A 57671-nucleotide genomic window follows, 5' to 3' on the forward strand; every position below is an offset into this window, starting at 1 on the left:
CAATGGAGTGGGCATGACCGAGTTCGTGAAGGCGATGGTAGGCTTCGACCACGCCACGCGTGATCCAGGTTCCTTCTTCGCGATCGCTGGCACAGCCTTCGATGACCTGACCAAAAGCGTAATTCATCGTGACACGATAGGGTGAGCGTTTATGAAATCGCTTCATACTACGGCTGATATGCAGTGATTCTGGCCATAACACCGCGCGGGGATCGGGCGACCACCAGAGGATGGGGTCGCCAGGAGAAAACCACGGGAAAATACCACGCTGATAAGCCATTAATAGGCGCGCAGGGCTAAGATCGCCCCCCAGTGCCAGCAGGCCGTTAGGCTCACGTAATGCGCCTTCCGGGGAAGGGAAGGCTATTGAATGGCGAGAAAGCTGAACCAGGCGCATGACCGCAAAACTCCACGCAAGTCGGATCGTTCAATAATAGCTTACAAACCCTGCTTAAACTGGTAATAACGCCCCTGTCTGGCAAGCAGTTCTGCGTGAGTACCTTGCTCAATAATTTGCCCGTTGTCCATCACTATTATTTGTTGGAAACGAGAGAGCCCGCGAAGTCGATGGGTGACCATTAACACCGTTTTCTCGCACATCATTTCTGCAAGCAATTCAAGGATCTGACTTTCGGTTGTGGCATCTAAGCCTTCTGTAGGTTCATCCAGCAATACCAGCGGCGCATCATGTAACAGCGCACGGGCGATAGCCAGACGGCGCAGTTCACCACCGGAGAGCTGGCGTCCGCCTTCACCTAACCAACTGTTGAGACCTGCATCCTCGAGCAGCTTCTCCAGACCAACGCGACGCAAGATCTCCGCCAGAGCCTCATCACTACTACCAGGCGAGGCGAGTAACAGATTATCACGCAGCGTGGCGCTAAACAGATGCACTCGCTGGGGAACAACGCTGATGGTCTGTCGTAGAGCCGCTTCATTCAGGCTGGCTATGGGACTATCGTTAAGCAAAATCTCGCCCTGTTGCGGGTCCCATGCGCGGGTCAGCAGTTGTAACAGTGTTGACTTGCCGCATCCGGTTCGCCCGAGAATCGCAATATGTTCCCCGGCGTTTACCTGAAGATAAATCCCTTTAAGTGCCTGTTGGGATTGCTCCGGATAAGTGAACTGAACATCCCGTAATGTCAGCGAAACGCGATCGGCAACACGAGTTTGGGTATCAGGGAAGGTGACTTTCGGTTTTTGATCCGTTAAATCAGTGATCCGTACGGCAGAGGCAATGACTTGCCCCAGATGCTGAAATGCACCCGTTACTGGTGCCAGCGCTTCAAACGCGGCTAACGCGCAGAAGACAAACAGGGCAATTAACGCGCCGGGTTGAGCATTGCCGCCAACGCCGCCAGACGCCATCCACAGCATCAGGATCACCGCTAACGCGCCAATGAGCAGCATTATCGCTTGCGACAATGCGGTTAGTTCAGATTGACGGCGTTGCGCTTCCAGCCATTGAATTTCTGTATTCTCTAATTGCGTGCGATAACGATCGCTGGCACCAAAAATGGTCAGCTCAGCTTGCCCTTGCAGCCAGGCCGTCAGTTGTTGGCGATACTGCCCGCGAAGATGAGTCAGATTTTGCCCGGTGCTTTTTCCCGCACGATAAAACAGTGGTGGCATCAGGAAAAGCGTCAGTAACATAATGCCGCCCAGCGTAAAGGCGAGGGTGAAATCAAGGAAACTTAACCCGATTGTCACCACCATAATCACCACAAAAGCGCCTACCAGCGGCGAGATAACGCGCAGGTAAAGATGATCGAGCGTATCAACATCCGCCACCACGCGGTTGAGTAATTCGCCCTGACGATAGCGCGCCAGTCCTGCAGGGGAGAGGGGCAGTAATTTGCTGAAGGTGTAAATGCGCAGATGCTGCAACACGCGGAAAGTCGCATCGTGACTTACCAGGCGTTCAAAATAGCGCCCGGCAGTACGGGTGATTGCTGCGCCACGCACGCCCGCAGCGGGTAGCATATAGTTGAAGCTGTACAGTCCGGCAACCCCCGCAACCGCTGAGGCGGAGAGGAACCAGCCCGAAAGTGTCAACAGACCGATACTGGCGAGCAGCGTGACAATTGCCAGCACGATACCAAGACTTAACATCCATTTATGACGTTTATACAGTGCCAGATAGGGTAGCAAAGCGCGCATTTAAATCTCCTCCTGACGATGGGCCAGTAATGTGGCGAATGGGCCACCAGCCACACTTAATTCCGCGTAACGTCCTTGCTCAATAATCTGACCATCCTGCATTACCCAAATGACATCCCAGTCAGCAAGATCTTCTAACTGGTGGGTGACCATTAACGTTGTCTGGCGCAGAGAGGCGGCATTCAGCGCCTCCATTACGCGCTGTTCACTGTGAGCATCAAGGCTGGCAGCGGGTTCATCCAACAGTAATAGCGAACAGGGATTTAGTAACGCACGGGCCACCGCCACGCGCTGCGCCTGCCCCACGGAAAGGCGGGCAGCCTGGTCGCCAACAGGCGTATCAACGCCTTGTGGCAGGAGCGGTAGAAACTCACTGACCCAGGCGTTATCCAGCGCTGTTTGTAACTCTTGTTCGCTGGCATCAGGTCGCGCCAGTAGTACGTTATCCCGTAATGTTGCTGCCGGTAATTGTGGGTTTTGCCCAACCCAGGAGAGATGTTTACGCCATGATTCCGGTGATAAATCGCGTAATTCTATCCCGTTGATTCGTAGCGATCCCTGATATGAGAGAAAACCAGAAAGCGCGTTCAACAGTGAACTTTTACCTGAACCGCTGCGACCAACCAACACTGCTCGTTGGCCTGCTGGCAAAGTAAAATTCAGCGGTCCGGCCAGCGTTTTACCTTCCGGCGACGTGATAAACAGATCCTCGGCTTCAATGGTCACCGGATCGGTCGATGCTAATTCCGCTTCACCGCGCTGCGGATGGGCTAGCGGGGTTTCCATAAACGTTTTCAAACTGTCAGCTGCACCAACAGCCTGGGCTTTAGCATGATAAAACGTACCGAGATCGCGTAATGGCTGGAAAAACTCTGGCGCAAGGATCAGGGCCAGAAAACCCGCAGCCAGCGTCACGCCAGTATCGTAGTGACCAAAATCCAGCTCGCCGAGGTAGGAAAAACCAAAGTAGACCGCCACCAGAGCAATCGACAGCGAGGTAAAAAATTCGAGAATGCCGGAGGATAAAAACGCCAGCCGTAGCACTTCCATTGTCCGTTGGCGGAAATCTTCCGAAGCAGAACGAATACTTTCAATTTCAGCTTCACCACGACCAAAAATACGCAATGTTTCCATGCCGCGCAGGCGATCGAGGAAATGCCCACTTAAGCGAGCAAGAGCGAGAAAGTTACGTCGGTTAGCATCGGCAGCCCCCATTCCAACCAGCGCCATAAATAACGGAATTAGCGGTGCAGTGCCCAGCAGAATGAGCGCCGCGGCCCAGTTAGAGGGGAAGATAGCCACCACAATCAGCAGCGGCACCGACACTGCCAGCGCCATTTGCGGCAGGTAGCGTGCATAGTAATCATGCATATCGTCAATTTGCTCGAGTACCAGCGTCGCCCAGCTCCCCGCAGGTTTACCCTGAATCCACGCTGGCCCTGCTTGTTGCAGACGGTCGAGAACCTGACGGCGGATGGCAAAGCGGATATGCTGCCCGGCGTGATAACCCACCCGTTCGCGTAACCAGACCACCCATGCGCGCAGTACAAAGGTCAGAAACAGTAACGTAAAGGGAAGCAGCAGGGCTTCACGGGGAATATTCTCCATAATCATATGTTGCAGAATTCGCGCCATGAACCAGGCCTGGGCAATGATCAATATGCCGCTCACAAAGCCCAGCAGACGAGAAATATTCAGCCAACGTTGGGAGATGACGCTTTGCTGTTTTAACCAGCGGGTTAATTCTTTTTGACGGGATTTATTCATTGCACGCTTAGCAGGTGAGTTATCAGAATTATTTGCAGAGCAATGTTACAACGGGGAAAAAATAAAGGCGACCCATAGTCGCATGGTGTCGCCTTCTTTACTTTTGTTACTGATTTGTAAAATTATTTTGCGTCAGCTAAACCGTCGAGGTAGCGTTCCGCATCAAGAGCTGCCATGCAGCCTGTACCAGCAGATGTAATGGCCTGGCGATAAATGTGATCCATCACGTCGCCTGCGGCAAAGACGCCAGGGATGCTGGTCTGGGTGGCATTACCATGAATACCCGACTGTACTTTGATGTAGCCGTTTTCCAGTTCCAGCTGCCCTTCGAAAATGGCAGTATTCGGGCTGTGACCGATAGCAACAAACAGACCGGCAACGTCGAGTGACTCGATATTATCGGTGTTTTGCGTATCGCGCAGACGAACGCCAGTGACGCCCATCTGATCGCCGGTCACTTCTTCCAGCGTACGGTTGGTGTGCAGAATAATGTTGCCGTTCTCCACTTTATCCATCAGACGCTTAATGAGGATTTTTTCCGCACGGAAACCATCACGGCGGTGAATCAGATGAACTTCCGAAGCGATGTTAGACAGATACAGCGCCTCTTCAACCGCGGTATTGCCGCCGCCGATGACCGCAACTTTCTGGTTGCGATAGAAGAAACCGTCGCAGGTTGCACAAGCAGAAACTCCACGGCCTTTAAAGGCTTCTTCAGAGGGCAGGCCGAGATAGCGTGCAGAAGCTCCGGTGGCAATAATCAGCGCGTCGCAAGTGTATTCGCCGCTATCGCCAGTCAGACGGAACGGACGATTCTGCAAATCAACTTTGTTGATGTGATCAAAGATGATTTCAGTTTCAAATTTGGTGGCATGTTCGTGCATGCGCTCCATTAATAACGGACCGGTCAGATCGTTTGGATCGCCAGGCCAGTTTTCCACTTCCGTGGTGGTGGTCAGTTGGCCGCCTTTTTCCATGCCGGTAATCAGCACAGGTTGCAGGTTGGCGCGCGCCGCGTAGACAGCAGCGGTGTATCCCGCCGGGCCTGAACCCAGGATAAGCAGTTTACTGTGTTTGGTCGTGCCCATGAGATCCCCATAGTTGTTGGCAGACAATGGCAGGATTGTAGGGAATTTACAGACGTAAAAAAAGAGTATGACGATTTTGTTAACAATTTGTGCAATCGGCAGCATCGATAAGCAGGTCAAATTCTCACGTCATTATCACCTCTGCTACTTAAATTTCCCGCTTTATAAGCCGATTAAATGATGAATAAACGCCCCTGTTAATGAATATCTGGCATGTTGTACTAAAAATCGATGTTTTGCTTTGACAATCCCCTGGTGTTTTGCGAAAACATTCGAGGAAGAAAAAAAACAGTATTCTTATATGCGCATAACCATGCATGTAAATACCATGTTTACCGTGCTAGTGAAATCTACGTATGGCGTGGACAGACGCCATTCGTGATGTCGATAGCTGCCACAAGGCAACGGTCTTCTCACCGTAGACCCAGGCATTGCGCGCCGTGAATCTTCATGATTTCGGTCTATCGTGACGGGTAGCGACTCTGAACAGTGATGTTTCAGGGTCAGACAGGAGTAGGGAAGGAATACAGAGAGACAATAATAATGGTAGATAGCAAGAAGCGCCCTGGCAAAGATCTCGACCGTATCGATCGTAACATTCTTAATGAGTTGCAAAAGGATGGGCGTATTTCTAACGTCGAGCTTTCTAAACGTGTGGGACTTTCCCCAACGCCGTGCCTTGAGCGTGTGCGTCGGCTGGAAAGACAAGGGTTTATTCAGGGCTATACGGCGCTGCTGAACCCCCATTATCTGGATGCATCACTTCTGGTATTCGTTGAGATTACTCTGAATCGTGGCGCACCGGATGTGTTTGAACAATTCAATACCGCTGTACAAAAACTTGAAGAAATTCAGGAGTGTCATTTAGTATCCGGTGATTTCGACTACCTGTTGAAAACACGCGTGCCGGATATGTCTGCTTACCGTAAGTTACTGGGGGAAACCCTGCTGCGTCTGCCTGGCGTCAATGACACACGGACATACGTTGTTATGGAAGAAGTCAAGCAGAGTAATCGTCTGGTTATTAAGACGCGCTAACACGGAACAGGTGCAAAATCGGCGTATTTTGATTACACTCCTGTTAATCCATACAGCAACAGTACTGGGGTAACCTGGTACTGTTGTCCGTTTTAGCATCGGGCAGGAAAAGCCTGTAACCTGGAGAGCCTTTCTTGAGCCAGGAATACACTGAAGACAAAGAAGTCACATTGACAAAGTTAAGTAGCGGCCGCCGCCTTCTGGAGGCGTTGCTGATCCTTATTGTCCTGTTTGCCGTCTGGTTGATGGCTGCCTTACTAAGCTTTAACCCTTCGGACCCCAGCTGGTCGCAAACGGCCTGGCATGAACCTATCCATAATTTAGGTGGGATGCCCGGTGCGTGGCTGGCAGATACGCTGTTCTTTATTTTTGGCGTGATGGCTTACACCATTCCCGTCATTATTGTCGGCGGTTGTTGGTTTGCCTGGCGTCATCAGTCCAGCGACGAATACATTGATTATTTTGCCGTTTCGCTACGCATCATTGGCGTTTTGGCGCTCATCCTTACCTCCTGTGGTCTGGCGGCAATCAACGCTGACGATATCTGGTATTTTGCCTCCGGTGGCGTCATTGGCAGCTTACTAAGCACTACGCTACAACCACTGCTACACAGTAGCGGGGGAACTATTGCGCTGCTCTGCGTTTGGGCAGCGGGCCTGACGCTGTTCACCGGTTGGTCATGGGTGACCATTGCTGAAAAACTCGGCGGCTGGATTTTAAATATTCTTACCTTCGCCAGTAATCGTACCCGTCGCGATGATACCTGGGTCGATGAAGATGAGTATGAAGACGACGAAGAGTATGAAGATGAAAATCACGGCAAACAGCATGAATCACGCCGTGCCCGTATTCTTCGCGGCGCGCTAGCGCGTCGTAAACGGTTGGCGGAAAAATTCATTAATCCGATGGGGCGGCAAACAGACGCTGCGTTGTTCTCCGGTAAGCGGATGGATGATGACGAAGAGATTACCTACACTGCACGCGGTGTGGCTGCCGACCCTGACGACGTCCTCTTTTCGGGCAATCGTGCAACGCAGCCAGAATATGACGAGTACGATCCATTATTAAACGGTGCGCCAATTACCGAACCTGTTGCTGTAGCAGCTGCTGCTACCACGGCGACACAAAGCTGGGCTGCACCGGTTGAACCTGTGACTCAGACGCCGCCAGTTGCCTCTGTTGATGTTCCACCTGCGCAATCTACAGTAGCCTGGCAGCCTGTACCGGGGCCGCAAACGGGAGAACCGGTTATTGCTCCTGCACCGGAAGGTTACCCACAGCAGCCACAATATGCGCAGCCTGCAGTGCAATATAATGAGCCGCTGCAACAACCAGTACAGCCACAGCAGCCGTATTATGCACCTGCAGCTGAACAACCTGCGCAACAACCTTACTACGCTCCTGCGGCGGAACAACCTGTTCAGCAACCGTATTACGCAACTGCGGCGGAACAGCCTGCGCAACAGCCGTATTACGCCCCTGCGCCAGAACAAGCGGTGGCAGGTAACGCCTGGCAAGCCGAAGAGCAGCAATCCACTTTTGCTCCACAGTCTACATACCAGACTGAGCAAACTTATCAGCAGCCAGCCGCTCAGGAACCGTTGTACCAACAGCCGCAACCTGTTGAACAGCAGCCTGTTGTGGAGCCTGAACCCGTTGTAGAAGAGACAAAACCCACGCGTCCGCCGCTTTACTACTTTGAAGAAGTGGAAGAGAAGCGAGCCCGTGAACGCGAACAACTTGCGGCCTGGTATCAACCGATTCCAGAACCTGTTAAAGAACCAGAACCGATCAAATCTTCGCTAAAAGCACCTTCTGTTGCAGCAGTACCTCCAGTGGAAGCCGCTGCCGCCGTTTCTCCGCTGGCATCTGGCGTGAAAAAAGCGACACTGGCGACGGGGGCTGCCGCAACCGTTGCCGCGCCAGTCTTCAGTCTGGCAAATAGCGGTGGACCGCGTCCGCAGGTCAAAGAGGGGATTGGCCCGCAGTTGCCACGACCGAAACGCATCCGCGTGCCAACTCGTCGTGAACTGGCGTCTTACGGTATTAAGCTGCCCTCACAGCGTGCGGCAGAAGAAAAAGCCCGTGAAGCCCAGCGTAATCAGTACGATTCTGGCGATCAGTACAACGATGATGAAATCGATGCGATGCAGCAGGATGAACTGGCACGTCAGTTCGCCCAGACGCAGCAGCAACGCTATGGCGAACAGTATCAACATGATGTGCCCGTGAACACAGAAGATGCAGATGCTGCGGCAGAGGCAGAACTGGCTCGTCAGTTTGCTCAAACTCAACAACAACGTTATTCCGGCGAACAACCGGCTGGGGCGAATCCGTTCTCGCTGGATGATTTTGAATTTTCGCCAATGAAAGCGTTGCTGGATGATGGTCCACACGAACCGCTGTTTACGCCAATTGTTGAACCTGTACAGCAGCCGCAACAACCGGTAGCACCGCAGCAGCAATATCAGCAGCCGCAACAACCGGTTGCACCGCAGCCGCAGTATCAGCAGCCGCAACAACCGGTTGCACCGCAGCAGCAATATCAGCAGCCACAACAACCGGTTGCACAGCAGCCGCAGTATCAGCAGCCACAACAGCCGGTTACACAGCAGCCGCAGTATCAGCAGCCGCAGCAGCCGGTTGTACCACAGCCGCAATATCAGCAGCCGCAACAGCCAGTTGCGCCACAGCCGCAGGATACCCTGCTTCATCCGCTGTTGATGCGTAATGGCGACAGCCGTCCGTTGCATAAACCGACGACGCCACTGCCTTCTCTGGATTTGCTGACACCGCCGCCGAGCGAAGTGGAGCCGGTAGATACCTTTGCGCTTGAACAAATGGCGCGCCTGGTAGAAGCGCGTCTGGCTGATTTCCGTATTAAAGCCGATGTTGTCAATTACTCTCCGGGGCCAGTTATCACTCGCTTTGAATTGAACCTGGCACCGGGCGTAAAAGCGGCGCGCATTTCTAACTTGTCACGTGACCTTGCCCGTTCACTTTCGACGGTGGCGGTGCGTGTCGTTGAAGTTATTCCTGGCAAACCCTATGTAGGTCTGGAGTTACCGAATAAAAAACGACAAACCGTTTATCTGCGCGAGGTTTTGGATAACGCCAAATTCCGCGATAATCCGTCGCCATTAACCGTGGTGCTGGGTAAAGATATCGCCGGTGAGCCGGTGGTTGCCGATCTGGCGAAAATGCCGCACTTGTTGGTTGCGGGGACTACCGGTTCCGGTAAGTCTGTCGGGGTGAACGCGATGATCCTGAGCATGCTTTATAAAGCACAGCCAGAAGATGTGCGTTTCATCATGATCGACCCGAAAATGCTGGAGCTTTCGGTTTATGAAGGCATTCCGCACCTGTTAACGGAAGTTGTTACTGATATGAAAGATGCCGCCAACGCGCTGCGCTGGTGTGTTAACGAGATGGAGCGTCGTTATAAACTGATGTCTGCGCTGGGTGTGCGTAATCTGGCGGGTTATAACGAAAAAATTGCTGAAGCCGATCGCATGATGCGTCCGATTCCAGACCCGTACTGGAAGCCGGGTGATAGTATGGATGCGCAGCATCCGGTGCTGAAAAAAGAACCGTACATAGTGGTGTTGGTGGACGAATTTGCCGACCTGATGATGACGGTAGGTAAAAAAGTGGAAGAGCTGATAGCACGTCTGGCGCAAAAAGCTCGTGCCGCGGGTATCCACCTCGTACTGGCAACGCAGCGTCCATCGGTTGATGTTATTACTGGTCTGATTAAAGCGAATATTCCGACCCGTATCGCCTTTACCGTATCCAGTAAGATTGACTCACGTACCATTCTTGATCAGGCTGGTGCGGAATCACTGCTGGGTATGGGGGATATGCTCTACTCTGGGCCGAACTCCACTTTGCCGGTACGTGTCCATGGTGCTTTTGTTCGCGATCAAGAAGTTCATGCCGTGGTGCAGGACTGGAAAGCGCGTGGTCGCCCACAGTATGTTGATGGCATCACCTCCGACAGCGAAAGCGAAGGTGGCGCGGGCGGTTTCGATGGCGCTGAAGAGCTGGATCCGTTGTTCGATCAGGCGGTGCAGTTTGTCACTGAAAAACGCAAAGCATCAATTTCTGGCGTACAGCGTCAGTTCCGCATTGGTTATAACCGTGCAGCGCGTATTATCGAACAGATGGAAGCGCAGGGGATTGTCAGCGAACAGGGGCACAACGGTAATCGTGAAGTGCTGGCCCCACCGCCGTTTGACTAATTAATGCATCGTAGGCCGGATAAGGCGCGGTAGCGTCGCATCCGGCAATCTGGTAACTGAAAATTCAGTATTTTCTTCTTTCCTCAAGCTGATTATTAGCCTGGAATAGAGAGTAGAGGGAGCTCCCGGTCGGGAGTGACGTAATTTGAGGAATAATGATGAAAAAAATTGCCATCACCTGTGCATTACTCTCAAGCTTAGTAGCAAGCAGCGTTTGGGCTGATGCCGCAAGCGATCTGAAAAGCCGCCTGGATAAAGTCAGCAGCTTCCACGCCAGCTTCACACAAAAAGTGACTGACGGTAGCGGCGCGGCGGTGCAGGAAGGTCAGGGCGATCTGTGGGTGAAACGTCCAAACTTATTCAACTGGCATATGACTCAACCTGATGAAAGCATTCTGGTTTCTGACGGTAAAACACTGTGGTTCTATAACCCGTTCGTTGAGCAAGCTACGGCAACCTGGCTGAAAGATGCCACCGGTAATACGCCGTTTATGCTGATTGCCCGCAACCAGTCCAGCGACTGGCAGCAGTACAATATCAAACAGAATGGCGATGACTTTGTTCTGACGCCGAAAGCCAGCAATGGCAATCTGAAGCAGTTCACCATTAACGTGGGACGTGATGGCACAATCCATCAGTTTAGCGCGGTGGAGCAGGACGATCAGCGCAGCAGTTATCAGCTGAAATCCCAGCAAAATGGGGCTGTGGATGCAGCGAAATTTACCTTCACCCCGCCGCAAGGCGTCACGGTAGATGATCAACGTAAGTAGAGGCACCTGAGTGAGCAATCTGTCGCTCGATTTTTCGGATAATACTTTTCAACCCCTGGCCGCGCGTATGCGGCCAGAAAATTTAGCACAGTATATCGGCCAGCAACATTTGCTGGCTGTGGGGAAGCCGTTGCCGCGCGCTATCGAAGCCGGGCATCTGCATTCTATGATCCTCTGGGGGCCGCCGGGTACCGGCAAAACAACCCTCGCTGAAGTGATTGCCCGCTATGCGAACGCTGATGTGGAACGTATTTCTGCCGTCACCTCTGGCGTGAAAGAGATTCGCGAGGCGATCGAACGCGCTCGGCAAAACCGCAATGCAGGTCGCCGCACTATTCTTTTTGTTGACGAAGTTCACCGTTTCAACAAAAGCCAGCAGGATGCATTTCTGCCACATATTGAAGACGGCACCATCACTTTTATTGGCGCAACCACTGAAAACCCGTCGTTTGAGCTTAATTCGGCACTGCTTTCCCGTGCCCGTGTCTATCTGTTGAAATCCCTGAGTACAGAGGATATTGAGCAAGTACTAACTCAGGCGATGGAAGACAAAACCCGTGGCTATGGTGGTCAGGATATTGTTCTGCCAGATGAAACACGACGCGCCATTGCTGAACTGGTGAATGGCGACGCGCGCCGGGCGTTAAATACGCTGGAAATGATGGCGGATATGGCCGAAGTCGATGATAGCGGTAAGCGGGTCCTGAAGCCTGAATTACTGACCGAAATCGCCGGTGAACGTAGCGCCCGCTTTGATAACAAAGGCGATCGCTTTTACGATCTGATTTCCGCATTGCATAAGTCGGTACGTGGTAGCGCACCCGATGCGGCGCTCTACTGGTATGCGCGAATTATTACCGCCGGTGGCGATCCGTTATATGTTGCGCGTCGTTGCCTGGCAATTGCTTCCGAAGATGTCGGCAATGCCGACCCACGGGCGATGCAGGTGGCAATTGCGGCCTGGGATTGCTTTACTCGCGTTGGCCCGGCGGAAGGTGAACGCGCCATTGCTCAGGCGATTGTTTACCTGGCCTGCGCGCCAAAAAGCAACGCTGTCTACACTGCGTTTAAAGCCGCGCTGGCCGATGCTCGCGAACGTCCGGATTATGACGTGCCGGTTCATTTGCGTAATGCGCCGACGAAATTAATGAAGGAAATGGGCTACGGGCAGGAATATCGTTACGCTCATGATGAAGCAAACGCTTATGCTGCCGGTGAGGTTTACTTCCCGCCGGAAATAGCACAAACACGCTATTATTTCCCGACAAACAGGGGCCTTGAAGGCAAGATTGGCGAAAAGCTCGCCTGGCTGGCTGAACAGGATCAAAATAGCCCCATAAAACGCTACCGTTAATGTTATCGTTGCGGTAATGTTGTTAATGTATCCCTGTGGTCGCAGGCTGTGGCCACATCTCCCATTTAATTCGATAAGCACAGGATAAGCATGCTCGATCCCAATCTGCTGCGTAATGAGCCAGACGCAGTCGCTGAAAAACTGGCACGCCGGGGCTTTAAGCTGGATGTAGATAAGCTGGGCGCTCTTGAGGAGCGTCGTAAAGTATTGCAGGTCAAAACGGAAAACCTGCAAGCGGAGCGTAACTCCCGATCGAAATCCATTGGCCAGGCGAAAGCGCGCGGGGAAGATATCGAGCCTTTACGTCTGGAAGTGAACAAACTGGGCGAAGAGCTGGATGCAGCAAAAGCCGAGCTGGATGCTTTACAGGCTGAAATTCGCGATATCGCGCTAACCATCCCTAACCTGCCTGCAGATGAAGTGCCGGTAGGTAAAGACGAAAATGACAACGTTGAAGTCAGTCGCTGGGGCACCCCGCGTGAGTTTGACTTTGAAGTTCGTGACCATGTGACGCTGGGTGAAATGCACTCTGGCCTCGACTTTGCAGCCGCAGTTAAGTTGACTGGTTCCCGCTTTGTGGTAATGAAAGGGCAGATTGCTCGCATGCACCGCGCACTGTCGCAGTTTATGCTGGATCTGCATACCGAACAGCATGGCTACAGTGAGAACTATGTTCCGTACCTGGTTAACCAGGACACGCTGTACGGTACGGGTCAGCTGCCGAAATTTGCTGGCGATCTGTTCCATACTCGTCCGCTGGAAGAAGAAGCAGACACCAGTAACTATGCGCTGATCCCAACGGCAGAAGTTCCGCTGACCAACCTGGTACGCGGTGAAATCATCGATGAAGATGATCTGCCAATTAAGATGACCGCCCACACCCCATGTTTCCGTTCTGAAGCTGGTTCATATGGTCGTGACACTCGTGGTCTGATCCGTATGCACCAGTTCGACAAAGTTGAAATGGTGCAGATCGTGCGCCCGGAAGACTCAATGGCGGCGCTGGAAGAGATGACCGGTCATGCGGAAAAAGTCCTGCAGCTGCTGGGCCTGCCGTACCGTAAAATCATCCTTTGTACCGGCGACATGGGCTTTGGCGCTTGCAAAACTTATGACCTGGAAGTATGGATCCCGGCACAGAACACCTACCGCGAGATCTCTTCCTGCTCCAACGTTTGGGATTTCCAGGCACGTCGTATGCAGGCACGTTGCCGCAGCAAGTCGGACAAGAAAACCCGTCTGGTTCATACCCTGAACGGTTCTGGTCTTGCTGTTGGTCGTACGCTTGTTGCAGTAATGGAAAACTATCAGCAGGCTGATGGTCGTATTGAAGTACCAGAAGTTCTGCGTCCGTATATGAATGGACTGGAATATATTGGCTAATACCCAATTTTTCTGAATCTAAAAAGCGCCTGCGGGCGCTTTTTTTGTCTCCCTTTGATACCGAACAATAATTACTCCTCACTTACAAGTAATACTACTTTCGAGTGAAAATCCACCTATCTCTTTGATTTTCAAATTATTCGATGTATACAAGCCTATATAGCGATCTGCTATAGAAATAATTACACAATACGGTTTGTTACTGGAATCAATCGTGAGCAAGCTTGAGTGAGCCATTATGAAAACGAAAATCCCTGATGCGGTATTGGCTGCTGAGGTGAGTCGCCGTGGTTTGGTAAAAACGACAGCGATCGGCGGCCTGGCAATGGCCAGCAGCGCATTAACATTACCTTTTAGTCGGATTGCGCACGCTGTCGATAGCGCCATTCCAACAAAATCAGACGAAAAGGTTATCTGGAGCGCCTGTACAGTTAACTGTGGTAGTCGCTGCCCGCTACGTATGCACGTCGTGGACGGTGAAATCAAATATGTTGAAACGGATAATACTGGCGATGACAACTATGACGGCCTGCACCAGGTGCGCGCCTGTCTGCGTGGTCGTTCCATGCGTCGCCGCGTTTACAATCCCGACCGCCTGAAATATCCGATGAAACGAGTCGGGGCGCGCGGTGAAGGCAAATTCGAGCGCATTAGCTGGGAAGAAGCCTACGACATCATCGCGACCAATATGCAGCGCCTGATCAAAGAGTACGGCAACGAATCCATCTATCTGAACTATGGCACCGGTACGCTGGGTGGCACCATGACCCGCTCCTGGCCGCCGGGAAATACCCTGGTCGCGCGCCTGATGAACTGCTGCGGCGGTTATCTGAACCATTACGGTGACTACTCTTCCGCGCAAATTGCGGAAGGTTTGAACTATACCTACGGCGGCTGGGCAGATGGTAACAGCCCGTCGGATATCGAAAACAGTAAACTGGTAGTGCTGTTTGGTAATAACCCTGGCGAAACGCGAATGAGTGGCGGTGGGGTGACTTACTATCTTGAACAGGCGCGCCAGAAATCTAATGCTCGCATGATCATCATCGATCCGCGCTATACCGACACCGGTGCCGGGCGCGAAGATGAGTGGATCCCTATTCGTCCGGGAACAGATGCCGCACTGGTTAACGGTCTGGCGTATGTCATGATCACCGAAAACCTGGTGGATCAGGCATTCCTCGATAAATATTGCGTTGGCTACGACGAGAAAACACTGCCAGCCAGTGCGCCGAAAAATGGTCACTATAAAGCTTATATTCTGGGTGAAGGGCCAGATGGCGTGGCTAAAACGCCGGAATGGGCCTCGCAAATCACTGGTGTTCCGGCAGACAAAATCATCAAATTGGCTCGTGAAATCGGTAGTACCAAACCGGCGTTTATCAGCCAGGGATGGGGCCCGCAGCGTCACGCTAACGGTGAAATCGCAACCCGTGCTATCTCGATGCTGGCGATTCTGACCGGTAACGTTGGTATTAACGGAGGCAACAGCGGCGCGCGTGAAGGTTCATACAGCTTACCGTTTGTCCGTATGCCGACCCTCGAAAACCCGATCCAGACCAGCATTTCGATGTTTATGTGGACCGATGCCATTGAACGTGGCCCGGAAATGACAGCGCTGCGTGATGGTGTGCGCGGGAAAGATAAGCTGGATGTGCCGATCAAAATGATCTGGAACTATGCCGGTAACTGCCTGATTAACCAGCATTCTGAAATCAACCGTACCCATGAAATCCTTCAGGATGATAAGAAGTGCGAGCTGATTGTGGTTATCGACTGCCACATGACCTCATCGGCGAAATATGCTGACATCCTGCTGCCTGACTGCACCGCTTCAGAACAGATGGACTTTGCACTGGATGCATCCTGCGGGAATATGTCTTACGTGATTTTCAACGATCAGGTGATTAAACCGCGCTTTGAATGTAAGACCATCTATGAAATGACCAGCGAACTGGCAAAACGTCTTGGCGTTGAGCAACAGTTTACTGAGGGCCGTACCCAGGAAGAGTGGATGCGGCATCTGTATGCCCAGTCGCGGGAAGCGATTCCTGAACTGCCAACGTTTGAAGAGTTCCGTAAGCAGGGGATTTTTAAAAAGCGCGACCCACAAGGGCATCACGTTGCTTATAAAGCTTTCCGTGAAGATCCGCAGGCAAATCCACTGACCACGCCATCGGGGAAAATTGAGATTTATTCGCAGGCGCTGGCTGACATTGCCGCTACCTGGGAATTGCCAGAAGGTGATGTGATCGATCCACTGCCGATCTATACGCCGGGTTTTGAAAGTTATCAGGATCCGCTGAACAAACAGTATCCGCTGCAGCTTACGGGTTTCCACTATAAATCTCGCGTTCACTCAACTTACGGCAACGTTGATGTGCTGAAAGCAGCTTGCCGTCAGGAAATGTGGATCAACCCGCTTGATGCGCAAAAACGCGGTATCAACAACGGCGATAAAGTCAGGATCTTTAACGATCGTGGTGAGGTTCATATTGAGGCGAAAGTGACGCCACGAATGATGCCGGGTGTGGTCGCACTGGGTGAAGGTGCCTGGTATGACCCGGATACAAAACGTGTCGATAAGGGCGGTTGTATTAACGTACTGACCACTCAACGTCCGTCTCCTCTCGCTAAGGGGAATCCGTCACATACAAACCTTGTTCAGGTTGAAAAGGTGTAAGGAGTAACCGATGACAACCCAGTATGGATTTTTTATTGATTCCAGCCGTTGCACCGGTTGCAAAACCTGCGAGCTGGCTTGTAAAGACTACAAAGATTTGACGCCAGAAGTCAGCTTCCGCCGCATTTATGAATATGCTGGTGGCGACTGGCAGGAAGATAACGGTGTCTGGCACCAGAACGTGTTTGCCTACTATCTGTCGATTTCATGTAACCACTGCGAAGATCCGGCTTGTACTAAAGTCTGCCCGAGCGGTGCGATGCATAAACGTGAAGATGGTTTTGTTGTGGTCGATGAAGATGTATGCATTGGCTGCCGTTACTGTCATATGGCTTGCCCGTATGGCGCACCGCAATATAACGAAACGAAAGGCCATATGACCAAATGCGATGGTTGTTATGACCGTGTTGCGGAGGGAAAAAAACCGATCTGCGTAGAGTCCTGCCCGCTACGGGCGCTGGATTTCGGCCCTATCGACGAGCTGCGTAAAAAACATGGCGATCTGGCGGCCGTTGCGCCGTTGCCGCGAGCTCACTTTACCAAACCGAATATTGTGATCAAACCCAATGCCAACAGCCGCCCAACCGGGGATACCACTGGCTATCTGGCAAACCCGAAGGAGGTGTGAGATGGGAAGTGGATGGCATGAATGGCCGCTGATGATCTTCACGGTCTTCGGGCAATGTGTCGCGGGTGGTTTTATCGTTCTGGCTTTGGCGCTGCTCAAAGGCGACCTGCGAGCAGAAGCCCAGCAGCGTGTTATCGCCTGCATGTTGGGTTTATGGGTGCTGATGGGCATTGGCTTTATCTCCTCTATGCTTCATCTTGGTTCACCGATGCGCGCTTTTAACTCGCTCAATCGGGTAGGGGCTTCAGCACTCAGTAACGAAATCGCCAGCGGTTCGATCTTTTTTGCTGTAGGCGGCATCGGCTGGTTGCTGGCAATGCTGAAAAAGCTTTCACCGGCATTGCGTACGCTTTGGCTGGTGGTGACGATGGTTCTTGGCGTAGTCTTTGTCTGGATGATGGTGCGTGTGTATAACAGCATCGATACAGTACCCACCTGGTACAGCATCTGGACACCGATGGGCTTCTTCCTGACGATGTTTATGGGCGGCCCGTTACTGGGTTACCTGTTGCTGAGTCTGGCTGGCGTCGATGGCTGGGCGATGCGTCTGCTGCCAGCCATTTCTGTTCTGGCACTGGTAGTGAGTGGCGTGATGTCAGTGATGCAGGGCGCAGAGCTGGCGACTATTCATAGCTCTGTGCAGCAGGCCGCAGCGCTGGTGCCGGACTATGGTGCGCTGATGTCCTGGCGGATCGTGCTTTTGGCCGTTGCCCTGTGCGTGTGGATTGCACCACAGCTAAAAGGTTATCAGCCTGCGGTTCCGCTACTTTCTGTATCATTCATTCTGCTTCTGGCAGGGGAATTAATCGGTCGTGGCGTATTCTATGGTTTGCATATGACCGTGGGGATGGCTGTCGCAAATTAATCAGTAACAACCGGGGTTTCGGCCCCGGTTCGCTTTTATTTCTGCTTCGTTAACGTGTCATAACTGGTCATCAAGTTACGATAATCAGGAATGTGGTTAGAGAACAACGTCGCCAGTCCTTCAATATCATTACGCCAGTCGCGATGCAGCTCGCACGCCACGCCGAACCATGTCATCAATTGCGCACCAGCTTGCGACATGCGATCCCATGCCGAATGCCGGGTAATTTCATTAAAGGTCCCTGACGCGTCAGTCACGACAAAGACGTCAAACCCTTCTTCAATGGCTGAAAGCGCCGGGAATGCCACGCAAACTTCGGTTACCACACCGGCAATAATTAACTGTTTTTTACCTGTCGCTTTGACAGCTTTTACAAAATCTTCGTTATCCCAGGCGTTAATATTTCCCGGGCGAGCAATGTAAGGTGCATCGGGGAATTGTGCTTTCAGTTCTTGAACTAATGGGCCGTTAGGACCGGTTTCAAAACTGGTGGTAAGAATAGTTGGTAAGTTGAAATACTTAGCCAGGTCACCCAGCGCCAGCACGTTATTTTTAAACTTATCGGGTTCGATATCCCGTACAAGGGAAAGTAAACCAGCCTGGTGATCAACAAGCAAAACGGCAGCATCATTTTTATCAAGACGAACATACGGTTTGGTCATCCTCTTCTCCTTTCGAGAGTCAGTGGTACGTCTAAATCGGTCAGACGCGATGCATTGCTCTGAAAGCATAGACGGGAAATATGAGTTTGCTGTGACCATGAAATTTTTCGACTGAACGAAGCGTATGAAATTTGTGTTAGATCAATAAAAACAATCAGATGAGATTAATCGTCTCTTCAGCATTAGCGTTATGAATGAGTAATATAAATCGATAATACCGCCGCTGCGATATGCGCGTATTTTCACCCATTGACAATGTTTTTGGCGGTGGCATGATGCGCATGAAATTTGAACTTCCTCACGGTTTTAATTCATGTCCACGTATACCCGGCCTGTCATGCTTTTGCTGTCTGGCCTGCTTTTGTTGACTCTGGCGATCGCGGTGTTAAATACACTCGTGCCGCTTTGGCTCGCCCAGGAACACATGTCTACATGGCAGGTAGGCGTTGTCAGCTCATCCTATTTTACCGGCAACCTTGTCGGTACATTGCTGACAGGGTATGTCATTAAACGCATTGGCTTTAACCGCAGCTATTATCTGGCCTCCTTCATTTTTGCCGCTGGCTGTGCCGGCCTTGGCCTGATGATTGGATTCTGGAGTTGGTTGGCGTGGCGTTTTGTCGCTGGCATCGGCTGTGCCATGATTTGGGTGGTTGTTGAGAGTGCGCTGATGTGCAGTGGGACGTCGCGTAACCGCGGGCGGTTGCTTGCTGCGTATATGATGGTTTATTACGTCGGAACGTTTTTAGGCCAGTTACTGGTCAGCAAAGTCTCAACCGAGTTGATGAGTGTATTGCCGTGGGTTACAGGTTTGACGTTGGCAGGAATCTTACCGCTGTTGTTTACGCGTGTCCTGAATCAGCAGACTGAAAACCATGATTCGACGTCAATTACGTCAATGCTAAAACTCCGTCAGGCGCGGCTTGGCGTGAATGGCTGCATTATCTCAGGAATCGTGCTGGGATCTCTATATGGCCTGATGCCGCTGTACCTCAATCACAAAGGGGTGAGCAATGCCAGCATTGGTTTCTGGATGGCGGTACTGGTCAGTGCGGGTATCCTCGGACAATGGCCGATTGGACGTCTGGCGGATAAGTTTGGTCGACTGCTGGTGTTGCGTGTTCAGGTCTTTGTCGTCATTCTCGGCAGTATTGCGATGCTTAGCCAGGCGGCGATGGCCCCAGCGTTATTCATCCTCGGTGCCGCTGGCTTTACGCTATATCCGGTGGCGATGGCCTGGGCTTGTGAGAAAGTTGAACATCATCAACTGGTGGCGATGAACCAGGCCTTACTGTTGAGCTATACCGTGGGAAGCCTGCTTGGCCCGTCATTTACCGCTATGCTAATGCAGAATTTCTCCGATAATTTATTGTTTATCATGATCGCCAGCGTATCGTTTATCTATTTGCTGATGCTGCTTCGCAACGCCGGCCATACGCCGAAACCCGTGGCTCACGTGTAAATGAATTCAAGCAGAGTGTGAACTTACTGTTTCACACTCTGCTTTTCTGTGCACAAAAAAGCGGCAACTCAATAAAGTTGCCGCTTTACGGGGAAATTAGAACATGACCTTATGACCGTACTGCTCAAGAATGCCTTTCACGCGTTCCATGGTCTCTTTCTTCGGTGGTTTAACACCATCGAGTTTGTATTCTTCACCCATTGCCACCCATTTGTGTTTGCCCAGTTCGTGGTAGGGGAGGAGCTCGATTTTCTCAACGTTGCCCATATCACGGGTAAATTCACCAAGGCGATGCGCTGAATCGTCATCGTCAGACCAGCCTGGGACAACAACATAGCGGATCCACACCTTCACATTTTTGTTCGCCAGATATTTAGCGAACTCCAGCGTGCGGTGGTTGGAAACTCCAACCAGATTTTGGTGGATCTCGTCGTTCATCTGTTTGAGATCGAGCATTACCAGGTCGGTTACCTCCAGCAGTTCATCAATCACCGGATCGTAACGACGAACAAAACCGTTGGTGTCCAGACAGGTATGAATGCCTTCTTTTTTGCAGGCGCGGAACCAGTCACGAACAAACTCAGCTTGTAGGATTGCCTCACCGCCGGATGCGGTAACGCCGCCGCCGGAAGCGTTCATAAAGTGGCGATAGGTCACCACTTCCTTCATCAAATCTTCAACGGTAACTTCTTTACCGCCATGCGTATCCCAGGTGTCGCGGTTATGACAATACAGGCAGCGCATCAGGCAGCCCTGGAAAAAGGTGATAAAGCGAATACCCGGGCCGTCTACGGTTCCACAGGATTCAAAGGAGTGAATGCGACCAATAACTGACTTGGCAGCCCCCGCCGTAGCGGTATTTTCTGTTGTATTACAATTAGTTAAATTACTCATATCGCTTCAATTGGCTCTAGTTAACTCTGGTTTATGGACGCATTATGGACATTCCTGACACCGGGTTAAGAGTCACAGCATCTTGTAAGAAATCCGGTGCAAAGTGTGCGTAGGTCATAGTTTGCTGAATATTAGAATGACCCAGGATGCGCTGCAATGTGATTATGTTACCTCCATTCATTATAAAATGTGTGGCAAATGTATGCCTCAAAACATGTACTGCTTGTCCGTCAGGTAAATCGGGTTTTACTTCCCTGAGAGCGTTACGCACTTTGTAGTAACTGGCATTAAAAAGCCTGCCTGAATTTTTGGTCTTGATCCGTTTAATCAGGTCCTGCGAAACGGGAATTGTCCTGCGTTTTCCGTTTTTAGTTTTCATAAACGTAACCATCTGGTTAATGATGTGTTCAGCTTTTAAATTAGACACTTCACTCCAGCGTCCACCAGTAGAAAGGCAGACCAGAGTTGCATTTAATTCATCACCATCAAGCATGGATAACAGCCGCGTAATCTCTTCACTGGACAAAAAAGCCATTTCCGTAACAGCTTCACGTAACCGTTTAATCTCACGGAACGGGTTGTGGGAGTGGTATTCACCGGCGTCAATTAACTTGGTGAACATCCCGCTCATTATTGCCAGATGTCGATTTACGCTGGCTGGTTTTAGACCATCGTTCATCATTACAACGCGATAATCAGTTATCGTTTTCTTTGTTAGCTGGTCAGCTCTGGACACTCCCATCTCTGCAAATTTGGCGATTATTGTCGTTAAACGCCCCCGTTCAATATCTCCACGCTCATGTGATTTTCCGTGATATATCCACCATCTACCTAACAACTCTGTAAGAGTTCGGCGGTCGGCTGGTTTCTCCAACCACTCTTTGTTGTGGTAGTTAACCAGTACATGACGTTCGAATGCCTGAGCTTCACCTTTAGTTTTAAATTTCCGCCTGATACGTTTTCCATCTGCACCCTGCGGTCTGACGTCCACTTCATAACGACCATCATCGAGCTTTTTAATAGACATAAAGCCCTCCGATGACGCTGTTTACTTCTACTACTTGAAAATTAATGCAATTTTCTTTCGTACATTTACTACACACATATGCTGAATAAATCGTCAGCCAGTCTTCTGGTCTGAGTGGTGCAAGGTTGTTGAGTCTTGCCCAATGTGTGCGAGAGCCGGGGCTATTTGTCCAGCTGCTGGATCTGTTTCATCAAACATGAACCAGTCACGATACTTGCGAAAGCGTGGATGCTTAAACAGCTTCATACCTGCTTCCATAGGCATTTTTGATTTTCCTGATTCATATCCATGATATGTGTAGTAATTAATTCCAATTAATTCAGCAAGTTCCTTAGTTTTAAGGCGTTCGGATTCACGGATGAGCTTTAGTTTCTCACTTTGTTCACTTGACATAATTTTGCTAATCTCCAATTATATTGCTACTTGGTAATTTGTGATTCACTCAAAAAGGCTCTAGATGGCTCCAGTTGGTGAATCGCAAATCTTATGGAGGATAGCAAAGTGACGACAAATGTAGAAATTTCTTGTCCAACTAGCGATGAGGCAAGTTTCGAAAATGAAGCCAAACGTAAAAGCATTCAGATTTCAGAGCGCCCATCTGATTTGCTGTCGAAAGAAGGTTTTGCTCTTTACATCGGTAAGACACCACGCGCGGTGGCTGAAATGGCTAAAGCAGGAAAGCTGCCAGCCTTCTACATGACAGACCCATTAAAACCAAGAGGGAAAGCTGAATTATGGATTAATCGCCGTGAGTGGGACAAGTACGCAGCCCAACTGGTTGATGAAGCTCCGACAGAATGGCATGACTGGAAAAATCGCATTAGTTACAGCAAATCAAGACATGGCCGTGCGGCTTAAGGTGGAAAGGATGAACGAGCCTCGTTGTATTGCTCAGTTATTGCGTAACGAAAGCCCCAGGGCGATTGACTTTACCATCACCCACGGGAAGGGACGCAAGGGAATCATTATCCGCACCAAAAAACAGAGTCCGTTAAAAAAGGCTCTGACCTTTCTGAAAAGCCGGAGGGTATGGAAATGACAGTGATGACGCTCAATCTCGTTGAAAAACAGCCAGCAACTATGCGCCGGATAATTGGTAAGCATCTGGCCGTCCCTCGCTGGCAGGAGACATGCGATTATTATAATCAGATGATGGAACGTGAACGGCTAACGGTTTGCTTCCATGCGCAGTTAAAACAGCGTCACGCAACGATGCGTTTTGAAGAAATGAACGACGTCGAACGTGAACGACTGGTTTGCGCAATTGATGAATTGCGTGGGGCATTCTCAAAACGCCGTCAGGTTGGCGCAAGTGAGTATGCATATATTAGTTTTTTAACAGTCAGTCAGCGTCGTACTTTATTTATGCATGCCGGATTGACTGAAAAAGAATTCAACCAGCCATACTGGCGAATTAATGAAGAGTCATGTTACTGGCGTGATGCTTTATTCCGTGCATTACGTGAATTATTCAGCCTGTTTGAGTATGCACCGACAATTCTGACGTCGGTAAAACCAGAGCAATATCTGCATTAAATAATTAACCAGAGTTTTTAACGCACTTAATCGTGCGGGGCTTCTTTTTGCCTGGAGAAAGTCATGCATACAGTTTCTGAAAATCAGTGCGGTAAATACGCATTACTGCTGCAACAGGCCAGAACCGAAGCACAGGCCGACGCTGCGACGCGCTTTTCTTCTCATCTTGACGCCATGATTCGCCATATCACAAAGGCGGAGTTATCCCGCGTGGAGATAGTCGAACTGCTCAGTCAGGAGTCGGAAAAATTTCACAATATCGGATTGTCTCGCGGGGAGGTGCTTTGATGTCCTGTTCTTATTCAGTTGTATTACTGAATAACGCCTTAAAAATCGCCGTTATGGAAAATGGCGATTTGTCTCTTATTCAACTTTGTCTTGATAAAGAAAAACGCGACATAACTGAATCTGTAATCGCGATTTATCAGAATGAATTAAACCTCCTGTCTGATGTGGTCAATTTACTTGTTAAACGCGCTGTATTCCACAAGCAAATTTCCTCCGTGGATGAACTGACAAAATTAACGACAGAACTTGCCAGCTATTGCGCTGATGTATCCAGGAAACTTAACGATAAAAGGAGCTGATAATGCCGGACAACGTGGATTTTATTCAGGAACAACAGGCTGAATTACTGGAGCGCCAGATTAACGCGGCAAGGGTAAAACATTGCGGTGCTTCTGCGCTGGTTTGCGAAGAGTGTGACGCACCAATACCTGCTGCCCGTCGTGCGGCTTATCCGTCAGCCACGCGTTGTGTTTCCTGTCAGTCAGTCTTTGAAGCAAAAAACAAACATTACCGGAGAATGGCATGAGTATTCGTATTGAAATTGGCGAACGTTATGTCGTTACCAGTGACAGCTTTCAGTTTATTCTCCACGAGAAAAAGAGAGCGGAAAGCGGTAAAAACGCCGGTCAGGAATGGCTGGCGGTGGTTGGTTATTACCCGAAATTAAGCCAGCTCGTTTCCGGCCTGATGCATCACGATATTCTGACCGGAAGCGCAAAATCTTTTGCTGATTTAAACGCGCAGGTTGAGCAACTCAGCAAGCGTTGTTCAGAGGCTTTTGGCTCATATGGCCGTTAAAGCCTCCGGGCGTTTTGTCCCTCCGTCAGCATTTGCCGCAGGCACCGGTAAGGCGTTTACCGGTGCTTATGCATGGAACGCGCCACGCGAGGCTGTCTGGCGCGAAAGACCTCTTACACGTGACGAGATGCGTCAGGTGCAAGGTGTTTTATCCACGATTAACCGCCTGCCTTACTTTTTGCGCTCGCTGTTTACTTCACGCTATGACTACATCCGGCGCAATAAAAGCCCGGTGCACGGGTTTTATTTTCTCACATCCACTTTTCAGCGTCGTTTATGGCCGCGCATTGAGCGTGTGAATCAGCGCCATGAAATGAACACCGAAGCGTCGATGCTGTTTCTGGCTGAGCGTGACCACTATGCGCGTCTGCCGGGGATGAATGACAAGGAGCTGAAAAAGTTTGCCGCCCGTATCTCATCGCAGCTTTTCATGATGTATGAGGAACTCTGCGATGCCTGGGTGGATGCGCATGGCGAAAAAGAATCGCTGTTTACGGATGAGGCGCAGGCGCATCTGTATGGTCATGTTGCTGGCGCTGCACGTGCTTTCAATATTTCCCCGCTTTACTGGAAAAAATACCGTAAAGGACAGATGACCACGAGGCAGGCATATTCTGCCATTGCCCGTCTGTTTAACGATGAGTGGTGGACTCATCAGCTTAAAGGCCAGCGTATGCGCTGGCATGAAGCGTTACTGATAGCTGTCGGGGAGGTCAATAAAGACCGTTCTCCTTATGCCAGTAAACACGCCATTCGTGATGTGCGTGCGCGCCGCCAGGCAAATCTGGAATTTCTTAAATCGTGTGACCTTGAAAACAGGGAAACCGGCGAGCGCATCGACCTTATCAGTAAGGTGATGGGCAGTATTTCTAATCCTGAAATTCGCCGGATGGAGCTGATGAACACCATTGCCGGTATTGAGCGTTACGCCGCAGCAGAGGGTGATGTGGGGATGTTTATCACGCTGACCGCGCCGTCAAAGTATCACCCGACACGTCAGGTCGGAAAAGGCGAAAGTAAAACCGTCCAGCTAAATCACGGCTGGAACGATGAGGCATTTAATCCAAAGGATGCGCAGCGTTATCTCTGCCATATCTGGAGCCTGATGCGCACGGCATTCAAGGATAATGATTTACAGGTCTACGGTTTGCGTGTCGTCGAGCCACACCACGACGGAACGCCGCACTGGCATATGATGCTTTTTTGTAATCCGCGCCAGCGTAACCAGATTATCGAAATCATGCGTCGCTATGCGCTCAAAGAGGATGGCGGCGAAAGAGGAGCCGCGCGAAACCGTTTTCAGGCAAAACACCTTAACCGGGGCGGTGCTGCGGGGTATATCGCGAAATACATTTCAAAAAACATCGACGGCTATGCACTGGATGGTCAGCTCGATAACGATACCGGCAGGCCGCTGAAAGACACAGCGGCGGCTGTTACCGCATGGGCGTCAACGTGGCGCATCCCGCAATTTAAAACGGTTGGCCTGCCGACAATGGGGGCTTACCGTGAACTACGTAAATTGCCTCGCGGCGTCAGCATTGCTGATGAGTTTGACGAGCGCGTCGAGGCTGCACGCGCCGCCGCAGACAGTGGCGATTTTGCGTTGTATATCAGTGCGCAGGGTGGGGCAAATGTTCCGCGCAATTGCCAGACTGTCAGAGTCGCCCGTAGCCCGTCGGATGAAGTTAACGAGTACGAGGAAGAAGTCGAGAGAGTGGTCGGCATTTACGCGCCGCATCTCGGCGCGCGTCATATTCATATCACCAGAACGACGGACTGGCGCATTGTTCCGAAAGTTCCGGTCGTGGAGCCTTTGACTTTAAAAAGCGGCATCGCCGCGCCTCGGAGTCCTGTCAATAACTGTGGAAAGGTCACCGGTGGTGATACTTCGTTACCGGCTCCCACACCCTCTGAGCACGCCGCAGCAGTGCTTAATCTGGTTGATGACGGTGTTATCGAATGGAATGAGCCGGAGGTCGTGAAGGCGCTCAGGGGCGCATTAAAACACGGGCTGAGAACGCCAAATCGTCAGCAAAGAAACGGAAGCCCGTTAAAACCGCATGAAATTGCACCATCGGCCAGACTGACCCGGTCTGAACGATTGCAAATCACCCGTATCCGCGTTGACCTTGCTCAGAACGGTATCAGGCCGCAGCGATGGGAGCTTGAGGCGCTGGCGTGTGGCGCGACCGTAAATTATGACGGGAAAAAATTCACGTATCCGGTCGCTGATGAGTGGCCGGGATTCTCCAACTTTATGGCGTTCAGTAGTGAACATTACTGAGAATCTTCGGTTTTTATTAGTTGTGAATAAGGGGAATAGCGTTCTGTACATATGGGGCTATGTAATAAATATAAACCGTCAGTTCATTCTGACGGTTTATATATTTTTATGCTTAGTATGATAGAAAATCATACAGGCACAATAATTTACGGTAATGAGTATCTATTTTGTGTGATATAGAGATAAGATATTTTCTGAGTTGTGCTAAGGAAATTGTGTCATTAAGTACACAATACATGATTGTATTGGCTACTTTATATTCTTTTGTTGTTTCTAATATCTCATCTATTGTTGTTGCATCACATTTGCACGCTTTAATTCTAGTGAGTTGATTTATTATCTTATCCAATTGTCTGTCTTTGTATAGCTGAACGTTTTCTAATTCAGGGCATACAGAACTAAATGCGTAAATTGGAAAGTGCTCATGATTTGTGATAGTTTGTTTATTCAAAAGTGCAATGAGTTGTGCGTTAGCTTCATCGACAATTTTAAAGTAATTTTGAATCATTTCAGATTTTGTCTGGTATTCGTAGGTAACAGTTCTTTCTGAGCCTACAGCGATTACCATTTCTTCATTCCGTAATTCATCGAGGTTTTCCGTGATTTTTACCTTGATTTCACCGCCACTTTTTATTGTATTCCAGACTTTTTGTACTTTTCTTATATCCATTGCGGAAACAGGGAGAATTAAATTAGATATGGCATCGTAAACGGCTTTGTAATTGTCTGTTTTGATTTTGTTAATTCTTATAATGGATAAACCTTCAATGTTAATATCATGTTCAGAAATAGTTGTAGACATGTTCCCCTCATCATATTCAACAAGGAGAAAGTTGTCTTTTATTTTTTTTGCTAGTTCAGTATTTAGATCTACATATGAAAATATTGTCTGCAGGAGGTATTTAATATTCTTGTCGCTGATGCTATATCCTAAAAAAATAATGGGGTTGTGAATGAATATAGATAATAGTTGAGCACGTATTAACTCATATTTGTCATTAAAGTTATTATAATCATCAGATGTTATGATTATGTTATTGGGGTCACTAACACAACCGTGTATTTTATATACCGAGCCATATGGATTGCTTAGCAATATATTGTTGCCAATAAGCGGAGAGAAATCGAATAAATTTTCGATAAGTTGATCGTAATTGGTAGTAATAATTGAGCCAATATTCTTTCTTGTTTTTATTAAGCTGTTAATTTCATCTCTTAAATCTTCTTTGAGAGGTGAGTCTTTTAATATTGATGTTAGGTATATTTTGAATCGGCTAAGTTTTTTTCCATGACTCATGTTCTCGTAGAAAATATCATTGATGCTTTCAAACTTTCCGTTTCTGTCTTCGGCGAGTTTCTTATTGAAGATATTCTCTAATTTTGTTGCAAGAATGTCGTATCTGTATTCGTCACCTTCAATACTTTCCGATTTAAGATCATAATAAAATTCAGGGTTGCCAGTTAAATCAACGGCAATTTTCATCAATAACCCATCCCAACTGAATGAGTTTTGCAGATATCTTAGACTAAAACCTGTGCCTATAAAAAGAACTGGGTGGTTTTTGTACTGGCTGACAAATTCTTTGATTTCCATATTAATTCTCGAAGTTGATCATCGTTATCTCTATACAACCAAATAGCAGATAAAACTTCAAACAGACTTTCAAAAAGCGACATATGTTTTGGCAGAATAAGGATGAGCGCATCAGTGTCAAGAAGATTCGAGATCTTAATCTACTCAATAGGAACAAGACGTCAGACTTAATTGTGTACTACCGGTGAAAACTGCCTGATAAAGTTGAATCTACGACATGATTCGTCGGTTTTTTATGCGATATTACCTTAGTTTCTGTTGTCCTTGGTAATACTGACGTTATTGCATTAAATTGCATGTGTTTTGATTTCATGCCCTTTGCCAACTACGCCAATACTGGTGCTGTTTCGACGTGTTTATGCACTTGCATTAAAACCGCAACATGAAGCGGGCGGGCGAGGCGGGGAAAGCACTGCGCGCTGGCGGTGGTGCTGATTTTATTTTTTCAGCGTCTGAGCGCGTCGTGATGGCGTTTAGATTGTGTGCCGGGGCGCTGGTGTGTCTGCGGGCTGTTTTGCGTGGAGGTGAGCGTGTGAGGGCGTGATGACGGGGTGTAAAAAAGCCGCCCGCAGGCGGCGATGTTCAGCCGTTGTCAGTGTCCAGTGAGTAGTTTTTAAAGCGGATGACCTCCTGACCGAGCCAGCCGTTTATTTCCCGAATCCTGTCCTGTAACGGGATAAGCTCATTGCGGACAAAGACCTTTGCCACTTTCTCAATATCACCCAGCGATCCGACGTTCTCCGGCTTGCCGCCCATCAACTGAAAGGGGATGCGGTGCGCGTCCAGCAGGTCAGCGGCGCTGGCTTTTTTGATATTAAAAAAATCGTCCTTCGTTGCCACTTCACTGAGGGGGATAATTTTAATACCGTCGGCTTTCCCCTGTGGGGCATAGAGAAACAGATTTTTAAAGTTATTGCGGCCTTTCGACTTCACCATGTTTTCGCGAAGCATTTCGATATCGTTGCGATCCTGCACGGCATCGGTGACGTACATGATGTATCCGGCATGTGCGCCATTTTCGTAATACTTGCGGCGGAACAGCGTGGCCGACTCATTCAGCCAGGCAGAGTTAAGGGCGCTGAGATATTCCGGCAGGCCGTACAACTCCTGATTAATATCCGGCTCCAGCAGGTGAAACACGGAGCCGGGCGCGAAGGCTGTCGGCTCGTTGAAGGACGGCACCCACCAGTAAACATCCTCTTCCACGCCACGGCGGGTATATTTTGCCGGTGAGGTTTCCAGCCTGATGACCTTACCGGTGGTGCTGTAACGCTTTTCCAGAAACGCATTACCGAACACCAGAAAATCCAGCACAAAGCGGCTGAAATCCTGTTGTGAAAGCCACGGATGCGGGATAAATGTCGAGGCCAGAATATTGCGTTTGACGTAAATCGGCGAGCTGTGATGCACGGCGGCACGCAGGCTTTTTGCCAGACCGGTAAAGCTGACCGGTGGCTCATACCATCTGCCGTTACTGATGCATTCGACGTAATCCAGAATGTCACGGCGGTCGAGTACCGGTACCGGCTCACCAAAGGTGAATGCCTCCATTTTCGGGGCGCTGGCAGTCATTTTTTTTGCCGCAGGTCGCGGTGTTTTCCCTTTTTTCTTGCTCATCAGTAAAACTCCAGAATGGTGGATGTCAGCGGGGTGCTGATACCGGCGGTGAGTGGCTCATTTAACAGGGCGTGCATGGTCGCCCAGGCGAGGTCGGCGTGGCTGGCTTCCTCGCTGCGGCTGGCCTCATAGGTGGCGCTGCGTCCGCTGCTGGTCATGGTCTTGCGGATAGCCATAAACGAGCTGGTGATGTCGGTGGCGCTGACGTCATATTCCAGACAGCCACGGCGGATAACGTCTTTTGCCTTGAGCACCATTGCGGTTTTCATTTCCGGCGTGTAGCGGATATCGCGCGCGGCGGGATAGAACGAGCGCACGAGCTGGAACACACCGACACCGAGGCCGGTGGCATCAATCCCGATGTATTCAACGTTATATTTTTCGGTGAGTTTGCGGATGGATTCCGCCTGGGTGGCAAAGTCCATGCCTTTCCACTGGTGACGCTCAAGTATTCTGAATTTGCCACCGGCCACCACCGGCGGTGCCAGCACCACGCATCCGGCACTGTCGCCACGGTGTGACGGGTCGTAACCAATCCATACCGGACGGGAGCCGAACGGATTGGCGGCAAACGGTGCGTAGTCTTCCCATTCTTCCAGTGTGTCGACCATGCAGCGTTGCAGCTCCTCGAACGGGAACACCGACGCCTTGTCGTCAACAAATTCACACATGAACAGGTTTTTAAAATCGTCGGCGCTGTTTTCACGTTTGAGCTGCTCAATGTCGAACAGTGTGCAGCCACCTTTCAGGGCGTCCTCAATGGTGACAATCTGCCGCCACTGGCCGTCCGCACAGAGAAGACCTCTGGCAAGGGCGTTATGACTGACGTCGATTTCCACGCGTTCGGCGGCGCTGGCGCGTCCCCGGTTGAACAGTTCACCCGACCAGAACGGGTAGGCGTCGTGCGCCAGCGTGGACGGGGTGGAGAAATAGGTCGAGCGCAGGTGACTCTGTGAGGCCATACCTGATGCCACCTTACGCAGTACCTGAAAATTCGGGATCCAGAAAATCTCATCGACGTACAGGTCGCCGTTATGGCTCTGTGCGGTGTTGGAGTTGGTGCCGAGAAAAATCAGTTTTGCGCCGTTATTGCCCAGGACAATCGGGTCACCGGTCAGGTCAACGTCAACCAGACGGGCAAAGGCGATGATGTATTCACGGAATACATACGCCTGCGTTTTACTGGCCGACAGAAAAATCTGGTTATGGCCGGTTTTCAGGGCGCGCAGCAGCGCCTCGCGGGAAAAATAAAACGTCGCGCCAATCTGGCGGGATTTCAGGATATCGCGGATGCGGTGCTCAAGCCCGGCGCGATACCAGTGCAACTGATAGTCGAAAGACTGCTCAAAGAAAATCTGCTCCAGCTTTTCGATGGCCTCGTCACTGAAAAAATTCTTTTTCGGTTTGCGCCGCCCGCCTTTGTTGCGGTTAGCGATGTTCGGATTAAGGTCTGCCTCGTTGCCGGTCTGGTTGTAGCGGTTTACCCGTGCCAGTCGTTCAATCTGGCGTCCGAGCAGGTCAATTTCCTTGAAGTCACCGCCGGTTTTCTGCGGTTTTATGATGAGCTGGGTCAGCCGCGCTTCCAGACTCATTTCGACACGGCTGATGGGAGCAACGCTGTCCCAGCCGTCGCGCTGTTTCCAGCTCTGCACCGTCGGGCGTTTCATCTGCAACATGGCGGCAATCTGCGGCACGGAAAACCCCTGCCAGTACAGCAGCGCCGCCTGACGACGCGGGTCGTGTAAAAGAGTGGTGTCTGTGGTGATGGTCATGAATACCTCGCCGTGATGAATACACGGCAAGGCTACTGAGTCGCGCCCCGCGATTCGCTAAGGTGCTGTTGTGTCAGTGATAAGCCATCCGGGACTGATGGCGGAGGATGCGCATCGTCGGGAAACTGATGCCGACATGTGACTCCTCTAATCACTATTCAGGACTCCTGACAATGGCAAAAAAAGTCTCAAAATTCTTTCGTATCGGCGTTGAGGGTGACACCTGTGACGGGCGTGTCATCAGTGCGCAGGATATTCAGGAAATGGCCGAAACCTTTGACCCGCGTGTCTATGGTTGCCGCATTAACCTGGAACATCTGCGCGGCATCCTGCCTGACGGTATTTTTAAACGTTATGGCGATGTGGCCGAACTGAAGGCCGAAAAGATTGACGATGATTCGGCGCTGAAAGGCAAATGGGCGCTGTTTGCGAAAATCACCCCGACCGATGACCTTATCGCGATGAACAAGGCCGCGCAGAAGGTCTACACCTCAATGGAAATTCAGCCGAACTTTGCCAACACCGGCAAATGTTATCTGGTGGGGCTGGCCGTCACCGATGACCCGGCAAGCCTCGGCACGGAATACCTGGAATTCTGCCGCACGGCAAAACACAACCCTCTGAACCGCTTCAAATTAAGCCCTGAAAACCTGATTTCAGTGGCAACGCCCGTTGAGCTGGAATTTGAAGACCTGCCTGAAACCGTGTTCACCGCCCTGACCGAAAAGGTGAAATCCATTTTTGGCCGCAAACAGGCCAGCGATGACGCCCGTCTGAATGACGTGCATGAAGCGGTGACCGCTGTTGCTGAACATGTGCAGGAAAAACTGAGCGCCACTGAGCAGCGCCTCGCTGAGGTGGAAACCGCCTTTTCCGCACTTAAGCAGGAGGTGACTGACAGGGCGGATGAAACCAGCCAGGCATTCACCCGCCTGAAAAACAGTCTCGACCACACCGAAAGTCTGACCCAGCAGCGCCGCAGCAAGGCCACCGGCGGTGGCGGTGACGCCCTGATGACGAACTGCTGACCGGCGTCAGTCAGTCCGGGAAAACCTTCACGATTAACCCTTAATTTCAGGAAAAACTATGCGCCAGGAAACCCGCTTTAAATTTAATGCCTACCTGTCCCGTGTTGCCGAACTGAACGGCATCGACGCCGGTGATGTGTCGAAAAAATTCACCGTTGAACCGTCGGTCACCCAGACCCTGATGAACACCATGCAGGAGTCCTCTGACTTTCTGACCCGCATCAACATTGTGCCGGTCAGCGAAATGAAAGGGGAAAAAATTGGTATTGGTGTCACCGGCTCCATCGCCAGCACCACCGACACCGCCGGTGGCACCGAACGTCAGCCGAAGGACTTCTCGAAGCTGGCGTCAAACAAGTACGAATGCGACCAGATTAACTTCGATTTTTATATCCGCTACAAAACGCTGGACCTGTGGGCGCGTTATCAGGATTTCCAGCTCCGTGTCCGTAACGCCATTATCAAACGCCAGTCCCTTGATTTAATCATGGCCGGTTTTAACGGCGTGAGGCGTGCCGAAACCTCTGACCGCAGCAGCAATCCGATGCTGCAGGATGTGGCGGTCGGCTGGCTGCAGAAATACCGCAATGAAGCCCCGGCGCGCGTGATGAGCAAGGTCACTGACGAGGAAGGTCACACGACCTCTGAGGTCATCCGCGTGGGTAAGGGCGGTGATTATGCCAGCCTCGATGCACTGGTGATGGATGCGACCAACAACCTGATTGAGCCGTGGTATCAGGAAGACCCTGACCTTGTGGTGATTGTGGGGCGTCAGCTACTGGCGGACAAGTATTTCCCCATCGTCAACAGGGAGCAGGACAACAGCGAAATGCTGGCCGCTGACGTCATCATCAGCCAGAAACGCATCGGTAACCTGCCGGCGGTACGCGTCCCGTACTTCCCGGCGGATGCGATGCTCATCACGAAGCTGGAAAACCTGTCCATCTACTACATGGATGACAGCCATCGCCGCGTGATTGTGGAAAACCCGAAACTCGACCGCGTGGAGAACTACGAGTCAATGAACATTGATTACGTGGTGGAAGACTATGCCGCCGGTTGTCTGGTGGAAAAAATTAAGGTCGGTGATTTCTCCACACCGGCTAAGGCGACCGCAGAGCCGGGAGCGTAACCGATGACGAGTCCCGCACAGCGCCACATGATGCGGGTCTCGGCAGCGATGACCGCGCAGCGGGAAGCCGCCCCGCTGCGACATGCAACTGTCTATGAGCAGATGCTGGTCAAGCTGGCCGCAGACCAGCGCACACTGAAAGCGATTTATTCAAAAGAGCTGAAGGCCGCGAAAAAACGCGAACTGCTGCCGTTCTGGTTGCCGTGGGTGAACGGCGTGCTGGAGCAGGGCAAAGGTGCACAGGATGACATTCTGATGACGGTCATGCTGTGGCGTCTGGATACCGGCGATATTGCCGGTGCGCTGGAGATTGCCCGTTATGCCCTGAAATACGGTCTGACCATGCCGGGTAAACACCGCCGCACCCCGCCGTACATGTTCACCGAGGAGGTGGCGCTCGCGGCCATGCGCGCTCACGCTGCCGGTGAGTCTGTGGATACCCGCCTGCTGACGGAGACCCTTGAACTGACCGCCACGGCTGACATGCCTGATGAAGTGCGCGCAAAGCTGCACAAAATCACCGGTCTGTTTCTGCGTGACGCTGGTGATGCCGCCGGTGCGCTGGCGCACCTGCAACGTGCGACACAGCTCGACTGTCAGGCAGGCGTCAAAAAAGAGATTGAACGACTGGAGCGGGAACTGAAACCGAAGCCGGAGCCACAGCCAAAAGCGGCCACCCGCGCCCCGCGTAAGACCCGGAGTGCGACACCGGCAAAACGTGGACGCCCGAAAAAGAAAGCCAGTTAACAACCGAATGCGCCCCGCGCCAGGGCGGCACGCCGGTCAGTGAGGGTGAATCACCTGACACTGCACCGGCGTCCACCGCCCGACTTTTCAGAGGTAGTCATGATGACGCTGATTATTCCGCGAAAGGAGGCTCCTGTATCCGGTGAGGGTACGGTGGTCATCCCGCAACCAGCAGGCGACGAGCCGGTGATTAAAAACACGTTCTTTTTTCCCGATATCGACCCGAAGCGCGTCCGGGAACGTATGCGCCTTGAGCAGACCGTCGCCCCCGCCCGTCTGCGTGAGGCCATCAAGTCAGGCATGGCGGAGACGAATGCGGAGCTGTACGAGTACCGCGAACAGAAAATTGCTGCCGGTTTTACGCGTCTGGCGGACGTCCCGGCGGACGACATCGACGGTGAAAGCATCAAAGTTTTTTACTACGAGCGCGCCGTGTGTGCGATGGCGACCGCATCGCTTTATGAGCGTTATCGCGGCGTGGATGCCAGTGCGAAAGGCGACAAGAAGGCCGACAGCATTGACAGCACCATTGATGAGCTGTGGCGGGATATGCGCTGGGCAGTGGCGCGCATCCAGGACAAGCCGCGCTGCATCGTGAGTCAAATCTGATGAAGACCTTTGCGCTACAGGGCGACACGCTCGACGCCATCTGTGTCCGGTATTACGGGCGCACTGAGGGCGTGGTTGAGACCGTGCTCGCCGCAAATCCGGGACTGGCTGAACTGGGTGCGGTGCTGCCGCACGGCACCGCCGTCGAACTGCCCGACGTTCAGACCGCGCCCGTGGCTGAAACTGTCAATCTGTGGGAGTAACGCATGACAGCAGAAGAAAAAAGCGTCCTGTCGCTTTTCATGATTGGGGTGCTGATTGTTGTCGGCAAGGTGCTTGCCGGTGGTGAACCCATCACCCCGCGTCTGTTTATCGGGCGCATGTTGCTCGGTGGTTTTGTCTCGATGGTTGCCGGTGTTGTTCTGGTGCAGTTTCCTGACCTGTCACTGCCTGCGGTGTGCGGCATCGGCTCCATGCTGGGTATCGCCGGTTATCAGGTGATTGAGATTGCCATTCAGCGCCGTTTTAAGGGCAGGGGGAAACCGTAATGCCGGTAATTAACACGCACCAGAATATCGCCGCCTTTCTCGACATGCTGGCCGTGTCCGAAGGGACGGCGAATCATCCGCTGACGAAAAACCGTGGCTATGACGTGATAGTCACCGGACTGGACGGGAGGCCGGAAATCTTCACCGACTACAGTGACCACCCGTTCGCACATGGCCGACCGGCGAAGGTGTTTAACCGTCGCGGTGAAAAATCCACGGCCTCCGGTCGCTATCAGCAGCTTTACCTGTTCTGGCCGCATTACCGCAAACAGCTTGCCCTGCCGGATTTCAGTCCGTTGTCACAGGACAGGCTCGCCATTCAGTTGATCCGCGAACGCGGTGCACTGGATGACATCCGGGCGGGACGCATTGAACGCGCCATTTCACGCTGTCGCAATATCTGGGCGTCCCTGCCGGGAGCCGGTTACGGTCAGCGTGAGCATTCACTGGAAAAACTGGTCACCGTCTGGCGTACCGCTGGCGGCGTACCGGCTTAAACGGAGTAAACACCATGAAGAAATTATCCCTTTCACTGATGCTGAACGTGTCGCTGGCGCTGATGCTGGCACTGTCCCTGATTTACCCGCAGAGCGTAGCCGTCAGTTTTGTCGCTGCCTGGGCGATTCTGGCGACGGTTATTTGTGTGGTTGCCGGTGGTGTCGGCGTGTATGCCACGGAGTATGTACTTGAACGCTACGGGCGGGAGCTGCCGCCGGAATCGCTGGCCGTGAAGATTGTCACGTCGCTGTTTTTGCAGCCGGTGCCGTGGCGCAGGCGGGCAGCGGCTCTGGTGGTGATGGTGGCGACGTTTATCTCGCTGATTGCTGCCGGGTGGATTTTTACCGCGCTGATTTATCTCGTGGCGTCGCTGTTTTTCCGGCTGATACATACGGCCTGTCGTCAGCGTTTTGAGGGGCGGGAACCATGTCAAAGCTGATGATTGTGCTGGTCGTGTTGTTATCGCTGGCGGTGGCCGGTCTGTTTCTGGTGAAACACAAAAATGACAGCCTGCGCGCCTCGCTGGACAGGGCGAATAACGTCGCCAGTGAACAGCAGACGACCATCACCATGCTGAAAAATCAGCTTCATGTTGCCCTCACCAGAGCAGACAAAAACGAGATGGCGCAGGTGGCACTGCGTCAGGAACTGGAGAACGCCGCGAAGCGTGAAGCACAGCGCGAGAAAACCATCACGAGGTTACTCAATGAAAACGAAGATTTTCGCCGCTGGTACGGCGCTGACCTGCCTGATGCTGTGCGCCGGTTGCACCAGCGCCCCGCCTGCACCGACGCCAGTGATTGTCGCCAACGCCTGCCCGAAAGTGAGCCTTTGCCCGATGCCGGGCAGTGAGCCGCAGACGAACGGCGATTTAAGTGCCGATATCCGGCAGCTTGAGAACGCGCTGGCACGTTGTGCCAGTCAGGTAAAAATGATTAAACAGTGTCAGGACGAAAACGATGCTCAAACCCGACAGCCTGCGCAGGGCGCTGACTGATGCCGTCACGGTGCTGAAAACTAACCCCGATATGCTGCGGATATTCGTGGATAACGGGAGTATTGCCTCCACACTGGCTGCGTCGTTGTCATTCGAAAAGCGTTACACGCTCAATGTGATTGTGACCGACTTTACCGGTGATTTTGACCTGCTCATCGTGCCGGTGCTGGCGTGGCTGCGGGAAAATCAGCCCGACATCATGACCACCGACGAAGGCCAGAAAAAAGGCTTCACATTTTATGCAGACATCAACAATGACAGCAGCTTTGATATCAGTATCAGCCTGATGCTGACCGAGCGCACGCTGGTCAGTGAGGTTGACGGTGCGCTGTATGTGAAGAATATCCCGGAACCTCCGCCGCCGGAGCCGGTCACCCGCCCGATGGAGCTTTATATCAATGGCGAACTGGTGAGCAAGTGGGATGAATGAGTTTAAGCGTTTTGAAGACCGGCTGGCCGGACTGATTGAATCGCTGTCACCGTCAGGGCGTCGGCGACTGAGCGCCGAACTGGCGAAACGTCTGCGGCAGAGTCAGCAGCGTCGGGTGATGGCACAGAAAGCCCCGGATGGCACACCCTATGCGCCACGCCAGCAGCAGAGCGCCAGAAAAAAGACCGGTCGTGTTAAGCGAAAAATGTTTGCGAAACTTATCACCAGTCGTTTTTTGCATATCCGCGCCAGCCCGGAGCAGGCATCAATGGAGTTTTACGGCGGGAAGTCACCGAAAATCGCCAGTGTGCATCAGTTCGGTCTGTCGGAAGAAAACCGGAAAGACGGTAAGAAAATTGATTATCCGGCGCGCCCTCTGCTCGGCTTTACCGGTGAGGATGTGCAGATGATTGAAGAGATTATCCTGGCTCACCTCGACCGTTAGTTGTGCCATTCCCGACACCTCATCGTCACATTGCCGCCGGTATGACCCGGCGGCATCCTTCCCGTTATGAACACTCTCGCAAATATCCAGGAACTCGCGCGCGCACTGCGCAACATGATACGCCCCGGCATTATCGTCGAAACCGACCTTAACGCCGGTCGCTGCCGAGTGCAGACCGGCGGCATGTGCACCGACTGGCTTCAGTGGCTGACCCATCGCGCCGGTCGTTCGCGCACATGGTGGGCACCTTCCGTGGGGGAACAGGTGCTGATTCTGGCCGTGGGCGGTGAACTCGACACGGCGTTCGTTCTGCCGGGGATTTATTCCGGCGATAACCCCGCACCGTCTGCGTCGGCGGATGCCCTGCATATCCGTTTCCCTGACGGGGCGGTGATTGAGTATGAACCTGAAACCAGTGCGCTCACGGTAAGCGGAATTAAAACGGCCAGCGTGACGGCTTCTGATTCTGTTACTGCCACGGTGCCGGTGGTTATGGTGAAAGCATCAACCCGCGTCACCCTGGACACACCGGAGGTGGTCTGCACCAACAGGCTGATTACCGGCACGCTGGAAGTGCAGAAGGGCGGGATGATGCGCGGCAACATTGAACACACCGGCGGTGAACTCTCATCAAACGGTAAGGTACTGCATACCCATAAACACCCCGGCGACAGCGGCGGCACAACCGGGAGTCCTTTATGACAGCGCGTTATCTCGGAATGAATCGCAGTGATGGCCTGACGGTCACTGACCTTGAGCATATCGGCCAGAGTATCGGCGATATCCTGCGCACACCGGTCGGCTCACGGGTGATGCGTCGTGATTACGGCTCGTTGCTGGCGTCAATGATTGACCAGCCGCAGACTCCGGCGCTTGAGTTGCAGATTAAGGTCGCCTGTTACATGGCGGTGCTGAAATGGGAACCCCGCGTCACCCTGTCATCCGTCACTACGGCGCGCAGTTTTGACGGGCGAATGACAGTTACGTTAACCGGCCAGCACAACGACACCGGCCAGCCACTTTCGTTAACCATCCCTGTGAGTTGAAACCATGCCGATTATCGACCTGAACCAGCTACCCGCACCGGATGTGGTCGAGGAGCTGGACTTTGAAACCATTCTTGCCGAACGCAAGGCGACACTGATTTCCCTTTACCCGGAAGACCAGCAGGAGGCGGTCGCCCGTACCCTGACGCTGGAATCTGAGCCTCTCGTCAAACTGCTGGAGGAAAATGCTTATCGTGAGCTTATCTGGCGTCAGCGTGTGAATGAGGCCGCACGGGCGGTGATGCTGGCCTGTGCCGCCGGTAATGACCTTGATGTGATTGGTGCCAATTACAACACCACGCGCCTGACTATCACCCCGGCAGATGATTCGACCATCCCGCCGACACCGGCAGTGATGGAGTCTGACACCGATTATCGTCTGCGTATTCAGCAGGCGTTTGAAGGTTTAAGCGTCGCCGGGTCGGTGGGAGCCTATCAGTATCATGGTCGCAGTGCCGACGGGCGTGTCGCGGATATCTCTGTCACCAGTCCGTCTCCTGCCTGTGTCACCATCTCTGTGCTGTCACGTGAAAATAACGGTGTGGCATCCGAAGACCTGCTGGCGGTGGTGCGTAACGCCCTTAATGGCGAGGACGTCAGGCCGGTGGCCGACCGCGTGACCGTGCAGTCTGCCGCCATCGTTGAATACCAGATAAACGCCACGCTTTACCTTTACCCTGGTCCCGAAAGCGAACCCATCCGCGCTGCTGCCGTGAAAAAACTGGAAGCGTACATCACGGCACAGCACCGGCTGGGGCGCGACATCCGTCTGTCTGCCATTTATGCCGCTTTGCATGTGGAAGGCGTGCAGCGTGTCGAACTGGCTGCACCGCTGGCCGATATCGTGCTTAACAGCACGCAGGCGTCTTTCTGTACCGAATACAGCGTCGTGACCGGAGGCTCGGATGAGTGATTCGCGACTGCTGCCGACCGGCTCATCACCGCTTGAAGTCGCCGCCGCAAAAGCCTGTGTGGAAATTGAAAAAACGCCGGTCAGTATTCGTGAGCTGTGGAACCCGGACACCTGTCCGGCAAATCTGCTGCCGTGGCTGGCGTGGGCGTTTTCGGTCGACAGGTGGGATGAAAAGTGGCCGGAAGCGACAAAACGCGCCGTTATCCGCGATGCCTATTTCATCCACTGTCATAAAGGCACTATAGGTGCAATCCGGCGTGTGGTGGAGCCGCTCGGCTATCTCATTAACGTAAAGGAATGGTGGGAGACAAACGACCCGCCCGGAACCTTCCGCCTTGATATCGGCGTACTGGAAAGCGGCATCACGGAGGAGATGTATCTGGAAATGGAACGGCTGATTGCCGATGCCAAACCCGCAAGTCGCCACCTTATCGGTCTGAACATTATCCAGGACATTCCCGGCTGTTTGTATACAGGCGGTGTGGTCTGTGATGGTGACGTTATTACTGTTTATCCCGGATAAGTGAGAAACAATGAGCACGAAATTTAAAACCGTTATCACTACTGCCGGAGCCGCGAAGCTGGCAGCCGCCACTGTCCCAGGCGGGAAAAAAGTAACCCTGTCTGCAATGGCCGTGGGTGACGGTAATGGCAAATTGCCGGTGCCGGATGCCGGTCAGACGAAACTGGTGCATGAGGTCTGGCGTCACGCTCTGAATAAAGTCAGCGTGGATAACAAGAATAAAAACTATATCGTGGCTGAACTGGTTGTACCGCCCGAAGTGGGCGGCTTCTGGATGCGTGAGCTTGGTCTGTATGACGATGCCGGAACACTGATTGCGGTATCCAACATGGCAGAAAGCTATAAACCAGAACTGGCTGAAGGCTCCGGACGTGCGCAGACCTGCCGCATGGTTATTATTCTCAGCAATGTGGCGTCCGTTGAGCTGAGTATTGATGCCAGCACAGTGATGGCGACGCAGGATTACGTCGATGACAAAATCGCAGAGCATGAGCAGTCCCGCCGCCATCCTGACGCCACGCTGACAGAAAAAGGTTTTACTCAGTTAAGCAGTGCAACAAACAGCACCAGTGAAAAGCTGGCAGCGACGCCAAAGGCAGTAAAAGCAGCCTATGACAATGCTGAAAAACGTATGCAGAAAGACCAGAACGGTGGCGATATTCCAGATAAGGGTGCTTTTCTGGACAATGTTGGCGTTACCAGCCTGACGTTTATGAAAAACAATGGCGAAATGCCGCTTGATGCTGATCTGAATACATTTGGTCCCGTTAAGGCTTATCTGGGGATCTGGTCTAAAGCTACCTCAACTAACGCAACACTGGAGAAAAATTTCCCGGAAGATAATGCTGTCGGTGTGCTTGAGGTTTTTGCTGCCGGCAATTTTGCAGGTACGCAACGCTTCACCACGAGAGACGGCAATGTATACATACGCAGACTCGCCAATAAGTGGAATGGCTCTGATGGTCCGTGGGGCATATGGCGTCACACTCAATCAGCTACCCGCCCTTTGAGTACGACTATAGACCTGAATACGCTTGGAGCCGCCGAACATCTTGGTTTATGGCGTAACAGTAGCTCGGCTATAGCTTCATATGAACGCAATTATCCAGAGGAAGGCGGCTTTGCTCAGGGGATGCTTGAGATCCTCGAAGGCGGAAATTATGGAAGAACGCAACGTTATACCACTCGCCGTGGAAATATGTATGTCCGCTGCCTTGCGGCAAGCTGGGATGCATCAAATCCGCAGTGGGAACCGTGGTTAAGAGTCGGTCATCAGTCAGAGAGTCGTTATTACGAAGGTGATTTAAATGTTCTAACCGACCCCGGTATTTACAGTGTTACAGGAAAGGCAACAAACGGTCCGATGCTGGACACCGTTGGCGCGACACTACTTGGGATACTGGAAGTAATCAGACGTTTTGATGGTGTGTCTGTCTGGCAGCGTTACACAACCACAGGGAAATCAGAAACTACACAGGGACGCACTTTTGAGCGCGTCTACGCCGGGAGCAAATGGACCGAATGGCGAGAAGTATATAACTCCTTTTCGTTGCCTCTGAATCTGGGCATCGGTGGCGCAGTGGCAAAACTATCCAGTCTGGACTGGCAGACCTACGATTTTGTGCCGGGCAGTCTGATAACCGTGCGGCTTGATAACATGACCAACATTCCCGACGGTATGGACTGGGGCGTCATTGATGGCAACCTGATAAACATCGCAGTTGGTCCGAGTGATGATTCCGGTACGGGGCGCTCAATGCATGTATGGCGCAGCACTGTAAGTAAAGCGAATTACCGCTTTTTTATGGTGCGTATTTCAGGAAATCCGGGAAGCCGCACGATCACGACAAGACGTGTGCCAATTATCGACGAAGCTCAGACATGGGCGGCGAAACAAACCTTCAGCGCCGGTATTTCAGGCGAACTGTCCGGCAATGCGGCTACAGCTACAAAGCTGAAAACGCCAAGGACAATTAACGGCGTAAAATTTGACGGCTCGGCAAATATTGAAGCGTTTCCGCCAGGTGTTCCGCTGCCGTGGCCATCAGATACACCACCTGCAGGCTATGCGATCATGCAGGGGCAGACGTTTGATAAGGCTGCATATCCGAAACTGGCTATTGCCTATCCTTCTGGTGTTATTCCTGATATGCGCGGCTGGACAATCAAGGGCAAACCCGCCAGTGGGCGTGCCGTATTGTCACAGGAACAGGACGGGATTAAATCGCATACTCACAGCGCCAGTGCGTCAAGTACGGACTTAGGAACGAAAACGACCAGTTCATTTGATTACGGGACAAAAACAGTCAGTACGTTTAACCACGGCACAAAATCAACCAATACTTCTGGCAATCATACACATACCGTCGGTTTTGCTGTGAGCGTGCAATCAGGCGGTGCAGATTATGGTGTTCCGCGAAGTGATAAAGGTGCTACGACTACAAGTTCATCAGGCAATCATGCACATACAGTCGACATTGGAGCACATAACCATACTGTTGGTATTGGTGCACATTCACACACTGTTGCTATTGGCTCACACGGGCATTCCATTACCGTAAATGCTACTGGTAATACCGAAAACACCGTCAAAAACATTGCATTTAACTATATTGTGAGGCTTGCATAATGGCTTTCAGAATGAGTGCAGAAGCACAAACTATCCGCGTTTTCAATTTACTTGATGGAACCAATGAGTTTATTGGCGAAAGTGATGCATATATTCCGCCGTATACTGGCCTGCCTGCAAACAGTACAGATATTGCACCACCTGATATTCCGGCGGGTTTTGCTGCCGTTTTCAATGCAGATGAAATGAAATGGGAGTTGATGGAAGATCATCGCGGAAAGACTGTCTACGAAACGAAAACGGGAGCAGCCATTTATATTTCTGAACTTGGCGCATTACCTCCAGACGTGACAGCCATTTCCCCGGAGGGGGATTATCAGAAATGGAACGGAAATGCGTGGGTGAATGATGAGAATGCAGAGCGTGATGCGCTTGTCAGAGCGGCGGAGTCTCAGAAGAAAGAGCAGATTGCATATGCAGGTGAAATCATTGCCACGCTGCAGGATGCTGTCGATTTAGATATGGCTACCGAGGAAGAAAAGTTAAGCCTGACACACTGGAAAAAATACCGTGTGTTACTGAATCGCGTTCAGCCGGAAGATGCTCCGGATATAGAATGGCCGGAAATGCCGCAATAAATTGTATTAGATCTGGTGTGAGATTACTCATCTATGGAACAGAGTAAAAACTAATCTGACAGTCCGCTCTGTGCCAAGAGTAGACGTCGCCAAGATCATTATTCATTCCTTGATGAGGCACAGAGCGACCAGACTTGCATGAACAGTACAGTCCATCATCATCGGTTTTTAATTTCAGACTATTCGCTGCATTGTAGGCCAAATCTGATGAAGGTTTATGCGATGCAGAACGACATTTTCGACGCAATTTGCGCCGGTATTACAGGTACAGAGAACGTCGTTGAGAGGGTGTTGTAGGTGAATCGGGAGCGGTGAATGAATTGGACTGAATGTGGAAAAAGTACGATATTTGTCATATATAGACTGGTAAAACGCCATTCAAGGGAATGGACTAACTACGTTAGCGATGAAAAACTTTAAATGTGTGATAGACAAGCAGGCATGGCTAATCAGTCAAGTAGTGCAAAGTCGTCTTAACGGAAACAGCTTCACGACGTGCTTAGTACTTGATGTTAAGGCTCCCGTATGTGGTATATGAGAGCATGAAGATACGCGGATGAATATTTTATATCTATTTGTTTTGTTTAGATTTAATAGGTATAATGCACGTATGGAAAATGTTCAAAGGTGATTGTTATGTTTCACTGTCATAAATGCTATCACATCGATCATGTTGTACGAGTCACTATTTTTCGGACATGACCAAAGGGCTGTTTAGTACTATCACCAGTGTGCAAATATTCACTAACGATCGTTTCAGTGTTTCTCCACACAGTAGCTCCCGACATGTTCAGTTCTGCAAAGAGAGAACTAAATGGGCGTAATATTATTCACTATAAATTTAAAAGAGGTATTTCCAAACTATTAGGGCAAGAAATTATTTGCAAAAACCAGGAGTTTATTAATTTTAATCACGGATTTAGCATTGATGTTGGGGCATATGTTTGAAATGCAACTCATGACAATGATATATTGCATTTCATATGCGCCATGTAATAAATGGTTATAATTCATCGTCTGCGAGGTTGATATGAAATTGATACATTTAAAAGTAAAAAAACTATTTGGTCTCCTTGATTATGAAATTCCCTTGGATAACAATGAAATTACTATGCTTACTGGTCCAAATGGATATGGTAAGACAATGATTCTTAAAATCATCAATAGTATTCTTACAAATGAATTAAATGCTCTCTGTAAACTTAATTTTGATTTTATTAAAATTGATTTTCAAGGTGGCTCTGTTTCAATTACTCATGACACCAATAAAGATGGTTTAATATTGAATCATCTGGATAATAGCTCAGGAAACAGAACGGAAGAAAGACTCAAGTTACAGACAGATGAATCTATTATGGAAGAGTTATTTTATGTAAGCTTGCATAGGGGGGATGTTAAACCAAAACAAAAATTACGAACTGATAAACCATTATCTTCGGATGTGTTAAGTCATATTACATCGAAAGAAGACGTATCTTTTATATGTGCAGATCGATTACAAGTCAAAGCTGTTGATGAAACAGTCATTGACTTATGTGCTAGAAAATTAAAATATTTAATGAAAAATGCACAAGATGATTCCGCTGCATTATCACAAAAATTAGACGCTACATTTCCTATTCGATTATTTGAGCGTTTAGAGCAATCAAAACGATTTTCATCAGAAAATATTCAAGATCGCTTAAATGGTATTCAAGATAAACGTCGACATTATATGCGTTATGGCCTTATTCAGGCTGATAACGAGCTAATGCCTCAAAAAAGCACAAGTTTTTATAGTAGCAATGAATATCTAAGTGTGTTGGATCTATATATTGAAGATGCCCTTGGAAAATTGTCACCGTTTCAGACATTACATCAAAAAATTGATTTATTTGAATCAATTTTGAAAGAAAAGGTTTTAGCTTTTAAAAAAGTGATGATTGATAGAGATAACGGATTTTATTTCAAAAGTCACAATGGCGATGTTATTGATCGTAATTTGCTTTCATCAGGTGAACAGAACCAAATAGTTCTTCTTTTTAATTTGATTTTCGATTTTGTTTCACAAAAAGTAATTCTTATAGACGAGCCAGAAATATCATTACATGTCGCCTGGCAACAAACTTTCTTGGATTCTCTCAAAAAAATACAAAAGATTAACAAGTATGAAAAGGTCATTATTGCTACTCATTCACCACAAGTAATTAGTAAGAATTGGGAATTAACATACGATCTATATGAAATGATTAGAAATAGAAATGAAAGCCAACAGCTTTCAGAAGGAAACGAGTAAATGATGTCATTACGCAATGCTGTTCGCGAAGATGATTGGTTGAGTAGTATGATGCTTTTATTCAGAAATGAAATGTATCAACGTTGTATATTGATTGTGGTTGAGGGCATTTCAGATATCCGATTTTTCAATGCATATCGGCTTGATAATAGAATCATTTATGAATCACCTGAAAATGGAAAACGTGAAGTAATATTGGCTGTTAGTCAATTACGTCGTGCAGGTAATAATGCTGTGTATGGTGTATGTGACGCGGACTTTGATGAGTTAAGCGGAATAAATCACGAGGGGATTTTTTATACTGATGCTCATGACCTTGAAATGATGTTAGTAAAAGGTGGTGCGGTTGATAAATTCATTATGTCACATACAGATAGAAAATTAATTCAAGGGGAATTGGCCGATATATTCTGTCAGGATGTAAAGATGAACATCCTTTGTGCATGCTATAAAATCGGACTTCTCAAATGGTACAATTATCTTACACATAGCAATCTTAATTTCAAAGGAATGAATTACAGGAATTTTGTAAGTATTAACAGGACAGATGTTGTAGTTGATGAAACCAAATATATAAATCATGTGCTTAGCAGGAGTCGTACTGATAAGGATTTTAATGCGAAAAATTTATATAATGAAATGCGTAAATTAGAATTAATGTCGCCAGATCATTTTTCTATATGCAATGGTCATGACTTTACATGTATATTAAAAATGATGTATGAAACTGATATATCTGTAAATAAGAACATGCGTCTGGATGAGATAGATAGTTATATGCGTATGAGTTACGATCATCATACATTTAGAACCACAAAATTACATAAGCGTCTGAATCAATTGTTAATTTTACATTAAGGCTAAAACTAACACCTATTGCGGTTTATGGAAGAACAAGCCTTGATGAGAGTAGTGCTATCTCCGGATTAGCACTACAGGGGCGGTGATGTATAACAGCTTCTACCTGCTGGTACAGATTACCGCAGTGGAAATATACATAGCTGTTGCAGTACCGCCCCAGTACAGATTACCACCTCATCTGCAAATTCTAGGCAATGAATATCTTTTGGCTCCCCGTGAGCCGATATAAGTCTTATTGTGCAGAAACCATACTTCCTAGAGCCCTTCGGCAGTAGATAGTTTTGTACTATTTACTACTCAAGATGTTAAGTGGCAGAAAAGTTGAAAATTGAGATGATTTATTATGTATCTCAATACCTGTTTTTCGCTCAAAGCAGACTGTCAGATTTGACAGAGTTTTGGTTACGTAATTTGTCAGTTGGAAACTGAGAGAGTACAAATCAAGGCAGGCGGGCTGATTGCTCGCCTTTTCTTTATCTGTTGTTTCATCCACTGACCAGCCAGGTCAAATAGCGTCTCATGCTCTGCACAACAGAAAATAGTTGCACCCATTAACCACGGAGTTAAACGGATGAGTGACTATCATCACGGCGTGCAGGTGCTGGAGATTAACGACGGCACCCGCGTCATTTCCACTGTATCCACTGCCATTGTCGGCATGGTCTGCACGGCCAGCGATGCGGATGCGGAAACCTTCCCCCTCAATAAACCTGTGCTGATTACCAATGTGCAGAGCGCAATTGCAAAGGCCGGTAAAAAAGGCACGCTGGCGGCGTCGCTGCAGGCCATCGCTGACCAGTCAAAACCGGTCACCGTTGTCGTGCGTGTGGAAGACGGCACCGGCGACGACGAAGAAACGAAACTCGCGCAGACCGTTTCCAATATCATCGGCACCACTGACGAAAACGGTCAGTATACCGGACTGAAAGCCCTGCTGGCGGCAGAGTCGGTAACCGGTGTTAAACCGCGTATTCTCGGTGTGCCGGGACTGGACACCAAAGAGGTGGCTGTTGCACTGGCATCAGTCTGCCAGAAGCTGCGCGCTTTCGGGTATATCAGCGCATGGGGCTGTAAAACCATTTCCGAGGTGAAAGCCTACCGCCAGAATTTCAGCCAGCGTGAGCTGATGGTCATCTGGCCGGATTTCCTCGCATGGGATACGGTCACCAGTACCACCGCCACCGCGTATGCCACCGCCCGTGCGCTGGGTCTGCGTGCCAGAATCGACCAGGAGCAGGGCTGGCATAAAACGCTGTCCAACGTCGGGGTAAACGGTGTTACCGGCATCAGTGCGTCCGTATTCTGGGATTTGCAGGAGTCCGGCACCGATGCTGACCTGCTGAACGAGTCAGGTGTCACAACGCTGATTCGCCGTGACGGTTTCCGCTTCTGGGGTAACCGTACCTGCTCTGATGACCCGCTGTTCCTCTTTGAAAACTACACCCGCACCGCGCAGGTGCTGGCCGACACGATGGCTGAGGCGCACATGTGGGCGGTGGACAAGCCCATCACCGCAACGCTGATTCGCGACATCGTTGACGGCATCAATGCCAAATTCCGCGAACTGAAAAGCAACGGTTATATCGTGGATGGCACATGCTGGTTCAGCGAAGAATCCAACGATGCGGAAACCCTCAAGGCCGGAAAACTGTATATCGACTACGACTATACCCCGGCGCCTCCTCTCGAAAACCTGACCCTGCGCCAGCGTATCACCGATAAATACCTGGCAAATCTGGTCACCTCGGTTAACAGCAATTAAGGAGCCTGACCGATGGCAATGCCGCGCAAACTCAAATACATGAATGTCTTTCTGAACGGCTACAGCTATCAGGGCGTTGCAAATTCCGTCACGCTGCCAAAACTGACCCGTAAGCTCGAAAATTATCGCGGTGCGGGAATGAACGGCAGCGCACCGGTAGACCTCGGCCTTGATGATGATGCGCTGTCAATGGAGTGGTCGCTCGGTGGATTCCCGGATTCGGTTATCTGGGAGCTTTACGCTGCAACCAGTGCTGATGCCGTACCGATTCGTTTTGCTGGTTCTTACCAGCGCGACGATACCGGCGAAACGGTGGCCGTCGAAGTGGTCATGCGTGGGCGTCAGAAAGAAGTCGACACCGGAGAGGGTAAACAGGGAGAGGATACCGAATCGAAACTCCCGGTGATTTGTACTTATTTCCGGCTGACGATGGACGGTAAGGAGCTGGTCGAAATCGACACCATCAACATGATTGAGAAGGTGAACGGCGTCGACCGGCTGGAGCAACACCGCCGAAATATCGGCCTGTGATTTTCATACGGTCAGCCAGGCTGACCGGTTAACCCTGATTCAGAAGTGAGAAAACCATGAACAAAGAAAATGTCATTACCCTGGAAAATCCGGTCAAACGTGGTGAGCAGGTTATCGAACAGGTCACGCTGATGAAACCCAATGCCGGGACGCTGCGCGGTGTCAGTCTGGCTGCGGTTGCAAACTCCGAAGTCGATGCACTGATTAAGGTGCTGCCGCGCATGACGGCACCGATGCTGACCGAGCAGGAAGTCGCCGCGCTGGAACTGCCTGACCTTGTGGCGCTGGCCGGTAAGGTGGTCGGTTTTTTGTCGCCGAACTCGGTGCAGTGACGTTTCCGAAAAATCTGTCGGTCGATGACCTGATGGCGGATGTGGCAGTGATATTTCACTGGCCGCCATCAGAACTGTATCCCATGAGCCTGACCGAACTCATCACATGGCGCGAAAAGGCGCTCCGGCGAAGCGGAAACACGAATGAGTAACAATGTAAAATTACAGGTATTGCTCAGGGCTGTTGACCAGGCATCCCGCCCGTTTAAATCCATCCGCACAGCGAGCAAGTCGCTGTCGGGGGATATCCGGGAAACACAAAAATCACTGCGCGAGCTGAACGGTCAGGCATCCCGTATTGAGGAATTTCGCAAGACCAGTGCACAGCTCGCCGTGACTGGTCAGGAGTTGAAAAAAGCCAGACAGGAAGCCGCAGCTCTGGCTGTCCAGTTTAAAAATACTGAACGACCGACAAATGCACAGGCAAAGGCAATGGAAGCCGCGCGTAAAAATGCGTCTGAGTTACAGGCGAAATATAACAGCCTGAGATTGTCGGTACAGCGCCAGCGTCAGGAACTGAGTCAGGCGGGTATTAATACCCGTAATCTGGCGCATGATGAACGAGGGCTGAAAAACCGTATCAGCGAAACCACCACACAGCTTAACCGTCAGCGTGATGCGCTGGCACGTGTCAGTGCGCAACAGGCAAAACTTAACGCAGTAAAACAGCGTGATCAGGCCGGAAAGGAACTGGCCGGAAATATGGCCTCGGTGGGCGCTGCCGGTGTGGGGATTGCGGCGGCGGGAACGCTGGCCGGAGTTAAGCTGCTGATGCCCGGTTATGAGTTTGCGCAGAAAAACTCAGAATTGCAGGCCGTGCTGGGAGTGGCAAAAGACTCTGCCGAAATGACCGCACTCCGCAAGCAGGCGCGCCAGCTCGGCGACAATACCGCCGCCTCGGCAGATGATGCAGCCGGTGCACAGATTATCATTGCGAAAGCGGGTGGAGATGCTGCGGCTATTCAGGCGGCAACGCCGGTCACGCTGAATATGGCACTGGCAAACCGTCGCACGATGGAAGAAAACGCCGCCCTGCTGATGGGGATGAAATCTGCCTTTCAGCTTTCAAACGATAAGGTCGCTCATATCGGGGATGTTCTCTCCATGACGATGAACAAAACCGCCGCCGATTTTGACGGCATGAGCGATGCGCTGACCTATGCCGCACCTGTGGCAAAAAATGCCGGTGTCAGCATTGAAGAAACCGCCGCAATGGTCGGGGCGCTGCATGATGCAAAAATCACAGGCTCAATGGCGGGGACGGGAAGCCGTGCCGTGTTAAGTCGCCTGCAGGCACCGACGGGAAAAGCATGGGATGCACTCAAAGAGCTTGGCGTGAAAACCTCAGACAGCAAGGGGAATACCCGACCAGTATTTACCATTCTGAAAGAAATGCAGGCCAGTTTTGAGAAAAACCGGCTCGGTACTGCCCAGCAGGCTGAATACATGAAAACCATTTTCGGGGAGGAGGCCAGCTCAGCCGCCGCTGTGCTGATGACTGCCGCCTCAACCGGAAAGCTGGACAAACTGACCGCTGCGTTTAAAGCCTCAGACGGGAAGACCGCCGAGCTGGTAAATATCATGCAGGACAACCTCGGCGGTGACTTTAAGGAGTTTCAGTCCGCTTATGAGGCGGTGGGGACTGACCTGTTTGACCAGCAGGAAGGCGCGCTGCGTAAGCTCACGCAGACGGCCACAAAGTATGTGTTAAAACTCGACGGCTGGATACAGAAAAACAAATCACTGGCGTCAACCATTGGTCTCATTGCCGGTGGCGCACTGGCGCTTACTGGCATCATCGGTGCCATTGGCCTCGTAGCCTGGCCGGTTATCACCGGCATCAATGCCATTATCGCGGCAGCAGGCGCAATGGGGGCAATCTTCACGACGGTCGGCAGTGCCGTTATGACGGCCATCGGGGCGATTAGCTGGCCGGTTGTGGCCGTGGTGGCCGCCATTGTCGCCGGGGCGTTGCTTATCCGTAAATACTGGGAGCCTGTCAGCGCATTCTTTGGCGGTGTGGTTGAAGGGCTGAAAGCAGCATTTGCGCCGGTGGGGGAACTGTTCACGCCACTTAAGCCGCTGTTTGACTGGCTGGGTGAAAAGTTACAGGCCGCGTGGCAGTGGTTTAAAAACTTGATTGCCCCGGTCAAAGCCACCCAGGACACCCTGAACCGTTGCCGTGATACGGGCGTCATGTTCGGGCAGGCACTGGCTGACGCGTTGATGCTGCCGCTTAATGCGTTCAACAAACTGCGCAGTGGTATTGACTGGGTACTGGAAAAACTCGGTGTTATCAACAAAGAGTCAGACACACTCGACCAGACCGCCGCAAGGACTAATGCCGTCACGTATAGCACCGGTGGTTATATTCCGGCGACCAGCTCTTATGCAGGCTATCAGGCTTATCAGCCGGTCACGGCACCGGCTGGCCGCTCTTATGTAGACCAGAGTAAAAACGAATATCACATCAGCCTGACGGGTGGTACTGCGCCGGGGACACAGCTTGACCGCCAGTTACAGGATGCGCTCGAAAAATACGAGCGGGATAAACGTGCGCGCGCCCGTGCCAGCATGATGCATGACGGTTAAGGAGGTGACGAAAAATGATGCTCGCGTTAGGTATGTTTGTTTTTATGCGCCAGACGCTGCCACACCAGACCATGCAGCGTGAATCAGATTATCGCTGGCCGTCAAATTCCCGTATCGGTAAACGGGATGCCTATCAGTTTCTCGGTGTGGGTGAGGAAAACATGACGCTTGCCGGTGTGCTTTATCCCGAACTGACCGGCGGGAAGCTGACGATGACCACGCTCAGGCTGATGGCAGAGGAAGGCCGGGCGTGGCCGTTGCTGGATGGCACCGGCATGATTTACGGCATGTATGTCATCAGCAGGGTGAGTGAAACAGGGAGTATTTTCTTTGCAGACGGCACACCCCGGAAAATTGATTTTACGCTGTCGCTCACCCGCGTTGATGAATCACTGGCCGCGCTTTATGGCGATATCGGTAAACAGGCGGAATCGCTCATCGGTAAGGCTGGCAGTATGGCGACCAGATTCACGGGTATGACGGGGGCGGGATAATGCTGGATGCGCTGACATTTGATGCAGGCAGTACGCTGACGCCGGATTACATGCTGATGCTCGACAGCAGGGATATTACCGGCAATATCAGTGACCGTCTGATGAGCATGACCCTGACGGATAACCGGGGCTTTGAGGCTGACCAGCTTGATATTGAACTGAACGATGCCGACGGGCAGGTCGGGCTGCCGGTTCGTGGCGCTGTCCTGACGGTGTATATCGGCTGGAAAGGTTTTGCCCTGGTATGCAAAGGGAAATTCACCGTTGATGAGGTCGAACACCGGGGCGCGCCGGATGTGGTCACCATCCGCGCCCGGAGTGCAGATTTCCGCGGGGCGCTCAATTCCCGCCGTGAAGGCTCCTGGCATGACACCACGCTCGGTGCGATTGTTGAGGCGATAGCCTCCCGTAACAAGCTGGAAGCCAGTGTCGCTCCGTCACTGGCCGGAATTAAAATCCCGCACATCGACCAGTCGCAGGAATCTGATGCGAAATTCCTGACCCGTCTTGCAGAACGCAACGGCGGTGAGGTGTCGGTAAAAATGGGAAAACTGTTGTTTCTCAAAGCGGGGCAGGGGGTGACGGCCAGCGGTAAAAAAATCCCGCAGATTACCATCACCCGCAGTGACGGCGACCGCCATCATTTTGCGATTGCTGACCGTGGAGCCTATACCGGCGTAACAGCAAAGTGGTTACACACCAAAGACCCGAAACCGCAAAAGCAGAAGGTAAAACTGAAACGCAAAAAGAAAGAAAAACACCTGCGCGCACTGGAGCACCCGAAAGCGAAACCGGTCAGGCAGAAGAAAGCGCCTAAAGTACCGGAAGCGCGCGAAGGTGAATACATGGCCGGTGAGGCTGATAACGTTTTTGCCCTGACCACGGTATATGCCACGAAAGCGCAGGCCATGCGCGCCGCTCAGGCGAAGTGGGATAAACTGCAACGGGGCGTTGCGGAGTTCTCCATCATCCTGGCTACCGGTCGTGCAGATATTTACACGGAAACGCCGGTCAAAGTATCAGGCTTTAAGCGCGTCATAGACGAGCAGGACTGGACAATCACTAAGGTGACACATTTTCTGAATAATAGCGGCTTCACGACGTCCTTGGAGCTTGAGGTCAGGCTTTCTGATGTGGAGTACGAAACAGAAGATGATGAGTGATGTTTTTATTTTATCTGTTTGTTTTATAAGGATAAATTAACTAAAATGGCACCATCAACAAAACCGGAAGAGGTGCTCGCGATGTTTCATTGTCCTTTATGCCAGCATGCCGCACATGCGCGTACAAGTCGCTATATCACTGACACGACAAAAGAGCGTTATCACCAGTGCCAGAACGTGAATTGCAGCGCCACGTTCATCACTTATGAGTCGGTACAGCGATACATCGTGAAGCCGGGAGAAGTCCACGCCGTGAGGCCGCACCCGTTGCCGTCAGGGCAGCAAATTATGTGGATGTAATTACAAACAGGAAGCCCCTCAGTCGAGGGGCTTTTTTTGTCGATGTGGTCAATGTGTGGACGTGACCAGAAACAAATCCTTTTATTTCATATAATTAGATATCAAAAAATGTCACCAATAACTGACATTGCGGTGTTTCTCCAGATGTGGCCCATCTGAGGCCGTGTTGGTGCGCAGCTCGAAGGCTACGTCGAGTCTGTTTTGGCAGTCACCTTAAAGTATAGATAGCTGACAAAAAAGGCTCTCGTGCTAAAAAAGGCCCCACTTTCGTGGAGCCTTTATTGTACGCTTTTTACTGTACGATTTCAGTCAAATCTAATTACATAGATTGAGTGAAGGTACGAGTAATAACGTCCTGCTGCTGTTCTTTAGTCAGCGAGTTGAAACGTACTGCGTAGCCAGATACACGGATGGTCAGCTGCGGATATTTTTCCGGGTTTTCCATCGCGTCGAGCAGCATTTCACGGTTCATCACGTTAACGTTCAGGTGCTGACCACCTTCGATGGATGCTTCGTGGTGGAAGTAACCATCCATCAGACCAGCCAGGTTGGTCTTACGAACTTCGTCGTCTTTACCCAGTGCGTTCGGAACGATAGAGAAGGTGTAGGAGATACCATCTTTAGCGTAAGCAAACGGCAGTTTAGCAACGGAAGTCAGAGACGCTACAGCACCTTTCTGGTCACGACCGTGCATCGGGTTAGCACCCGGTCCGAACGGCGCGCCAGCACGACGACCGTCTGGGGTGTTACCAGTTTTCTTACCATACACAACGTTAGAAGTGATGGTCAGAACAGACTGAGTCGGGATAGCGTCACGGTAGGTGTGCAGTTTCTGAATTTTCTTCATGAAACGTTCTACCAGGTCAACAGCCAGGTCATCTACACGCGGATCGTTGTTACCAAACTGCGGGTATTCGCCTTCGATTTCGAAGTCGATAGCCAGACCGTCTTCATCACGAATCGGTTTAACTTTCGCATATTTGATTGCAGACAGGGAGTCAGCAGCAACGGACAGACCAGCGATACCACACGCCATGGTGCGGATAACGTCACGGTCGTGCAGCGCCATCAGAGAGGCTTCGTAGCTGTACTTGTCGTGCATGTAGTGGATGATGTTCAGTGCAGTGATGTACTGTTTAGCCAGCCAGTCCATGAAGTGATCCATGCGCTCCATCACTTCATCATAGTTCAGGACATCGCCTTTGATCGGCTCAGATTTCGGACCAACCTGCATTTTCAGTTTTTCGTCAACGCCACCGTTGATTGCGTACAGCATGGTTTTCGCCAGGTTTGCACGCGCACCGAAGAACTGCATTTGTTTACCAACGATCATCGGGCTTACGCAGCAAGCAATAGCGTAGTCATCGTTGTTGAAGTCCGGACGCATCAGGTCATCGTTCTCATACTGCAGAGAAGAGGTGTCGATGGACACTTTAGCGGCGAATTTCTTGAAGTTCAGCGGCAGTTTTTCAGACCACAGAATGGTCATGTTCGGTTCCGGAGACGGACCCATGGTGTACAGGGTGTTCAGGAAACGGAAGCTGTTTTTGGTAACCAGGGGACGACCGTCGAGGCCCATACCACCGATAGATTCGGTTGCCCAGATCGGGTCGCCAGAGAACAGTTCATCGTATTCCGGAGTACGCAGGAAGCGAACCATACGCAGTTTCATGACCAGGTGGTCAACCATTTCCTGCGCTTCTTGTTCGGTGATCTTGCCAGCTTTCAGGTCACGTTCGATGTACACATCCAGGAAGGTGGAGGTACGACCGAAGGACATTGCAGCACCGTTCTGAGACTTAACAGCAGCCAGGTAGCCGAAGTAAGTCCACTGGATAGCTTCCTGAGCGTTAGTAGCCGGACCAGAGATGTCGTAGCCGTATTTCGCAGCCATTTCTTTCATCTGACCCAGAGCGCGGTGCTGTTCAGCGATTTCTTCGCGCAGACGGATAGTCTGTTCCAGGTTTACGCCGTTTTCCAGATCAGCCTGCAGAGAGGTGAACTGTGCAAGTTTGTCTTTCATCAGGTAGTCGATACCGTACAGTGCAACGCGACGGTAGTCACCGATGATACGACCACGGCCATAAGCATCTGGCAGACCGGTCAGAACACCGGATTTACGGCAACGCAGGATGTCCGGAGTGTAAACGTCGAACACGCCCTGGTTGTGAGTTTTACGGTATTCAGTGAAGATTTTTTTGATCATCGGGTCCAGTTCGCGGTTGTACGCTTTGCAGGAACCTTCGATCATTTTGATACCACCGAACGGGATAAGAGCACGTTTCAGCGGAGCTTCAGTCTGCAGACCAACGATTTTCTCAAGCTGCTTGTTGATGTAACCAGCGTCGTGAGAGGTGATGGTGGAAGCAACAGCGGTGTCAAAGTCAACTGGCGCGTGAGTGCGGTTTTCCAGTTTAACGCCTTCCATTACTTTGTCCCACAGGGTGGTGGTCGCTTCAGTAGCGCCAGCCAGGAAGGACTCGTCACCCTCGTACGGAGTGTAGTTTTTCTGAATGAAGTCACGGACGTTTACTTCATTCTGCCAGTCACCTTTGGTAAAACCTTCCCAGGCTGTGGCTAACTTTTCATTAAGCTCGGACATGTAACACCTACCTTCTTAAGTGGATTTTTTATTTACTGCGTACTTCGACAACCATTAATGGTGATCGTTTTCACGCAGGTAAATGACCCAGTATGTCAACCCAACCAACAAACCACCGCCGATAATATTACCGATCGTAACCGGAATCAGGTTATCAGTGATGAAGTTCATCACGGTCAGGTGAGAAAAATTTTCCGGTGCAGAACCGACAGCGGTCCAGAATTCCGGAGATGCGAAGTCGCGGATTACAATACCCATCGGGATCATAAACATGTTTGCGATACTGTGCTCAAAACCGCTGGCAACAAACATCGCGACCGGCAGCACCATAATGAACGCTTTGTCCATCAGGCTGCGGCCAGAATAACTCATCCATACTGCCAGACATACCATCAGGTTTGCCAGGATACCAAGACAGACGGCCTCAATAAAAGTATGGTGCACTTTGTGGTCGGCGGTTTGTAGGACGTTTAGTCCCCATTGACCATTTGCGGTCATATACTCGCCGGAAAGCCACATTAAAAGTACAAACAGCAGTGCGCCGACCAGGTTGCCAAAATAAACATTTAGCCAGTTTTTCGCCAACTGACCCCAGGTGATGCGCCCACTCGCCTTGGCAACAACAATCAACACTGTGGAAGTAAAGAGATCGGCTCCGCAGACAACACAAAGAATCAACCCCAGAGAGAAGCAAATGCCGCCAATCAGTTTTGCCATGCCGAAGGGCATTGTACCTGTGCCAGTGGTTGCTGTGATATAGAAGACGAATGCGATTGAGATGA

57 protein-coding genes (2 of these 57 running past the window's edge) are annotated in these 57671 nt (G+C 50.9%); 44 read left to right on the forward strand and 13 right to left on the reverse strand.

Going from position 1 to position 57671, the window contains the following annotated elements; genetic code table 11:
* The 4 genes from aat to trxB form a co-directional block, all read right to left on the reverse strand.
* Positions 1-397 carry the 5' portion of a leucyl/phenylalanyl-tRNA--protein transferase gene (aat, locus tag ACJHX4_RS03375; protein WP_001241674.1) on the reverse strand. Its footprint begins 308 nt before the window's first position, so the window shows 397 of its 705 coding nt (coding positions 1-397); the start codon lies at positions 395-397; the stop codon falls past the left edge of the window.
* 41 nt (positions 398-438) lie between these two features.
* A complete protein-coding gene (gene cydC, locus ACJHX4_RS03380; protein ID WP_001202204.1) occupies positions 439-2160 on the reverse strand; it encodes a heme ABC transporter ATP-binding protein/permease CydC in 1722 nt (573 codons plus the stop codon).
* Positions 2161-3927: a heme ABC transporter permease/ATP-binding protein CydD gene (gene cydD / locus ACJHX4_RS03385; protein WP_001043561.1), complete on the reverse strand. Its 1767-nt coding sequence runs from the start codon at positions 3925-3927 to the stop codon at positions 2161-2163.
* 122 nt (positions 3928-4049) lie between these two features.
* Positions 4050-5015 carry a thioredoxin-disulfide reductase gene (gene trxB / locus ACJHX4_RS03390; protein ID WP_001385255.1) on the reverse strand — a complete coding sequence of 322 codons (966 nt, stop codon included), beginning with the start codon at positions 5013-5015 and terminating at the stop codon, positions 4050-4052.
* Positions 5016-5558: 543 nt separating this feature from the next.
* On the opposite strand from trxB, the gene lrp reads away from it, so the two are divergent.
* The 8 genes from lrp to dmsC all read left to right on the forward strand — a co-directional run bounded on the left by lrp (position 5559) and on the right by dmsC (position 17977).
* Positions 5559-6053 (forward strand): leucine-responsive transcriptional regulator Lrp, encoded by a 495-nt coding sequence (gene lrp / locus ACJHX4_RS03395; RefSeq protein WP_000228473.1) that lies wholly within the window; start codon positions 5559-5561, stop codon positions 6051-6053.
* A gap of 134 nt (positions 6054-6187) precedes the next feature.
* The gene (gene ftsK, locus ACJHX4_RS03400) at positions 6188-10294 is read left to right on the forward strand and encodes a DNA translocase FtsK (protein WP_000077041.1); all 4107 of its coding nucleotides are present in this window, start codon (positions 6188-6190) and stop codon (positions 10292-10294) included.
* A 158-nt stretch (positions 10295-10452) separates the two neighbouring features.
* A complete protein-coding gene (lolA, locus tag ACJHX4_RS03405) occupies positions 10453-11064 on the forward strand; it encodes an outer membrane lipoprotein chaperone LolA (protein ID WP_001295343.1) in 612 nt (203 codons plus the stop codon).
* A gap of 10 nt (positions 11065-11074) precedes the next feature.
* Positions 11075-12418 (forward strand): replication-associated recombination protein RarA, encoded by a 1344-nt coding sequence (gene rarA, locus ACJHX4_RS03410; protein WP_000067797.1) that lies wholly within the window; start codon positions 11075-11077, stop codon positions 12416-12418.
* A 90-nt stretch (positions 12419-12508) separates the two neighbouring features.
* The gene (gene serS / locus ACJHX4_RS03415; RefSeq protein WP_000886683.1) at positions 12509-13801 is read left to right on the forward strand and encodes a serine--tRNA ligase; all 1293 of its coding nucleotides are present in this window, start codon (positions 12509-12511) and stop codon (positions 13799-13801) included.
* Between the two features lie 238 nt (positions 13802-14039).
* Entirely contained in the window at positions 14040-16484 is a 2445-nt protein-coding gene (gene dmsA / locus ACJHX4_RS03420; protein WP_000850306.1) for a dimethylsulfoxide reductase subunit A, read from the forward strand.
* A 10-nt stretch (positions 16485-16494) separates the two neighbouring features.
* Complete coding sequence (gene dmsB / locus ACJHX4_RS03425) at positions 16495-17112, forward strand: dimethylsulfoxide reductase iron-sulfur subunit DmsB (RefSeq protein WP_000213098.1); 618 nt, start codon at positions 16495-16497, stop codon at positions 17110-17112.
* Position 17113: 1 nt separating this feature from the next.
* Entirely contained in the window at positions 17114-17977 is an 864-nt protein-coding gene (dmsC, locus tag ACJHX4_RS03430; protein WP_000534666.1) for a dimethyl sulfoxide reductase anchor subunit DmsC, read from the forward strand.
* A gap of 35 nt (positions 17978-18012) precedes the next feature.
* On the opposite strand, the gene ycaC is transcribed toward dmsC, so the two are convergent.
* On the reverse strand, positions 18013-18639 hold the full coding sequence (ycaC, locus tag ACJHX4_RS03435) for an isochorismate family cysteine hydrolase YcaC (protein WP_001531520.1): 627 nt from the start codon (positions 18637-18639) through the stop codon (positions 18013-18015).
* Between the two features lie 313 nt (positions 18640-18952).
* On the opposite strand from ycaC, the gene ACJHX4_RS03440 reads away from it, so the two are divergent.
* The gene (locus ACJHX4_RS03440; protein WP_000109283.1) at positions 18953-20101 is read left to right on the forward strand and encodes an MFS transporter; all 1149 of its coding nucleotides are present in this window, start codon (positions 18953-18955) and stop codon (positions 20099-20101) included.
* A 96-nt stretch (positions 20102-20197) separates the two neighbouring features.
* On the opposite strand, the gene pflA is transcribed toward ACJHX4_RS03440, so the two are convergent.
* The 3 genes from pflA to ACJHX4_RS03455 all read right to left on the reverse strand — a co-directional run bounded on the left by pflA (position 20198) and on the right by ACJHX4_RS03455 (position 22415).
* Positions 20198-20995: a pyruvate formate lyase 1-activating protein gene (gene pflA, locus ACJHX4_RS03445; protein ID WP_000067978.1), complete on the reverse strand. Its 798-nt coding sequence runs from the start codon at positions 20993-20995 to the stop codon at positions 20198-20200.
* A gap of 31 nt (positions 20996-21026) precedes the next feature.
* On the reverse strand, positions 21027-22022 hold the full coding sequence (locus tag ACJHX4_RS03450; RefSeq protein WP_000023390.1) for a tyrosine-type recombinase/integrase: 996 nt from the start codon (positions 22020-22022) through the stop codon (positions 21027-21029).
* 93 nt (positions 22023-22115) lie between these two features.
* The gene (locus tag ACJHX4_RS03455; protein WP_001389238.1) at positions 22116-22415 is read right to left on the reverse strand and encodes a helix-turn-helix transcriptional regulator; all 300 of its coding nucleotides are present in this window, start codon (positions 22413-22415) and stop codon (positions 22116-22118) included.
* Between the two features lie 93 nt (positions 22416-22508).
* Here ACJHX4_RS03455 and ACJHX4_RS03460 point away from each other — a divergent pair, with 93 nt between their 5' ends.
* The 7 genes from ACJHX4_RS03460 to ACJHX4_RS03490 all read left to right on the forward strand — a co-directional run bounded on the left by ACJHX4_RS03460 (position 22509) and on the right by ACJHX4_RS03490 (position 26931).
* Entirely contained in the window at positions 22509-22880 is a 372-nt protein-coding gene (locus tag ACJHX4_RS03460; RefSeq protein WP_000390230.1) for a Cox family DNA-binding protein, read from the forward strand.
* A 177-nt stretch (positions 22881-23057) separates the two neighbouring features.
* On the forward strand, positions 23058-23558 hold the full coding sequence (locus ACJHX4_RS03465) for a hypothetical protein (RefSeq protein ID WP_000217682.1): 501 nt from the start codon (positions 23058-23060) through the stop codon (positions 23556-23558).
* Positions 23559-23621: 63 nt separating this feature from the next.
* On the forward strand, positions 23622-23846 hold the full coding sequence (locus tag ACJHX4_RS03470; protein WP_000557703.1) for a DUF2732 family protein: 225 nt from the start codon (positions 23622-23624) through the stop codon (positions 23844-23846).
* Positions 23846-24145: a DUF5405 family protein gene (locus ACJHX4_RS03475; RefSeq protein ID WP_001277968.1), complete on the forward strand. Its 300-nt coding sequence runs from the start codon at positions 23846-23848 to the stop codon at positions 24143-24145. Before ACJHX4_RS03470 ends, ACJHX4_RS03475 begins: the two co-directional genes overlap by 1 nt.
* Positions 24146-24147: 2 nt before the next feature.
* Entirely contained in the window at positions 24148-24372 is a 225-nt protein-coding gene (locus ACJHX4_RS03480; RefSeq protein WP_001113263.1) for a TraR/DksA family transcriptional regulator, read from the forward strand.
* A complete protein-coding gene (locus tag ACJHX4_RS03485) occupies positions 24369-24644 on the forward strand; it encodes a DUF5405 family protein (protein ID WP_000027664.1) in 276 nt (91 codons plus the stop codon). Before ACJHX4_RS03480 ends, ACJHX4_RS03485 begins: the two co-directional genes overlap by 4 nt.
* Positions 24634-26931: a replication endonuclease gene (locus ACJHX4_RS03490; RefSeq protein WP_021514373.1), complete on the forward strand. Its 2298-nt coding sequence runs from the start codon at positions 24634-24636 to the stop codon at positions 26929-26931. The genes ACJHX4_RS03485 and ACJHX4_RS03490 overlap by 11 nt, the downstream gene beginning before the upstream one ends.
* Positions 26932-27043: 112 nt before the next feature.
* On the opposite strand, the gene ACJHX4_RS03495 is transcribed toward ACJHX4_RS03490, so the two are convergent.
* The 3 genes from ACJHX4_RS03495 to ACJHX4_RS03505 all read right to left on the reverse strand — a co-directional run bounded on the left by ACJHX4_RS03495 (position 27044) and on the right by ACJHX4_RS03505 (position 31914).
* Complete coding sequence (locus tag ACJHX4_RS03495) at positions 27044-28525, reverse strand: SIR2 family protein (protein ID WP_021514374.1); 1482 nt, start codon at positions 28523-28525, stop codon at positions 27044-27046.
* A 582-nt stretch (positions 28526-29107) separates the two neighbouring features.
* Positions 29108-30142, reverse strand: a complete 1035-nt coding sequence (locus ACJHX4_RS03500) for a phage portal protein (RefSeq protein ID WP_001531529.1) — start codon at positions 30140-30142, stop codon at positions 29108-29110.
* Positions 30142-31914 carry a terminase ATPase subunit family protein gene (locus ACJHX4_RS03505; RefSeq protein WP_001531530.1) on the reverse strand — a complete coding sequence of 591 codons (1773 nt, stop codon included), beginning with the start codon at positions 31912-31914 and terminating at the stop codon, positions 30142-30144. Before ACJHX4_RS03505 ends, ACJHX4_RS03500 begins: the two co-directional genes overlap by 1 nt.
* A gap of 173 nt (positions 31915-32087) precedes the next feature.
* On the opposite strand from ACJHX4_RS03505, the gene ACJHX4_RS03510 reads away from it, so the two are divergent.
* From ACJHX4_RS03510 to ogrK, 28 genes are all read left to right on the forward strand, one after another.
* Entirely contained in the window at positions 32088-32942 is an 855-nt protein-coding gene (locus ACJHX4_RS03510; protein WP_001406872.1) for a GPO family capsid scaffolding protein, read from the forward strand.
* 58 nt (positions 32943-33000) lie between these two features.
* Entirely contained in the window at positions 33001-34074 is a 1074-nt protein-coding gene (locus ACJHX4_RS03515) for a phage major capsid protein, P2 family (RefSeq protein ID WP_001531531.1), read from the forward strand.
* 3 nt (positions 34075-34077) lie between these two features.
* On the forward strand, positions 34078-34821 hold the full coding sequence (locus tag ACJHX4_RS03520) for a terminase endonuclease subunit (protein ID WP_000203460.1): 744 nt from the start codon (positions 34078-34080) through the stop codon (positions 34819-34821).
* Between the two features lie 99 nt (positions 34822-34920).
* Entirely contained in the window at positions 34921-35430 is a 510-nt protein-coding gene (locus ACJHX4_RS03525; protein WP_000988633.1) for a head completion/stabilization protein, read from the forward strand.
* On the forward strand, positions 35430-35633 hold the full coding sequence (locus tag ACJHX4_RS03530; RefSeq protein ID WP_000846409.1) for a tail protein X: 204 nt from the start codon (positions 35430-35432) through the stop codon (positions 35631-35633). Before ACJHX4_RS03525 ends, ACJHX4_RS03530 begins: the two co-directional genes overlap by 1 nt.
* Before the next feature lie 3 nt (positions 35634-35636).
* A complete protein-coding gene (locus tag ACJHX4_RS03535) occupies positions 35637-35918 on the forward strand; it encodes a phage holin family protein (protein WP_000123123.1) in 282 nt (93 codons plus the stop codon).
* Entirely contained in the window at positions 35918-36415 is a 498-nt protein-coding gene (locus tag ACJHX4_RS03540) for a glycoside hydrolase family 104 protein (protein WP_001531532.1), read from the forward strand. The genes ACJHX4_RS03535 and ACJHX4_RS03540 overlap by 1 nt, the downstream gene beginning before the upstream one ends.
* Positions 36416-36429: 14 nt before the next feature.
* Positions 36430-36855 carry a DNZ54_00345 family protein gene (locus tag ACJHX4_RS03545; RefSeq protein ID WP_001531533.1) on the forward strand — a complete coding sequence of 142 codons (426 nt, stop codon included), beginning with the start codon at positions 36430-36432 and terminating at the stop codon, positions 36853-36855.
* Positions 36843-37268 carry an Rz-like lysis system protein LysB gene (gene lysB, locus ACJHX4_RS03550; protein WP_001531534.1) on the forward strand — a complete coding sequence of 142 codons (426 nt, stop codon included), beginning with the start codon at positions 36843-36845 and terminating at the stop codon, positions 37266-37268. The genes ACJHX4_RS03545 and lysB overlap by 13 nt, the downstream gene beginning before the upstream one ends.
* Entirely contained in the window at positions 37168-37413 is a 246-nt protein-coding gene (gene lysC, locus ACJHX4_RS03555; RefSeq protein WP_205729784.1) for an Rz1-like lysis system protein LysC, read from the forward strand. Before lysB ends, lysC begins: the two co-directional genes overlap by 101 nt.
* Positions 37376-37843, forward strand: a complete 468-nt coding sequence (locus tag ACJHX4_RS03560) for a phage tail protein (protein WP_001531536.1) — start codon at positions 37376-37378, stop codon at positions 37841-37843. Before lysC ends, ACJHX4_RS03560 begins: the two co-directional genes overlap by 38 nt.
* On the forward strand, positions 37836-38288 hold the full coding sequence (locus tag ACJHX4_RS03565; protein WP_001001767.1) for a phage virion morphogenesis protein: 453 nt from the start codon (positions 37836-37838) through the stop codon (positions 38286-38288). Before ACJHX4_RS03560 ends, ACJHX4_RS03565 begins: the two co-directional genes overlap by 8 nt.
* 66 nt (positions 38289-38354) lie before the next feature.
* Positions 38355-38990, forward strand: a complete 636-nt coding sequence (locus ACJHX4_RS03570) for a phage baseplate assembly protein V (RefSeq protein WP_001531537.1) — start codon at positions 38355-38357, stop codon at positions 38988-38990.
* On the forward strand, positions 38987-39334 hold the full coding sequence (locus ACJHX4_RS03575) for a GPW/gp25 family protein (protein WP_001531538.1): 348 nt from the start codon (positions 38987-38989) through the stop codon (positions 39332-39334). The genes ACJHX4_RS03570 and ACJHX4_RS03575 overlap by 4 nt, the downstream gene beginning before the upstream one ends.
* Before the next feature lie 4 nt (positions 39335-39338).
* Positions 39339-40247, forward strand: a complete 909-nt coding sequence (locus ACJHX4_RS03580; protein WP_001121498.1) for a baseplate assembly protein — start codon at positions 39339-39341, stop codon at positions 40245-40247.
* A complete protein-coding gene (locus ACJHX4_RS03585) occupies positions 40240-40770 on the forward strand; it encodes a phage tail protein I (RefSeq protein WP_001531539.1) in 531 nt (176 codons plus the stop codon). Before ACJHX4_RS03580 ends, ACJHX4_RS03585 begins: the two co-directional genes overlap by 8 nt.
* 10 nt (positions 40771-40780) lie before the next feature.
* On the forward strand, positions 40781-43399 hold the full coding sequence (locus ACJHX4_RS03590; protein ID WP_001531541.1) for a phage tail protein: 2619 nt from the start codon (positions 40781-40783) through the stop codon (positions 43397-43399).
* Positions 43399-43977, forward strand: a complete 579-nt coding sequence (locus ACJHX4_RS03595) for a tail fiber assembly protein (protein WP_001531542.1) — start codon at positions 43399-43401, stop codon at positions 43975-43977. The genes ACJHX4_RS03590 and ACJHX4_RS03595 overlap by 1 nt, the downstream gene beginning before the upstream one ends.
* A 1030-nt stretch (positions 43978-45007) precedes the next feature.
* Complete coding sequence (locus tag ACJHX4_RS03600) at positions 45008-46252, forward strand: AAA family ATPase (protein ID WP_001531543.1); 1245 nt, start codon at positions 45008-45010, stop codon at positions 46250-46252.
* Positions 46253-47110 carry a DUF4435 domain-containing protein gene (locus tag ACJHX4_RS03605; RefSeq protein WP_001531545.1) on the forward strand — a complete coding sequence of 286 codons (858 nt, stop codon included), beginning with the start codon at positions 46253-46255 and terminating at the stop codon, positions 47108-47110.
* A gap of 574 nt (positions 47111-47684) precedes the next feature.
* A complete protein-coding gene (locus ACJHX4_RS03610; RefSeq protein ID WP_001531547.1) occupies positions 47685-48875 on the forward strand; it encodes a phage tail sheath protein in 1191 nt (396 codons plus the stop codon).
* A 12-nt stretch (positions 48876-48887) separates the two neighbouring features.
* The gene (locus ACJHX4_RS03615) at positions 48888-49406 is read left to right on the forward strand and encodes a phage major tail tube protein (RefSeq protein ID WP_001516653.1); all 519 of its coding nucleotides are present in this window, start codon (positions 48888-48890) and stop codon (positions 49404-49406) included.
* Between the two features lie 56 nt (positions 49407-49462).
* Complete coding sequence (locus ACJHX4_RS03620; RefSeq protein WP_001031312.1) at positions 49463-49738, forward strand: phage tail assembly protein; 276 nt, start codon at positions 49463-49465, stop codon at positions 49736-49738.
* Positions 49735-49890, forward strand: coding sequence for a GpE family phage tail protein (locus tag ACJHX4_RS03625; RefSeq protein WP_000143830.1), 156 nt, complete (start codon positions 49735-49737; stop codon positions 49888-49890). Before ACJHX4_RS03620 ends, ACJHX4_RS03625 begins: the two co-directional genes overlap by 4 nt.
* Positions 49883-52330, forward strand: coding sequence for a phage tail tape measure protein (locus ACJHX4_RS03630; protein ID WP_001531548.1), 2448 nt, complete (start codon positions 49883-49885; stop codon positions 52328-52330). Before ACJHX4_RS03625 ends, ACJHX4_RS03630 begins: the two co-directional genes overlap by 8 nt.
* Positions 52331-52344: 14 nt before the next feature.
* Positions 52345-52824 carry a phage tail protein gene (locus ACJHX4_RS03635; protein WP_000978916.1) on the forward strand — a complete coding sequence of 160 codons (480 nt, stop codon included), beginning with the start codon at positions 52345-52347 and terminating at the stop codon, positions 52822-52824.
* Positions 52824-53987 (forward strand): phage late control D family protein, encoded by a 1164-nt coding sequence (locus tag ACJHX4_RS03640; protein ID WP_001531549.1) that lies wholly within the window; start codon positions 52824-52826, stop codon positions 53985-53987. The genes ACJHX4_RS03635 and ACJHX4_RS03640 overlap by 1 nt, the downstream gene beginning before the upstream one ends.
* 81 nt (positions 53988-54068) lie before the next feature.
* Entirely contained in the window at positions 54069-54287 is a 219-nt protein-coding gene (gene ogrK, locus ACJHX4_RS03645; RefSeq protein ID WP_000468308.1) for a prophage transcriptional regulator OgrK, read from the forward strand.
* 319 nt (positions 54288-54606) lie between these two features.
* Here the strand turns inward: ogrK and pflB are convergent, their stop codons facing one another.
* Together pflB and focA are read right to left on the reverse strand one after the other, a co-directional pair.
* Positions 54607-56889, reverse strand: coding sequence for a formate C-acetyltransferase (gene pflB, locus ACJHX4_RS03650; protein ID WP_251748263.1), 2283 nt, complete (start codon positions 56887-56889; stop codon positions 54607-54609).
* A 54-nt stretch (positions 56890-56943) separates the two neighbouring features.
* Positions 56944-57671, reverse strand: the 3' portion of a protein-coding gene (focA, locus tag ACJHX4_RS03655; protein ID WP_001295917.1) for a formate transporter FocA. The gene runs 130 nt beyond the window's last position; 728 of the gene's 858 nt are visible here — the last part of the coding sequence; the start codon falls outside the window, past its right edge; it ends in the stop codon at positions 56944-56946.

The organism is Escherichia sp. WS2035 (assembly GCF_046487065.1).
Classification (GTDB): domain Bacteria; phylum Pseudomonadota; class Gammaproteobacteria; order Enterobacterales; family Enterobacteriaceae; genus Escherichia; species Escherichia coli.

Coding starts and splice junctions, on each gene's coding strand:
- cydC (WP_001202204.1), bottom strand. CDS start 2,160: ATGCGCGCTTTGCTACCCTATCTGGCACTGTATAAACGTCATAAATGG.
- cydD (WP_001043561.1), bottom strand. CDS start 3,927: ATGAATAAATCCCGTCAAAAAGAATTAACCCGCTGGTTAAAACAGCAA.
- trxB (WP_001385255.1), bottom strand. CDS start 5,015: ATGGGCACGACCAAACACAGTAAACTGCTTATCCTGGGTTCAGGCCCG.
- lrp (WP_000228473.1), top strand. CDS start 5,559: ATGGTAGATAGCAAGAAGCGCCCTGGCAAAGATCTCGACCGTATCGAT.
- lolA (WP_001295343.1), top strand. CDS start 10,453: ATGAAAAAAATTGCCATCACCTGTGCATTACTCTCAAGCTTAGTAGCA.
- serS (WP_000886683.1), top strand. CDS start 12,509: ATGCTCGATCCCAATCTGCTGCGTAATGAGCCAGACGCAGTCGCTGAA.
- dmsA (WP_000850306.1), top strand. CDS start 14,040: ATGAAAACGAAAATCCCTGATGCGGTATTGGCTGCTGAGGTGAGTCGC.
- dmsB (WP_000213098.1), top strand. CDS start 16,495: ATGACAACCCAGTATGGATTTTTTATTGATTCCAGCCGTTGCACCGGT.
- dmsC (WP_000534666.1), top strand. CDS start 17,114: ATGGGAAGTGGATGGCATGAATGGCCGCTGATGATCTTCACGGTCTTC.
- ycaC (WP_001531520.1), bottom strand. CDS start 18,639: ATGACCAAACCGTATGTTCGTCTTGATAAAAATGATGCTGCCGTTTTG.
- ACJHX4_RS03440 (WP_000109283.1), top strand. CDS start 18,953: ATGTCCACGTATACCCGGCCTGTCATGCTTTTGCTGTCTGGCCTGCTT.
- pflA (WP_000067978.1), bottom strand. CDS start 20,995: ATGAGTAATTTAACTAATTGTAATACAACAGAAAATACCGCTACGGCG.
- ACJHX4_RS03450 (WP_000023390.1), bottom strand. CDS start 22,022: ATGTCTATTAAAAAGCTCGATGATGGTCGTTATGAAGTGGACGTCAGA.
- ACJHX4_RS03455 (WP_001389238.1), bottom strand. CDS start 22,415: ATGTCAAGTGAACAAAGTGAGAAACTAAAGCTCATCCGTGAATCCGAA.
- ACJHX4_RS03460 (WP_000390230.1), top strand. CDS start 22,509: ATGGAGGATAGCAAAGTGACGACAAATGTAGAAATTTCTTGTCCAACT.
- ACJHX4_RS03465 (WP_000217682.1), top strand. CDS start 23,058: ATGACAGTGATGACGCTCAATCTCGTTGAAAAACAGCCAGCAACTATG.
- ACJHX4_RS03470 (WP_000557703.1), top strand. CDS start 23,622: ATGCATACAGTTTCTGAAAATCAGTGCGGTAAATACGCATTACTGCTG.
- ACJHX4_RS03475 (WP_001277968.1), top strand. CDS start 23,846: ATGTCCTGTTCTTATTCAGTTGTATTACTGAATAACGCCTTAAAAATC.
- ACJHX4_RS03480 (WP_001113263.1), top strand. CDS start 24,148: ATGCCGGACAACGTGGATTTTATTCAGGAACAACAGGCTGAATTACTG.
- ACJHX4_RS03485 (WP_000027664.1), top strand. CDS start 24,369: ATGAGTATTCGTATTGAAATTGGCGAACGTTATGTCGTTACCAGTGAC.
- ACJHX4_RS03490 (WP_021514373.1), top strand. CDS start 24,634: ATGGCCGTTAAAGCCTCCGGGCGTTTTGTCCCTCCGTCAGCATTTGCC.
- ACJHX4_RS03495 (WP_021514374.1), bottom strand. CDS start 28,525: ATGGAAATCAAAGAATTTGTCAGCCAGTACAAAAACCACCCAGTTCTT.
- ACJHX4_RS03500 (WP_001531529.1), bottom strand. CDS start 30,142: ATGAGCAAGAAAAAAGGGAAAACACCGCGACCTGCGGCAAAAAAAATG.
- ACJHX4_RS03505 (WP_001531530.1), bottom strand. CDS start 31,914: ATGACCATCACCACAGACACCACTCTTTTACACGACCCGCGTCGTCAG.
- ACJHX4_RS03510 (WP_001406872.1), top strand. CDS start 32,088: ATGGCAAAAAAAGTCTCAAAATTCTTTCGTATCGGCGTTGAGGGTGAC.
- ACJHX4_RS03515 (WP_001531531.1), top strand. CDS start 33,001: ATGCGCCAGGAAACCCGCTTTAAATTTAATGCCTACCTGTCCCGTGTT.
- ACJHX4_RS03520 (WP_000203460.1), top strand. CDS start 34,078: ATGACGAGTCCCGCACAGCGCCACATGATGCGGGTCTCGGCAGCGATG.
- ACJHX4_RS03525 (WP_000988633.1), top strand. CDS start 34,921: ATGATGACGCTGATTATTCCGCGAAAGGAGGCTCCTGTATCCGGTGAG.
- ACJHX4_RS03530 (WP_000846409.1), top strand. CDS start 35,430: ATGAAGACCTTTGCGCTACAGGGCGACACGCTCGACGCCATCTGTGTC.
- ACJHX4_RS03535 (WP_000123123.1), top strand. CDS start 35,637: ATGACAGCAGAAGAAAAAAGCGTCCTGTCGCTTTTCATGATTGGGGTG.
- ACJHX4_RS03540 (WP_001531532.1), top strand. CDS start 35,918: ATGCCGGTAATTAACACGCACCAGAATATCGCCGCCTTTCTCGACATG.
- ACJHX4_RS03545 (WP_001531533.1), top strand. CDS start 36,430: ATGAAGAAATTATCCCTTTCACTGATGCTGAACGTGTCGCTGGCGCTG.
- lysB (WP_001531534.1), top strand. CDS start 36,843: ATGTCAAAGCTGATGATTGTGCTGGTCGTGTTGTTATCGCTGGCGGTG.
- lysC (WP_205729784.1), top strand. CDS start 37,168: ATGCTGTGCGCCGGTTGCACCAGCGCCCCGCCTGCACCGACGCCAGTG.
- ACJHX4_RS03560 (WP_001531536.1), top strand. CDS start 37,376: ATGCTCAAACCCGACAGCCTGCGCAGGGCGCTGACTGATGCCGTCACG.
- ACJHX4_RS03565 (WP_001001767.1), top strand. CDS start 37,836: ATGAATGAGTTTAAGCGTTTTGAAGACCGGCTGGCCGGACTGATTGAA.
- ACJHX4_RS03570 (WP_001531537.1), top strand. CDS start 38,355: ATGAACACTCTCGCAAATATCCAGGAACTCGCGCGCGCACTGCGCAAC.
- ACJHX4_RS03575 (WP_001531538.1), top strand. CDS start 38,987: ATGACAGCGCGTTATCTCGGAATGAATCGCAGTGATGGCCTGACGGTC.
- ACJHX4_RS03580 (WP_001121498.1), top strand. CDS start 39,339: ATGCCGATTATCGACCTGAACCAGCTACCCGCACCGGATGTGGTCGAG.
- ACJHX4_RS03585 (WP_001531539.1), top strand. CDS start 40,240: ATGAGTGATTCGCGACTGCTGCCGACCGGCTCATCACCGCTTGAAGTC.
- ACJHX4_RS03590 (WP_001531541.1), top strand. CDS start 40,781: ATGAGCACGAAATTTAAAACCGTTATCACTACTGCCGGAGCCGCGAAG.
- ACJHX4_RS03595 (WP_001531542.1), top strand. CDS start 43,399: ATGGCTTTCAGAATGAGTGCAGAAGCACAAACTATCCGCGTTTTCAAT.
- ACJHX4_RS03600 (WP_001531543.1), top strand. CDS start 45,008: ATGAAATTGATACATTTAAAAGTAAAAAAACTATTTGGTCTCCTTGAT.
- ACJHX4_RS03605 (WP_001531545.1), top strand. CDS start 46,253: ATGATGTCATTACGCAATGCTGTTCGCGAAGATGATTGGTTGAGTAGT.
- ACJHX4_RS03610 (WP_001531547.1), top strand. CDS start 47,685: ATGAGTGACTATCATCACGGCGTGCAGGTGCTGGAGATTAACGACGGC.
- ACJHX4_RS03615 (WP_001516653.1), top strand. CDS start 48,888: ATGGCAATGCCGCGCAAACTCAAATACATGAATGTCTTTCTGAACGGC.
- ACJHX4_RS03620 (WP_001031312.1), top strand. CDS start 49,463: ATGAACAAAGAAAATGTCATTACCCTGGAAAATCCGGTCAAACGTGGT.
- ACJHX4_RS03630 (WP_001531548.1), top strand. CDS start 49,883: ATGAGTAACAATGTAAAATTACAGGTATTGCTCAGGGCTGTTGACCAG.
- ACJHX4_RS03635 (WP_000978916.1), top strand. CDS start 52,345: ATGATGCTCGCGTTAGGTATGTTTGTTTTTATGCGCCAGACGCTGCCA.
- ACJHX4_RS03640 (WP_001531549.1), top strand. CDS start 52,824: ATGCTGGATGCGCTGACATTTGATGCAGGCAGTACGCTGACGCCGGAT.
- ogrK (WP_000468308.1), top strand. CDS start 54,069: ATGTTTCATTGTCCTTTATGCCAGCATGCCGCACATGCGCGTACAAGT.
- pflB (WP_251748263.1), bottom strand. CDS start 56,889: ATGTCCGAGCTTAATGAAAAGTTAGCCACAGCCTGGGAAGGTTTTACC.